This window comes from Kaistella chaponensis (assembly GCF_900156725.1).
Classification (GTDB): domain Bacteria; phylum Bacteroidota; class Bacteroidia; order Flavobacteriales; family Weeksellaceae; genus Kaistella; species Kaistella chaponensis.
The window spans coordinates 1-57,671 of the sequence record NZ_FTOI01000012.1 but is presented as its reverse complement, the minus strand read 5'-3'; the positions used below and the strand labels follow the sequence as shown (position 1 = coordinate 57,671).

Genomic DNA, 57,671 nt, shown 5'->3' with positions numbered 1-57,671 from the left:
GTTTTGTTGCACGATCACGGTTCCAGATACGTCGGGAAAATTTACAACGACGAGTGGATGAAAGAACAAGGTTGGTTGTAAAATTCTAACCAAATATAAAAAGTCGGATTATTGTCCGACTTTTTTTATGAAAATGATTGAAATTTAAAAAATTACAAAATTTCAGTTAACTTTTTGGTAAGATTTCGACGGGAAAATTGCTCAATATTTTGAGTTCGAGCACTTGAATCACCGCTTTTCCATTCTTCGAATTTTTCTAAAATAAAGTGTTTTATAGTTTCTAAATCATCATAGGAAAAATGCTTTCCTGCATTGGTTTCTTCTAAAATTTTCTTTACGTCGCTCTCTTTCGGACCGAAAGAAATAATTTGATTTCCGGTGGCTAAATATTCAAAGATTTTTCCAGGAATAATTCCTTTTGAAATTTCTTCGGGGAAATTGGTCATTAGAAGCAGATCAGAATTCTGCATCTCAGTATTTGCTTCTGAATGAGAAACATATCCTAAATTTTTAATTGATTTTTTTAAGTCTGAATTCTCGAATTTTTCTAAAATCTTCTCATCAATTCTACCCACGAATTTCAGTTCAAAATCATTTTTAAAGGCTTCATTTTCTTGAATTAATTCATTGAGCACATTCCACAAAATTTCGGGATTTCGAAGCTGCTCCAAAACGCCGATATAACTTAAAATAAATTTTGTTGAGTTATTGGGTTTTTGAGTTGTTGTGTCGTTCGTATTTTCAGACGGCTTTACAGCTTCACGATTCATCGACTTTACCTCAGAATCAAAACCATTTGTAATACAAAATGCGTTCGCTCCTTTTTGTCTAAAATTTTCAGCATCGGAAAAGCTTGTCGCCAAAGTAATATCTGCTTTTTCAAAAACTTGTTGTTCCAAATTTCTGTGTTTTTGATCTGCAGATTTCGTTAGTTTCAAATGTTTGTAGTAGGAAATTTCCGTCCAAGGATCGCGGAAATCGGCAATCCATTTTAAATGGGGAAATTCCTTTTTCAATTCCAATCCAATCAAATGCATTGAATGCGGCGGTCCAGTTGTAACAAAGGCGTCAAAGTGATTTTCCTTCAAATATTTTTTCAGAAATTTTGCTGAAGGTTGTACCCAAAAAACTCTTGCATCAGGAATAAAAAAATTTCCGCGGACCCAAATTGAAAGTTTGGATTTCCAGGATTGATTATTTCCCACATCAAATTGTCCGGCTTTGAATTTCTTGTTGTCTTTGCCAAAGAATTCTGCGATTTGATAAGGCTCCCAAATTTTAGTTTTAATGATTTCTACCTCATCGGAAACTTCCTTTGATAAACTTTCATCAACAATCGGATAACTAGGATTTTCGGGAATAAAAACGGTGGGTTTCCAACCAAATTCTGGTAAATATTTTACAAATTTCAACCACCGCTGAACTCCTGGTCCACCGGAAGGCGGCCAATAATAGGTGATGATGAGTATTTTTTTTGGTTGATTCATACTTAACCGTAAAAGAGACAAAAATTTATATGATGTTAATTATTACATGCTTTTTTTTTAACCGCAAAAGAGACAAAAGTTTATATGCTTTCTAAGTAAATCAAAAGATTGCAAAATGTAAATTCACTTTTTAATATTAAATTATTTTTTAACCGCAAAAGAGACAAAAGTTTATATACTTTTTTAGTTAATCAAAAGATTGCAAAATGTAAATTCTGTTTTTAATATTAAATTATTTTTTAACCGCAAAAAAGACAAAAGATTATATGTTTTCTTATGTTAATCAAAAGATAGCAAAATGTTTAATAAAAATTCATTTTTTTATATTTAACCGCAAAAGAGACAAAAGTTTATATGCTTTTTAAGTTAATCAAAAGAAAGCAAAAATAAATCATAGAGGAATTTAGTTTTGCTTTCTTTTGATTTACTTTTATACGATCATTTCTTTTGTTTCTTTTGCTGTTTATAGTTTAATCTAATTGATCAAAATATTTGTTAATGAAGGTTTCTTGTCCATTATGATATAAGTTTTTGACATTAAAATTCACTAAAATTCCTTTCGGGACCTTTAATAAATTCATATAATTTATAACTTGAAATTTATGCAGATCCAAAGTTTGAGAAACTGACTTTATTTCTAAAACAATCAAATCTTCAATCAGAAAATCGCATTTGAAATCGCAATTCAAATTTTGTTCTTTATAGATTACAGAAATTTTAAATTCAGATTTAAATGGAATATTTCTTATTTCAAATTCTTTTTCTAAAGCTTTTTGGTAAACAATTTCAGCCAAACCGGCTCCCAAAATTTTATGAACTTCAATACAAGCTCCATTAATTCTATAAGTCAGATCTGTAATGTATTTTTGTGTTACCATCTTGGTGAAATTTTGCTCCTTTTGAAACACTTATTCAACCACAATTTCTTTTGTCTCTTTTGCGGTTTTCCATAACCATAAAATTCCGCCCAAACTTAATAGCAAAAACAACCCGAAACAAATCATCGAAATCAATTTTCCTTTTGCAATAACTTCTGGTGCGAAAATCATTTTCAAAGTATGATTTCCCGCCGGAACATGAACTGCGCGCAACAAATAATCGGCTTTGATGTAAGGAACTTCTTTGTTATCAATGAACATTTTCCATCCTTTTGGATAATAAATTTCCGATAAAACAGCCAGTTGTGGCGTTTTCGATTGGCTTTTAAATTCGAGTTCGTTGGGTTGATATTTGGTTAAGTTTAAAAATGCGGTGGAATCTGCTGCAATCTGTTTTCCTTCAAAATATTTCTGATCATCTTGAGAAATAATTGCAATTTTCTTTGTATCAACTTCCCCAATTTGCTTAATTTCTTCGTTAGGAGTTTTTACAAATTTTAGGTCAGAAACAAACCACGCATTTCCATTGCTTTGCGGATTTGTAACTGCTTCTGGATTTTCTGCATCGCCAAAAATCATGTATTTTGTATTGAGCATATTCAAAATTCGTGGCACTTTCACAGAATCCATTTTTCCAAAATACTCATTAATAAGATCATCATAACGGCGTAATTTTACCGCATGATAACCCCCAATTGAGGCTTTGAAATAAGAAGTGTTCGTTTCGCTGAATGTTCCCAAAACTTGGTTGTAAATTCGGTAATGCGTTTTGTCTTTTTCGGCAATGGTTTCTAAAGTTTTATTGATGTTTGCATTGGCTAGAAGCGATTGTAAGTTTTTATTATCGCCCACTTTCTGCATCAACAACTCGGAGTTTTCTGTTTGAAAAGGATTTTCGGTAAAGGTTTTATCAATGAAATTATCATTATTCAAATACCTTTTGTTCACGCTCCACAAATCGAATAAACTCACCAATCCAAGAATGATAATTGCGATATTCTGACCGATTTTTTTCTTTAAACTTAAGAACAAAACAGCGGCTGCAATTCCAACATAAACGATGGCTTTAATCGCATCAATTCTAAACATTTTGAATCGTTCATCAACCAAAAAATCTAATAAATATGGTGGAAGATAGGTTTTCTCTGAAGCGGTATAAAAACCTAAAATCGATTTCCCGAAGATGATTAATAAAAAAGTAATTCCTAAAACAGCTGCACTTACATTGATTAAAATCTTCTTTTTGTATGCTTCTGTCAAAATATTTTCAGCCGAAGTTTCCGTTGTTTCATTCGAATTAAAAAAGCGATAAAGTCCAAGAATCGCAATTAAAGGGAACAATAATTCGACCACGACCAAAATAGAACTTGGCGCGCGAAATTTGTTGTAAAAAGGCACGAAATCAATAAAGAAATCTGATAATGCCATAAAATTACTTCCCCAAGCTAAAAATATGGTCAGAATTGAAGCTCCTAAAATCCAATATCTGTATTTTTTCCAACCAAAGAAAAATCCTAAAATCGCCAGAAAACATACGATTGCTCCTTGATAAGCTGGTCCGGAAGTTCCGGGTTGTTCTCCCCAATAAGTTAATGAACCGAACCCTTTCGAAATCTGATCCATTTCTTCTTGTGAAGAAACATTGCTTTTGACCATTTCCTGAACGTTCTCCATCATTTTCTCGGAACCTTCTTCATTACTTGAACCGCCCATTAATCTTGGAATAAACAGGTTTAATGTTTCCATTTTACCGTAACTCCACATCAAAATACTTTCATTATCCATTCCTGATTTTTCGGAAGAATGGGTATCGTTGTCTAAAATCTGTTTTCCACGAACGGTTTCTGTGATATATTCAGAATTCGCCATAATTCTTTGGGAATTCATACCAACTCCGAGAACAAAAGCCAAAGCTAAAATTCCGGTAGAAATCCCAAAATGTTTCCAATCGGTTTTGCCTTGAAACGCGCGAATCAATTCAGACAAGAATAAAAAACCGAGTGCAATAAAGAGATAATAAGTCATTTGCGGATGATTCGCAGCCACTTGCAATCCCATAAAAAGTGCGGTTACGATAAAACCAACCACATATTTTTTGCGGATATAAACCAAAAGAATTCCCGCCAAAAGTGGCGCAAAATAAGCAACTGTTTGTATTTTTCCGTTATGTCCTGCTGCTAAAGCAATATAAAAATAGGTTGAAAGTCCGAAAAAAGTAGCGCCCAAAAGTGCATATTTCCAATTTTTAACGACGACCATTCCGAGAAGAAAAAAACCTGAAAAAAGAAGAAAAATATAATTCGCGGGTTTTGGTAAAAAATTGAGAATTTCATCAATTTTTTTAATGATATCGCCTTTAAATTGTGCTCCCATTTGGTAAGTCGGCATTCCTCCAAACATCGAATCACTCCAATATGTTTCTTCCCCATTTTGAGCTCGGTAATCCAACAATTCTTTCGCACCACCTTTGTATTGTACAATATCATGCTGGAAAAGTTGTTTCCCACTGAGAACAGGATTTGCATAAACCAATGCTAAAATCACAAAAGCCAAAATGCTTGCGATGATAAAAATGAATTTTTTATTTTTTGACATATCAAATTGTAATCGATAAAAAACCTTTCGAATTTTAAAAATCGAAAGGTTTTTGATTGTTATTTCTTCTGGTTGTTTTCTTTAATTTCTTCGTAATCTACCGTTTCTGCATCCCAATTGATCCTTGAATCTAAATTTTTTTTAGATTGAGCCGCACTGGTTTTTCCTTCATCATTTGGTTTGGGAAATTTGTAAAAGGATGCAAAAAACATCCGTTTCAAAATATTCCAAAGAAAAAAAATAATAATAGTTGCTATTATTAATTCAAAAATAAATTTCATAAAATTGAAAATTAGTTACCTATAGAGCGTTAAAAATACTCTTTGTTCCTGAGTTTTTATCTATTATTTCCCTGGATTTACAATTACCGTGGAGTTAGAAACACTTTTCATCGTTTGCGTTTGTTTTCCATCAGAAAGTGTTTCTGATTGCGAAGTCTTCACTGCGATATTTTGATTTTTCACCCAACCGGTTTTTTGATCCAAAGTTATTGTTCCGTTCTGTGTCAAGTCAGAACTTATGCTTCTGGTAACGCCTTGTTGCGTTTTTTTATCAGATTTATGAGGAATTCCGCCAGAAACTGAAATCGTAACGATTCCATTGTCTACACTTTTTATGGCATAATTGGTAGAAAGTTTTATTTTTCCGTCGGGTGTTGCGTTTTCAGTTTGAGTCCATTTTTCACCAACTTTCACGCCTTTTGCAGGAATCAAGTTTAAATTTTTGGTGAATTGATCTTTCAGAATTTTTTCGTTAAAACCTCCTTTGAAACTTTGCAGAAATGCTTCTTTTTGTTTCGGATCTTTAATGACACTTCCCATGGAACTTCCGATTTTCGTATAAACAGGCTCAAAACCAGTAATTGAAATCACTTTCCCAGCTTCTGTCATTTTCATATTCAGCTTATTTCCGACCAAACCTTTGTTTATTTTCCACATCATTTTGAGCTGATCTTCTTTCGGTTCTGCCAATTTCGTGTCAATAACTATTGATTTTCCATTGGCATTTTGAGCATTTCTTTTCCCTACTAAATTGATGGTGATGTCGTAAATTCCATTTGCAAAATCATTCACGGTAAACGCCATTTCATCGGTTGTTTCACTCGTTCCACTTTGGGTTTTTCCATCAGGTGCAGTCATTGTTTGCACATCTTTTTGAAACGTGGTCAAAGGATATGTTTTTCCTTTTTCTAACTTAAAACTTTGTTTGTAAACTCCCAACGAATCATTGATTGCAAATGTTTCAGCGCTCACCTCAGCAACCTTTGTAGAATCGGTCACAGGAACTTCTACGGTGATCGTTTTACCCGTTGCAGGATCAACTTTAGTAACAGTTTTGGTTTCTTTTTTACAAGAAATTAAGGCTATGGAAAGAATTGCAATTGCAGTGAATTTTTTCATTAAATAATTTTTCTTTTTTTCTTAGGTAATAAATTTCCTTAAAATATCAATTTTTGGGGAAACGAAGGACAAATTTAAGGTAATTATTTCTCATGGTTTCAAACATTATAATTATTTTAACAGACTTTGGCTCATTTGAAATGATGTAAATCCAAAATTGGAAAAACAAAAAAGTCGGCGTTTAAACCGACTTCAAAAAACTGCATTTGATTATTATTTTTCAGCAAGCGCTTCTAATGCATTCAAACCGCTATCGTATGATTTTCCCATTTGAGAATCCATGAAAAGCTTCATCAGATTCATCGGATAATCCAACTCGCAATCCATGGTCCAGGTTACTTTTGTCGCATTTCCTTCCGGAATTAAAATAAGATCTGAAGTGGCTTCACTTTCGAAAGGTTTGTAGAAAATCATTTTGGTCGATTGCTTTTGATTCGGAACAAGCGCCGTAATTTCCTGACAACCACTTCCCGATTCCTCATTTCCTTCCCAACAGTATTTGTCGCCAACTTGCCCGGAATTTCCAGAATATTTGACTTTTATGGTAGGATCAAGCTTCATCCACGGATTCCATTCGTTAATCGATTTGGTATTGTTAAGGTGCGCGTAAACTTTATCCAACGGAGCATTGATTACGATGGATTTTTCAAAATGGTAAGATTTACCCATCACAAACATGGTAATAACAGCAACCGCAACTATTCCTAAAAGGATTAATAAGATTTTTTTCATGGTAGTACTATTTTAAATTTTTGATTAAATTTAACAAAAATTAATGAACAAAATCACAACAACTTAAATGATTAAATATCTTTCCCTATTCATTCTTTTATTTTCGTCAAATATATTTTTTTCGCAAAAGGTAAATCCAATTATTTTCATAGAATTGGGAACTGGTTATGCCAATGATTTCACGAATAAAGGCGGCTTAAATCAATTTGGAGAACTCAATTTTGAAACGAATAAAAATTTGTTTTCAGTGCGATATTCTGAATTGTACCAATTTGGTTTAGATATTTTATTAATTACTCCTATCACTCCTATTCCAGTGATTGCATTAGAAGTAGAATATAATGAAATTGCGTTTCTGTATGGAAGAAGATATACCAAGAATAATTTTGCATACAGTTTTTCCGGCGGAATTTCTACCAATAAATACATACAGGGCTTCAAAAATGAAAACAATGAATGGTTTCAGGAAAAAAAGAATTTTATCGGATTTCCATTTGAGTTTAATGTAAAATGGTTCAAAAACAATAAAAGCAAATATAAAATTTACGAAATAATTCCTGTAGGAAAAGAAACTGGTTTAGGAAATAGTATTGGTTTTAAATTGCTCGGAAATATTTCACAACATTCCTTCATTGGCGTCGGAATAGTCATGGGAATAGGTTATCACAAAGAATATTAATACTTTTGCTTACACAATAAATCAATAAAAATGTCCAATATTTTAACAGAAATCTTCACAACACAATATCAATCTGCACCTTTCACCGAAATTAAAGAAGCAGATTTTCTTCCTGCCTTTCAGGAATTGATCAAAACTTCGGAAAAAGAGATCGACGAAATTGTAGAAAATAAAGAAGAAGCCACTTTCGAAAATGTAATCGAAGCTTTGGCTTTTTCTGGTGAACAACTGGAAATTGTTTCGAGTATATTTTTCAATTTAAATTCTGCAGAAACCAATGACGAAATTCAGAAAATCGCACAGGAAGTTTCCCCTATTTTAACGGAATATTCTGCGAAAATTTCTCAAAATGAAAAGCTTTTCGAAAAAATTAAAAAAGTCTTTGATGAAAAAGAAAAATACAATCTGAACGAAGAACAGGAAATGCTTTTAAATGAAACTTACAAAGGTTTTGTAAGAAGCGGCGCACTTTTAAATGAGGCTCAAAAGGAACAGTTTAAAAATATCAGCATCGAACTTTCTAAGAAGTCTTTAAAATTCGGGGAAAATGTTTTGGCAGAAACCAATCATTATTTCAAACACCTTACCGATGAAAAAGATTTGGCCGGAATTCCAGAGGCAATTTTGCAACAATACCGTGAAGAAGCCAAAGAAAGAAATCTGGATGGATTTGTCGTGACTTTGCAATATCCGAGTTTTTTACCATTGATGACTTATGCCGAAAACAGAGAACTTCGAAAAGAATTGGCTTTGGCAAACGGAAGAAAATCTTTCCAAAATAATGAGTTTGACAATCAGAATTTGATCAAAGAAATCATTCAACTGAAACAAGAAAAAGCCCAACTTCTCGGCTATAAAACTTACGCTGATTACGTTTTGGAAGAAAGAATGGCAAAAGATCCCGCGAAAGTAAAAACTTTTTTGAATGAACTTTTGGAAAAAGCAAAACCTTACGCAGAAAAAGAAATCGAAGAACTAAAATCTTTAGCAAAAGCAGACGGAATCGAAGATATGCAAAGCTATGACCATACTTTTTACGCCGAAAAATTGCGCAAACAGAAATTCGATATCGATGATGAAGAACTGAAACCTTATTTCCAATTGGAGAAAGTTCAGGAAGCCGTTTTCGGTTTAGCAAAAACACTTTTCGGTTTAGAATTTAAAGAAACTTCGGAGATCCAAAAATACCACGAAGAAGTGAAAACTTACGAAGTGTGGGAAGTTGGAGGACAGAAGTCCAAAGTTTCCAGCGAATTGAAAGCTTCCGACACCCAACTTCCGACTTCCGACTTCAAAGCAATTCTTTACGCCGATTATTTCCCAAGAAAAGGAAAAAGAGCCGGAGCTTGGATGACGAGTTTTAAAAATCAGTTCCGAAAAAATGGTGAAAATCACCGTCCACATATTTCGGTGGTTTGTAATTTCTCTAAGCCGATAACAATCGGCTCAAGTTCAGACACGCCAAGTTTATTGACTTTCCAGGAAGTGACGACACTTTTCCATGAATTTGGTCACGCTTTACACGGCATTTTAGCGAATACGACCTATCCAAATCTTTCCGGAACTTCTGTGAAATGGGATTTTGTAGAACTTCCGTCCCAGTTTTTAGAAAATTACTGTTACGAACCGGAATTCCTGAAAACTTTCGCAAAACATTACAAAACGGGCGAAATTTTACCGGATGAGAAAATTCAGAAAATTTCAGATTCCAAGAATTTTATGGAAGGTTATCAAACCATGAGACAAATCGGTTTCGGACTTTTAGATATCGCATATCACACGGATTCTGAAAAAGTGGGCGATGTAAAAACCTTTGAAGTAGAAGAAACAAAAGCGACCAATTTGTATCCAAGCAATCCGGAAACTATTATGAGTACGAGTTTTTCTCACATCTTCCAAGGAGGTTATTCTGCGGGATATTATTCTTACAAATGGGCAGAAGTTTTGGATGCGGATGCTTTTCAATATTTTAAAGAAAACGGAATTTTCAATCCAGAAATTGCCGCGAAATATAAGATCTTGCTTTCTTCTGGCGGAACAAAAGATCCGATGGAACTGTACAAAAATTTCCGGGGAAGCGAACCGAAAGTGGAAAGTTTGTTGAAACGAGCATTTGGATAAAATGAGCGATAACAATAACGAAATTCCCGCCATTCGATTACTGCGAAATGCGGATGGAGAAAGCTTTTTTGAAATAGGTAAAGTACGGACTCAGCTAAAAATAAAATCGGAAGAATTCTGGTTTGCGAATACAATCGATTCTTGGCAAATTGGCGCTCATGCCGCGCCACGAAAACAATTTGTCATTACTTTGAGCGGGAAATTAAAATTTACGACGAGTGATGAACGCACTTTTATTATAGAACCCGGAATTGTTTTGCTAGCGGAAGATATCGACGGTGAAGGTCACCAATGGGAAATGATCGAAGGGTATGAAAACTGGCATCGAATCTACATTCCACTCGTTGAAGATTCTGAATCTTATTTTATTAAAGATTAAATTAAAAAGAAAATACTGATTATTTTTTCGGAGCAGAATTTCTCGCTTTTGCCAACATCGGAATGGAAATAATTCCCATCACAATCATAATCACCAATTGCATGGTATGAGAAATAAAGGCGTAAGAAAGCCCGACTTCGCCCCCTTCTTCCGGGTTTTTTCCCATGGAAAGAAAAAGCGCCATAATGCCGAATTTTAAAGCCAAATGAAATGCGCCAATTCCGCCCGAAGCTGGAACCATCATTCCCAAAGTTCCGACCACGATGATGAAAAACCCATCTGCAATGGTGAAATCTGAGGTTTCAGGAAGTGCAAAACACACCAAATATGCCGCTAAATAGTAGGAAACCCAAATAGCGAGCGACAACAAGATAAATTTTCCTTTTTGCTTTAATTTAAAAATAGAAGTTAAACCATGAAGAATACCTTTTGCAAAATTAATGACCTTCTGATAAATAGGAAATTGCTGCAACTTTCTTCTTAAAACAAAAAACAGAATTCCCAAAAGGGCCGAAATTCCTACAATAACAAACCATTTTGCATTGGAAGCTGGTTCAGTAGTTTTGCTTTTTTCTGCGGTTACATATTGATAAAAAGATAAAATTGCATCGTATTTGAAGATTAAAGTCAAACCTAAAAATCCCATCATACAAATTAAATCCACTACTCTTTCTAAAATGATCGTTCCGAAAGATTTCTCAACGGGAACATTTTCCACACCATAAAGAGCAGTAGAACGGGCCAATTCTCCACTTCTCGGAATGGTTAAATTCATCAGATATCCGAATGAGATCGTCCACAACGCATTGGAATTGGAGATTTTGTAACCCATCGGTTCCAGCAATAAATTCCAGCGAACTGCGCGAAACCAATACGCCAAAAGTCCAAATACCGCCGCAACAAAAACCCAAAAATAATTGGCTTTTGCAAAATACCCTGCAATTTTTTTAAATTCCATTCCCTTCAATGCAAACCACATAAAAAGTGCTGCAATTCCGAGGGAAATAGCGATGGTTAAAAAGGTTTTAAGAGGACTGGATTTTTTAGAATTTTCCAAAGAAAAAATTTAGATCAGGAATTAAGTGAGAAGATTCGTTTTTTCGTCTGGAAAAATAATTTTGGGCTGAAAAGTTTTCGCTTCTTCTGGAGTCATTTGCGCGTATGATATAATGATGATGATATCACCTTTCTGAACTCTTCGTGCAGCAGGACCATTCAAACATACTTCGCCGGATTTTCTTTTACCTTTTATTGCATAGGTATCGAATCTTTCACCGTTATTAACATTAACGATATAAACTCTTTCCCCAACTAAAATTCCGGAGGCTTCCAAAAGATCTTCATCAATCGTAATGCTTCCAATATAATTAAGGTCCGATTCCGTAACACGAACCCTGTGGATTTTTGATTTAAAAACTTCAATTAACATGGCGCAAATTTAACGATTTTAATCAAAAGTAACATAAATATTTTTTTTTGTTGAATGTTCTGGTATCAACCAAAAATACGTTCATCTCGACCTATTTTAAGATTAATATTCAGTACATTTTAGATGATGTAAAACGCAATGCCTAATTAAACAATTCACAATTTCAAATAGAGAAACAAATTATAGACAATTATCCGACCACCAAAGGTTTTGGCACAATTTTAGTATTCAAAAACCTCGCAAATTGGCAATTCTTTCAATTTAGTAGTTTTTGTTAATTTAGAGAAATAAATAGATTTCTTGTTAAATTTTTGTAAAAAATTTGCGCAATATGAAAAATGTTTTATATTTGCTTTAACAATGACACTAACTTAAACAAATAATAATTATGAACAAATCAGAATTAATCGATGCTATCGCAAAAGATGCGAACATTACAAAAGTTGCTGCAAAAGCTGCTTTAGAATCTTTCATTTCTAACGTTACCTCTACTTTGAAACAAAAAGATGGTAAAGTTTCATTAGTTGGATTCGGTACCTTCTCTGTAGCTGATAGAGCTGCAAGACAAGGAATCAACCCTGCAACAAAAAAGCCAATTCAAATTGCTGCAAAAAAAGTTGCTAAATTTAAAGCTGGTGCTGATTTATCAGGAGCAGTTATGGAAGGTATGGCTAAAAAGAAAAAATAATCAATAGATTAACATACAAAATTAAATCCCGAGTAATCGGGATTTTTTTTGTTCTATAAATTGAAAATTGCTCATATTAAGGAGCCAATCGCGAAATCTTCCATTCATAATCTGCCTGAAGTTCATAGATAATCCTGTCATGAAGCCTATTCGGACGACCTTGCCAAAATTCGATTTCATAAGGTTTTGCGATATAACCACCCCATTTTTTCGGCCGTGGAATTTCTTTGTTCTGATATTCTATTTCCAGATCCATCAGTTTCTTTTCCAAAAAGTCACGGTCAGGAATGATTTGACTTTGCGGAGAAACTGCGGCTCCAAGTTGACTTCCTTTGGGTCGGGAATGAAAATAACCGTCGCTTAAATTCTCTGCAATTTTTTCTAAATTGGCTTTGATGATAATTTGTCTCTCTAAAGTTGGCCAAAAAAAATGAAGACACGCTTTATGATTGTCCTCAATTGCTTTCCCTTTCCTACTTTCGTAATTGGTATAAAAAACAAAACCTTCCCAAGTATAAGACTTTAGTAAAACCATTCTCGTTCTAGGACAACCATCATTTTCTAGGGTAGAAATAGCCATCGCATTGGCTTCGGAAATAGCAGAATTTTCCTCTGCTTCCAAAAACCAATCCCGAAACTGCTCCATCGGATTTTCTTTAATTTGATTTTCAAGAAGTTGGGATTTATCGTAAACTTTTCTTTTGTCGTGCAGGTTTTCCATAAAATTTTTTATTACTTTTGAAAAGAGGTTTTTCTTTTTGACCCTATATTTCAAATGAATCATTCTTACAAAGGTAAAATTTTAATTTCCACTCCGGATCTTTCGGTAAATATTTTTTCGCGGTCGGTAGTTTTGATTATAGACCATGATGACAATGGCGCTTTTGGTTTGATCCTTAATAAGAAGAATTCTAAATTTAAAAATGAATTGGATCCTAAATTTGGATCCCACATCGAACTTTACAAAGGTGGACCTGTAGAAAAACATAAATTTTTCTTTCTGACTAAAGGAATGAAAATCAATGAAAATTTCAATGAAAGTAGCGACGAATTTTTTGTCACAGATGATTTAGAACAAGTGGTTAAAGGCCTTTCTGAGGAGACCATCAAGATGGAAGAAATTAAGATTTTTTACGGATATTCTGGGTGGGGAAGCAAGCAACTCGATGAGGAAGTAAAGCGAAAAATGTGGACCGTTGTTGATACTTATAACCTGGATTATACGTTGCCAAATGATCAAACACTTTGGAAAAACATCATGCAAAACTTAGGTGGGGAATATTTACTGTGGGCAAATACACCCGAAGACATTTCTATGAATTAACCTTCAAAATTTAACAAAACTTTAATACTGCACGGTATAATTTTACGATTCAAAGGTCGTTATCTCTATATCAATAATTAGAAAACCCGGTAAAGGACTTGAAAAGGTTGTTTCCCGGGTTTGTCAATTTTAGGCGAAACTCAATTTCCACTGGTTCATCAATTCTGAAAACCGCGCTGTTTCAAACGTTTTATTTCTAATTTTAGTTACTGCAAAGATTCCCCTTTCATCCGAAATCATGAGAATTTCTTCGGCTTTCTGGGATTCAAAAGCAATCATTTCTGCTTCTTGAATTTCTGCGAGATTGTTCTTATGAATGAAAGTCACGAAGTTTTCCATAAGCGGAGAAATATAAGCACCTTCAGTGGTTTTAGGTATTTTTATAATCTTTCCTTCCAAAAACAAAAGATTCCCGTAAATACTCCGTGCAATCCGTTTGTTGGGGTTGAGTAGAATTACATCATCTAAATCATTTTCTTTTGCGTAAATCTCTGCGTAAATATTCTCTGGCGAATGCGTTCTGATCGTATTGAGAAAATTGGTATTCACATTTACCTCTTTGATCAGATCCATCTCATTGTTGCCTTGAACCGCCAAAATATCTTCAAATTCTTGTACCTCAAAATAAAAAGAAACACCAGATTTTTCCAACATCTGATCATCAGTATTGCGATAGACCAAAACCTGGATGATTCCATCCGTAATCCCTTGCTGAATAACTTTCTGCTCAAAAAGATTTTGAAAGAATTCCAATGTATAAGAAAGTGGAATATTCATGCGCATTTTCCGCATTGAAGCCATGAGAAAGAAATAGCATTCTTCAGCCATGATCAATTGATTATTGCTTACAAAAAAGGAAACCTTCACGGCATCACCCAAAAGGAAAGCCCGGTTTATCGGTTGAAAATGCTCTGAAATTTCGCTATGTTTTTCCAAAATTATTCTGAATTTAGAGTAAAAAAATAATGAACGAGAAAATCGTTCATCATATTATATTAGTAAAAAATATCTTAGGTTGCTCCTAATTTAAGTCTTAGATTTTCAATTAAATTCTCCCAATACAACTGGTTTTCCACCTCATCACCTGGTTCACAAAAATCGGTTACAATCAGTGCCAAATCATCAGTAATATCATCAATTACAATGGTCATTTCAAAATAATTCTTGCTTCCTTCATCCTCTTCCCAACGGTAGCGGACAAAACTTTCTGGTTTGTAACGAATAAGCGTCGCTTTTTCACCTGGACCACCGTTCCAGCTGAAGAAAAAATCATCTCCTTTTTCGATCACGTCGTCGGCAAACCATTCAGATAATCCTTCTGCACTTGCCATATACTCGTATAAAATCTCCGACTGACAGTGCATTGGAAATTCGTATTGCACTTTCGTTTTCGCCATAAAGCATCCTATTTTTAATGTGTCGCAATATATAAATTAATTTCTGATTTACGCAACATATTTTATCAAAAACAGGAAATTTTCACAAGCCAGAAAACCAAATTTTCTACAAAAACCCGTCTTGCTGTACGCTCTATCCCCGATTCCAACCACAGGTACTGAAAGCATGATATTTATCATCGCTGGAAACCACTTTCATCGCTAGCAAAAGAAAGTGCGTTTTTGTTTGTCGAATTTTTTTTAATGTTCGTTTAAAACTTCAAGAATGATTGTACAACCTTCCCGGATTTCTTCTAAAGATAAAGTCAATGGTGGTGAAATTCTAAGGTATTCATTTCGGTATAATTGCCAGAAAACAACAAGACCTTTTTCCATGCAGCGTTTTGCGACTTCTAAAGTGTATTCGGGTGAACCCAAATTAACCGCCAACATCAACCCTTTCCCATTGATGTTTTTGATTTTTGGATGGACCAAAAGTTCGCGGAACAGCTTTTCTTTTTCGGCAACTTCATTCATCAAACCACTTTCTAATACTTCTTTTAAAGTAGCATAACTCGCTGCAGCGATCAAAGGATTACCGCCAAATGTGGTGATGTGTCCTAGCTTTGGCGAATGAGAAAGCGCATGCATGATTTCTCGGGAACTCATAAAAGCACCCACCGGAACGCCGCCTCCCATTCCTTTTCCCATCACCAAAATATCGGGAACGATATCGAAATGCTCGAAGGCAAAGAGTTTTCCGGTTCTTCCGAAACCGGGTTGTATTTCATCTAATATTAAAAGTGCGCCTACTTCTTCGCACCGTTTTTTTAATTTCTTAAGATAATCATCGGCAGGAACCAGAAATCCTGCAGCTCCCTGTATGGTTTCTAAAAGAACGCAGGCGGTTTTCTCGGTGATTTTTTCTAAGTCTTTTTCATCATTAAACCCAATAAAACTTACCATTGGCAAGAGCGGTCGAAATTCCCGCTTATGATATTCGTTCCCAGAAACCGACAAAGCTCCGTGGGTATTGCCGTGATAAGAATGATGAAAAGAGACGATTTCTTCTCGCCCAGTGTATCTTTTTGCCAACTTTAAAGCACCATCAATTGCTTCTGCACCAGAGTTTACCAGATAGGTAACTTCTAAAGGTTCAGGAGTAGCTTTTGCAAGAAGTTTGCAGAGTTCTACGGGCATTTCCTGTGCGTATTCGCCGTAAACCATCACGTGCAGGTATTTTTCAGCTTGCGTTTTGATGGCTTCTACAATTTTTGGGTGCGAATGTCCTAATGTATTGGCAGAAACGCCGGCAACGAAATCGAGATATTTTCTGCCGTCTTTGCCATAAATATAACTTCCGACCGCTTTTTCGACTTCGAAACCTGCGGCGAATTGGGTGGTTTGAGCTTGATATTTAAAAAAATCTTTTTGCATAAAAAGAAAACTTTGTTAAAGATTTAAAACAGAGACAAAGGTCGTAAAACATTTTGCGATATTAAAAAAAAACCATCTCTCAGCAGTTTTTAATTTTAATGACTTATAAAAATTTAGTTTTTTGAAAATAAAAAATCTCAAAAAACCAGTATTCTTTTCCATTAAAAATAATAGCTTCTCCTGATTTTTGATAGGCATTTCACTTCATTTTATACACTTATCATCTTAATCGGACTTTCAAATTTTAATGCTTTTAAGCTCTAATTTTCAATCAATTTTAGCCTCTTCGTTATCGCCCATCAATAGAGCGTTTCAAAAAGACACGTACGTTTTCCTCAAAACGTAAGGACGTTTTCACTAAAACGTAAGGACGTTTTCATTAAAACGTAAGGACGTTTTTGAAAAAATAAATGAATTTTATAAAAAAAGGGTTAAAACACTCTTTTCTTGTATTCATATTCTATCTAATTTTACTTCAGTTAATCTTAAAAAATTTATACCATGCCAATTACATTTAGTGCGGTACTTAGAAGAAATCCGCAAAGACCAACCGAACCGCTTAAGTATTATGCGAATATTATAGGCGAAGGCAAAACTACGCTTTCCGACCTTGCGAAGCACGCAGCTTCTACTTCTACAGTCTCCAAAGCAGACATACTCGCCGTACTGGAGAGTACGTTTACAAAGATTGCTGATGATGTAGCCGACGGACGAATTGTGTATGTAGGCGAATACTTCACCTTGCAAGCTGGTGGATCCAGCACAGGTGTTGCCACTGCCGCGGAAGTAAACGCTACCACGATCAAAAGTGTAAGAACGATATTTCGCCCAGGGAAAATGATCAAAGACGCCCTGAAACTTGCGGAATTTCATAAGAAAAGTTGATCCATTAATACGTAAACAATTGTAAAAAGCACCGTAATGCGGTGCTTTTTTGGTCTTTTAAATTCGTTGAAATCATTATTTCCTCACCCTTTTCGGCTTCTTGGCTTCTTCTTTTGCTTTGGCATCATCGATTGATTTCTGTGCAGCATTGAACAGCGCATCATCGGCTTCATAAACTGTAGCTTCATAACCGGGAGAATCGAGGAATATATCTTTCCACGTCTTCAATCGGTCTTTTGTATTCCAGTTGAAGTCGGGGAAGAAGCGTTTCTCTCGTGAGATCTGACTCATCGGATAGATGTCGGTATTTGCACCGATGTTGCAGGAGATGATTTGTACCTTGCGATCTTCAAACAATGCTTCGATGGTTCCGCAAGTTGAAAGGGCAACACCGATTCTTTCTACTTCTTTCGTCTTTTCATTTTGATCATCGGCGTAGGTGATTGCCTGTGCGTTTCCGATGACTTTGGCGAGATTGATTTCGTTTTGTTTATAGTACACGTTCATCAACTTTCCTTTCACTTGGTTGAATTCATCTTTCATATTCAATGAATCAGCTTTACTGATGGCGAAAGCGTTGCCAATGACACGCAAGGAATCGATGAACTCGTTTTCGGTATCGAAATACGCTTCTATTTTGTCGCCAGTAATCTGTTTCTCTCCACTCCAGGCAATTGGTTTGCCATCGAGGTGCATAATTCCGTCGGTTTCATTGAAGCTTAGCGAGTCGGCTCGTACTTGAATGTTGCTTTTGAACATGCGAGATTTTTTATAGGCACGCAGGAAACTTTTCTTTTTTAAAGGATTTTGATCATCAATTTTCTGATAAGCCAAAATTCTTTCAGCGGAGAAATACATAGAATCTTTCTCTAAAATCTTTACAGCGTAAGGCTTTTCGGTCATCATGGCAGAATCTTTCTTTTCATAGATTTCGCCGTATCCTCCTTTCATGTAGCGCTTTTCTTGTGGATCGCGCAGCGTCACATTTCCTTTCCCTTTACCAAATCCTGTGATCTGATTGAAGTACAGATCGTCTCCTGTAAGGATTTTGCCGTTATAATTAATGCGGGAATTCTTCTTGAGATAGACTTCTTTAGAATTCATGTTATACGTTCCTTTCTCGGTATAGATAAGGTTGGATGGATTTTTCTTATTGGTAATGGTGGTCGGTCCGTTGAAAGTTGCCGTATTGGTGTTTTGATTCTGAATAATATTTACGCCATCTACGGTATATTCTGGGTTGTCTATTTTCACGTTTCCGGTAAAATCGATCAATCGGTTTGCTAAATCGTAGTTCGCCGCTTTGGTGTACATCACATTTCCATCTTTGGCAATGGTACCTCCGGTGTTGAAATAAGCGTTGTTTGAAAGGCGATCGTAGTAAAGTGTTTCTGTTTTGATGGTTTGTCCGGGGTCTGTAAGCACCACATTCTTTCGAGCAATTCCTTTCTGTGTATTACCATCATACTCCATTTCACCGGAGGTAATGACAGAACCATCTGCATTTTGGAGCTTTACATTTCCGAGGGCTTTTACAAAATTCTGTTCTCTATAAAAGATCACTTCATCAGCAGTGAGCGTAGAACCTTGATGGAAAAACTGCACATTCCCGGAGAAAAACGGGTTGTCGTCGTATTTACCTTTTACAATTCCGAAAGTATCGGCATGAATTAATTTTACTTTTTCGCCTTGTTCGGTGGTATTGGTCTTTTGATTAAAGAATACATCTTTCACAGCGGGCACTTTGGGTTCCGTGGGAATCTGCGCAAAAAGATTGGCACTGAGAAGGATAAAAAAAACGAAAAAATGTTTCATTAATTCTTTTTGGTTCCGTAAAAATAAAGGGAGTGTGAAGCAATGTCGACGCCAAAAGTGCTTTCAATGGCATCTTTAATACCCTGAATTCTCGGGTCGCAAAACTCGATGATTTCTTCGATTTCCTTATCGGATCCTTTTTTATAGATCACGAGATGATCATGTTGTTTATCGAAATAAGATTTTTCGTAAGAGGAAGAGGAAAGCGTTTTTTCGCCAAACTGGTGTTTTCTGATCAATCCTGCATCCAGAAAAATCTCTATCGTGTTGTAGATGGTTGCTTTGGAAACGTGGTATTTCTTCTGCATCATCAAAAGATAGAGATCATCAACGTTGAAATGATGTTCCATCGAATAGATTTCTTCGAGAATCGTGTATCGTTCAGGAGTGTTTCTAAAACCTTTATCCATCAGATATTGTCTTAGAACTTCCTTAATTGTTGCGATATTGAGCTCTTTATGATTGGCTTCCATTAAAAATGATTAGGTACAAATTTATCGAATTTTTTATTAATGATTTTTACGCCATTATATTTGAATTCTACTATTTTTCAGAATTGTAATGTCTGAAATCTACCAGTTGTATTTTATTGGTAATAACCTTTTGATCCAATATAGGTGCAGATTCTACGACTACATTGTGCGAAGAAACTCCCCACGCTTTGAAGTCATCGCTGCCGATATATTTCACAAAATTATAAAGATTGAGTATAATCTTCTCCTTCACGGTCAACAAAGTATCGTTGATATAGGTGTTGTCGATGATGACGTATTTTAAATCTGGTGGAATATTATGCGCTCTCAAAGAAGGGTGGCTGCTTCGGGAAGGAATAGTGCCTTCTTCCATCATGTCTGCAAGAACATCATCAAAATAATCATTGATTCTTCTATCGATTTTAAATCCGAGCAGGAAATTAATCCGGTAAATGGTTCCGGGCATAATTTCATCAATATTGTATTTGAAAGTAAAAGGATCCTCCTGATTCACGATATTTAAAATAAAATAATGATCAGCTCTCTTCGGCTGTTTGCGAAGAATGGAATAAATAATCTTGGCTTCTACCTCATCTTCTCGTTTGGCACGACTCAAAAAGGCAAGATTGGTCGCATATTTGGGGATGGTTTCATCGAGTTTTAAATCTTTGATGATCCCCACATATTTCTCAAGTTTTACAAATTTGATAAATTTGGTTTTGATTAATCTTCCGTTGTACCACGCATACATACACACGCCGATAAATCCTGCTAAGACTACAGTGATCCAACCGCCTTCGTGAAACTTAATCACATTGGCGCTGAAAAAACCAAGTTCTATTGCCAAATAAACCAAAGCAAACGCTAGAATAAACAATTTATTGACGCGTTTTTTAAATAACCAGAACACGAGCAATATTGTGGTCATCAACATGGTGATGGTGATTGACAAACCATAAGCAGCTTCCATTTTACTGGATTCTTCAAAATGCATCACTACGATCAAGCAAAGAACGAGAAGTCCCCAATTGATTTTAGGAATATACATTTGACCTTTCACCCCAGATGGATAATCGATTTCCTGATTGGGCCAGAAATTGAGAGACATCGCTTCAGAAAAAATCGTAAAAGAACCTGTGATCAAAGCCTGGCTTGCAATAATTGCAGCCGCAGTGGCGATAACGATTCCGGGAATAAGCATCCATTCAGGCATTACTCCGAAAAAAGGATTAATTCCATTGGTGTGAACTGCATCATAATTTTTTAAAACCCAAGCTCCTTGACCAAGGTAATTTAAAATCAGCATGACTTTTACAAAAGCCCAACTTACTCTAATGTTTTTTGCACCACAATGACCTAGATCCGAATATAATGCTTCAGCACCGGTTGTACATAAAAAAACGGCACCTAAAATGACGATCGCACTTGGCGACTCTACAATTAATTTATAAGCGTAATAAGGATTGAATGATTTTAGGATGGTAAAATCATCAACTAAATGAGAGACTCCTAAAGCTCCCAAAATAAGAAACCAAATAACCATAACAGGACCAAACAATTTGCCAATAGAATTGGTCCCAAACTGCTGAACGGTAAAAATTACGATTAATATTACTGCCGTGATCGCGACTACTGGTGTTTCGGGATTATATATTTTCAGACCTTCAATTGCAGAAATAACCGTTAAAGAAGGGGTTATCACACCATCTGCAACCAATGCAGCCGCGCCAATCATCGCAATAAGATAGAGCCAGCCTTTTTTAAGATTTTTGATGAGAGAGAAAAGCGCCAGAATTCCGCCTTCACCTTTGTTATCGGCACGCAACGCAATAATTACATACTTCACTGTTGTTTGCAGAGTAAGAGTCCAGATGATACAAGAAAGCGCACCTTCTATATATTCATCGAAGGGCATATTTCCACCATTTGTTCTAGCATTCACAATGGCTTTCATTACATAAAGAGGAGATGTTCCGATATCCCCAAATACGATTCCTAGAGAAACTAAAACGCCAATTGCGGTAAGCTTTTTGGTATTAATATGTTGACCTCCTTCAACTAATTCTGACATTCAATAAATATTTAGTTTGCAAATTTAGATTAAATACTTTTTATGCCAATATATTTTTTAGCAGAAAGTTTTTGTTATAGAAAAAAAAGCATCTTTTAGGAAAACTTAAACTTGATGTTTGATCATGCATTAAAAAAAATATTTCAACACATTAACCATACGAAAGGTTTGGTGTAATGTTGCTCATAAAAAAAAGCTCCCATTTTCGGGAGCTTCTATTTATGATTTGATATACATTGCGTTTTTTATTTCTTCTTTCACTTTCTCCAGTTTCGGGAACCATTCTGCAAAAAGAGCAGATGAATAGGGAGCCGGAGCATCTGGAGTAGTAATTCTTTTAATTGGCGCATCGAGATAATCGAATGCTTTTTGCTGTACCATATAAGTAATTTCCGAAGAAATAGATCCAAATGGCCAAGCTTCTTCTAAAATAACCAAGCGATTCGTTTTCTTCACCGATTCGATTACGGTATCAAAATCTAAAGGACGAACGGTACGGAGATCGATTACTTCTACAGAAATCCCTTCTTTTTCCATATCTTCTGCTGCCTGCATCGCCAATTTCATAATTTTTCCGAAAGAAACTAAAGTCACATCTTTTCCTTCTTTCTTAATGTCTGCTTTTCCAATTGGAAGATAATATTCTTCTTCTGGAATTTCCATTTTGTCCCCATACATTTGTTCAGATTCCATGAAAATTACGGGATCGTTGTCTTGAATGGCGCTTTTTAACAATCCTTTTGCATCATAAGGATTTGAAGGTACAATCACTTTTAGACCTGGAATATTGGCAAACCAACTTTCTAAAGCTTGCGAGTGTGTTGCTCCCAACTGACCTGCAGAAGCAGTAGGACCTCGGAAAACAATTGGGCAGTTCCATTGACCACCACTCATTTGACGAATTTTTGCAGCGTTATTGATAATTTGATCAATTCCTACCAAACAAAAATTAAAAGTCATATATTCTACGATCGGTCTGTTTCCATTCATGGCAGAACCGACTGCGATTCCTGTAAAACCGAGTTCTGCAATGGGAGTGTCGATTATTCGTTTTGCACCGAATTCATCTAACATTCCTTTAGAAGCTTTGTAGGCACCATTGTATTCTGCTACTTCTTCGCCCATCAAATAAATGGATTCGTCTTTTCGCATTTCCTCACTCATTGCCTGTGCAATCACTTCTCTAAAAGTAAATTCTTTCATAATAGATTGAAAAATTAAAGTGCAAAAGTAAAGATTTTTTAGCAAACCACTAAGATATGCACACAAAAAAAAGCAACTCTTTCGAATTGCTTTAATAATGTTGTGTTTTGGATTATTTTACCAGTTCCCAAGTTTGAGTTTTACCTATGAATGAGAAGGATTTCAAGCTTCCTTTTACATTCAATTTATCACCACTTCTGGTAATTTTACATCCATATTCTTTTCCACCTTTTGGGTTTACAATTGTTCCTCCAGAAAATTCACTACCACTTTTTTTCAGCCCACGAATAATTTCTAAACCTAAAATTGGCTTATTTTTTCTGTCGTCTGTACAATCTACACAAGTATTGTGTTCCGGTTTAATGAGCAACTGGATGATTCTTCCGTAATACTTACCGTCGCTTTTTTTCGTAATTTCTACGATCGATTTTGGTTTACCGGTTTCATCATCGATGGTCTTCCATTTTCCTTCGATTTGGGCATAAGAAAGTGTTGCAAACATAAGCGCAACAAAAGAGAAAACTATTTTTTTCATTTTTAAAATTATTTTAATTATTAGTTGGATAAAAGTAACTAAAAAAAGTTAAATACCAAATTTTTAATTATTCTAAGCATACTTTATAAAATTGTTACTCCAAACTCAGAAATGAAAACATTTTTGAAGCAATAATCCTAATTTAGTTTTCTATTGATAACGCGATCCATATAATCTTGGTACCAAGCTTTGCTTTTCAATTTGCCCAATGTGATTTCTGGGGTATTCACTTTTCCGAGTAGATTATTCTCATAGCCTAAATCTTTGAAGTTATAAATCCCTGTAAAATCTTTTCCATCAAATAAATAAATATAATTTCCGATGATAAACTGCTCTACTCCACTGGAATTCACAATAATAGATTCTTCTTGCTTGTTCGAAACCAAACTTTTCCCCCAACTTCTAATTTTTTTGTTATAGCCCATTAAATCGGCTAAAGTTGGGTAAATATCCATCTGTTGCGCTGGACTCGTAATTTCGCCCTTCAGATTGTATTTTGGATTTGGGGAATAAAATAAAATAGGAATCGCAAAACGACTCATGGCTTTTTCGTATTCAGGATAACCTACTTGGTTCGTATGATCGGCAACCATTACAAAGATCGTATTGTTGTACCACTGCATTTTCTTCGCGGTTTCGAAGAATTTTTTCAATGCAAAATCGGTATAACCAATCGGCTCATGAATTTCTAATGGACCTTTCCTGAATTTTCCTTGATATTTTTCCGGAACTTTAAAGGGATGATGAGAGGAAACAGAGAAAAGCGTTGCCATAAACGGGGATTTCTTTCGGTTCAAAGTATGGGCGAAATACTGAAAAAAAGGTTCATCCCAGATTCCCCACATTCCATCGAAATCGGCATCATTGTTATATTCGGTCTTCCCATAATAATTTTTGAAACCCAATATATTTCCGAAACCCAAAAATCCCATTGAACCATTCGGAGCGCCATGAAAAAAGGAAGTATCATAACCCATTTCATTCGAAACCGAAACGATCGACTGAATTTTTTGGTTGGAATACGGTGAACTTGTAAAGGCATCTTTCAGACTCGGAATTCCGGCCAGAACCGAACTCATCCCGTGAATGGATTGTCTTCCGTTCGCAAAAGCATTCGTTGCAATCAAGCTCTGTGTCGCCAAACTATCAAAAAAAGGAGTGTAGGAAACGAAATTTTCAATGTCGGTATTTTTATTAAACGCACCAGAATATTCTTTCGCAAAACTTTCGAGAATAAAAATAACAATATTCGGTTTTGGCGCTGCATTTTCCCGAACATATAATTTATAAGGTTTAATGTTTTGATCAACGAACTTTTGATCTACAAAGTGAACTTCTTTAAAATTATTGGTATCAATGGTTCGGAAAAAGGAAAAAACACTATTTAAAACCACATTGGCCTGCAAAGGATTTTTCACATGGCGGTTTGCATCGACCAAATTAATGGGCCGCGTGGAATGCTTGAAATCGCCTCGAATCCCACCGACAACCAAAGTTGCGATGATACATAAACTCACTACGGAAGAGCCAAAATAAATCCATTTTTTTTCAGGTTTGAATTCTTTTACCTTTTCTTTTTTATACAGAAAAATCCAAAGCATAATCAACACCGCAAACCAAAAAATAACGAATGGATGTTCTAAAATCGAAACGATAAATATTTTACCGATATTGTTTTCATTTTTTGCCACATTCAGTGCAGCAGTAGTTAATCTCGCCTGCGAAAATTTGTAATAAATAAAATCGCCGAAATTCATACCGTACGCAATTCCATTGGTAATGAAATAAAGGTAGAAGAGAAATTTCTGGTAATATTTTTTGGTGTTAATGACAATAGGAATCAAACTCAACAATATAAAGAGCGAGTTTACGTACAAAATTGCTGTCGTATCAAACGCAAATCCATGGTAGGAGATATTGATATAATCAGCTACAGAATCTATTCTGATGAGATCTTTGTTAAAAAACCAAAATAAAAACCGCGCGATCTGATAGAAAAAAAACGCCAAAAAAATTCGGTAAAAAAGGACAAAGAGTTCTTGTAATCTTATTTCTTTCATGAAATTGAATCAAAATTAGGCTGCAAATTTACATTAAATTCACCTTTCGTTATTATTTCGTTTTTTAAAGAATAATGGTAACATCAATTTTAATAAAAACCTTACTTTTGCTCTTATGAACTTTATTAAAAATAATCTCGCAAACGCTTTTACGCTTGCCAATTTATTTTCGGGAAGCATTGGAGTAATTCAATTATTGAATGGGAATTATAAGATCACCGCTATTTGTATTATTCTGTCCCTAATTTTAGATTTTTTCGATGGATTTATTGCAAGAGCGCTGAAATCGAACTCAAATTTGGGTGCGCAACTGGATTCACTTGCAGATATGGTGAGTTTTGGTTTGTTGCCGGGAATTGTGATGTATAAAGCGTTAGAACCTTTCGGAACTCAACTTTTCGGAATGGAATTGCCTTTTGAAATAAAATATTTCGGACTTTTTATCACTCTATTTTCTTGCTTACGATTAGCGATTTTCAATTTGGATGAAGAGCAAACTTATTATTTTAAAGGATTAAATACACCTTCAAACACCATTTTAATTTTCGGATTGTATTATTTTGTACAAGAAAAAAACATTTCTATTAATGAATTTTCCGAAGCACCGGTTGTTTTAATCTTCTTTACTATTATAAGTTCTTGGCTTTTAATTTCACCCATTAAAATGATTGCCATGAAATTCAAATCCATGAAATTAGAGGACAATTACCCGAAAATTGCATTGTTAATTGGCGCTGTATTGATATTAATCTTGTTTAAAACCATTGGAATTCCGCTGGTAATTTTATATTATATTTTAATTTCAATCGTTTTTCAAAGACAATTGAAGTAAAATTTTGAAATGATCACATTTTCAAATTATCGCATTTTCAAACCATCACATTAAAAAAAATGAATTTAAAACTCCATAAACCGCTTTGTGTATTCGATTTAGAAACAACAGGAGTCAATGTTGCAAAAGACCGAATCGTAGAAATTTCTATTTTAAAAGTAAATCCAGATGCATCGCGCGAAAGTAAAACTTGGCTCGTAAATCCGGAAATGTTGATTCCGAAAGAATCTACCGCAGTTCACGGAATTACCGATGAAAAGGTAAAAGACGCGCCAACTTTCAAACAAATTGCAGCAAAGGTTTTAGAAATGATTTCAGGTGCAGATTTAGGCGGTTTTAATTCGAACCGTTTTGATGTTCCGCTTTTGGCAGAAGAACTTTTACGAGCTGGAATCGATTTTGATTTAAGCAAATTCAAACTCGTAGATGCGCAAACGATTTTCCATAAAATGGAACCTCGGAATTTGACTGCAGCTTATCAGTTTTACTGCAAAAAAGGGTTAGAAAACGCGCATTCCGCTGAAGCCGATGTTTTGGCAACCTTTGAAGTTTTAGATGCTCAAGTTGGGCATTACGATGAACTTCCCAATGACATTGCAGGTTTGAGTGAATTTTCTTTTCACAACAAATTCGCAGATTTAGCCGGATTTATCGCTTTTGATGACGAAGAAAAAGAAATTTTCAGTTTCGGAAAATACAAAGGTCAACGAGTGAAAGAAGTTTTTCAGAAAGATTTGGGATATTATGGCTGGATTCAAAATGCAGATTTCCCTTTGTACACGAAGAAGATTTTGACCGGAATTCAGCTCAGAAGTAAATTTTAGAATGATCAATTCCTAAAAAATTTCAAACTTATGGCAACTCTTGTTCAATTTAAATATTACACCAACAGTCTTGAAGCCAATCGCGACAAGCAGATTTTGAAGAATAATGGTTTGGAAAGTTTTATTGCCAACGAGCAGACGATCCAATCAGACTGGCTTTTATCGCAAGCTTTGGGCGGAATTCAACTGCAGGTTTTTGATGATGAAAAAGAAAAAGCAATAGAAATTATAAATAATTTCTTAGAAAACGAACATACCAGTTTAGAAGTTGAACATACCATTTTGAATCCTGAATTTGATTTTACCTGTCCGAAATGCGGATCAAATCATCTTTATCGCGATGAAAATCCAGGCGGATTATTTGGAGTTTCGCTTCTGGTATTAGGATTTCCCCTCAAAGCACCAAGTCATCTTTATCATTGTTATTATTGCAATAATGAATTTCAGGCTTAAAGATTAACACTACAAATAACTCCATCATCTACATTTTTTTTTGATATGAAAATAATTTGCATCGGCAGAAATTACGCAGAGCACGCCAAAGAATTGGGCAATGAAATCCCAAAAAACCCCGTTATTTTTATGAAACCTGATACTGCGGTTTTAAAAAAAGGGAGCGATTTTTATATTCCTGAATTTTCAAATGACATTCATTACGAATTGGAAGTGGTTTTGAAAATTTCGAAAGGCGGAAAATATATTCAAGCAGAAAATGCCGATAAATACTACGACGAAATTGGTTTAGGAATCGATTTTACCGCTCGAGATCTTCAAAGCAAGTTGAAAGAAAAAGGACTTCCGTGGGAGTTGGCAAAAGGTTTTGATGGAAGTGCGGTTTTATCTGAATTCTACAAAAAAGAAAATTTCGACCTGAAAAATCTGAGTTTCTCTTTAATTAAAAACAAAGAAAAAGTTCAGGACGGAAATACTTCAATGATGCTTTTTTCGCCAGAGAAAATCATCGAATTTGTTTCTCAGTATTTCACCTTGCGAGTTGGTGATCTCATTTTCACTGGAACGCCAAAAGGCGTTGGGAAAGTAGAAGAACATGATATTTTAGAAGCATTTCTGGATGATAAAAAACTGTTTGATTTAAGGATTCAATAAGTCTTAAAAAAACATAGGTCATTGTTGATAAATGTCACAGTCTTTTTTATTACGGGAAAAAAAACGTAACTTTAATCAATAAAATTAAATAAGATGATCAATATTATTTTACCCGTAGATTTCGGTGATTCTACAGATGCTCTTATTAACGGAGCCATAAAATTCGCAAAAGAAATTGGAGGAAAACTTTCGTTAATCCACGTTGCACCTGCAGATATTGGTTTTGCAATAGGTGATATGGGATTTCAATATTTTCCGGAAGTTGAACAGAATGAAATAAAACAAGAGCTTCAAAGCCTTAATAACCTAGAACAACGTATCCTTGCAGAAGATGTTGATTGTGACCACTTGCTGAAACAGGGAGTTGCAGGAGACATCATATTAGAGTATGCAAAGGAAAAAAATGCGGCATATATGGTGATGGGTTCTCACGGCAGAAGTGGCATCTATGATGTATTTGTAGGGAGTTTAACCAAAGAATTAACGCGCCGTGCAACGATACCGGTTTTGGTAATTCCTATTCACTAAGAACATTAAAAATTTAGCAAAATAAAATCCCGAAATTATAGCAATTTCGGGATTTTTATAATAAAAATAAGTATCAATTATTTAGAGTTCCTTTTTGTGAATTTTTGGGTCGTAATATGGGAAATGACCTTCTGTTGGTGAAAAATATTCTTTGTCTTTATCTCCGCCCAAAGTAGACATCAAAACATAACACCAATAGCAAAATAATGCTGTTGCAACGAAGAATAGAATCCAGTTTACAAAATTGGCTGCGAAGTCGAAAAAACCGAAAGACCATTTGAAAAACCTGCTTATTAATAGAAATATTGATGTCATTATTTTCCTTTTTTAAATTAACTTTGCACAAATTTATAAAAAATGTTTCGATTACTTTCAAAAGAAAGCAATATTTTTTCGATACCTGTTTACATTGGCGTTCTACTGATCATCGTAATTGGATTTAATTTTCTCGACTTCAACACTTTAGATGTTTTTTCGGCTGTAATTACTTTTGCTGGGATTGCTTTGGGATATTTCTGTTTTAATGCAATTGCACTGAATTACCAGTCGCATCTGCCTTTATTTCTTTACACGGTCATTATTTTCTCCTTATATCTTGGTGATTTAGATATTGGCATTGCAGTTTCGCTTTTTACGAATTCGATTATTCTGTTGCTGTTAACCAATGTGGATATGGTCGTGCGTAAAAATTCTTACATTTTAGTGGGTGCAATTTTAGCGATCAATTTTATTTTTCTGCCCACAACTTGGCCGATGACATTTTTTGTAATTCTGCATATCATTGGGACTTCAGATAAGGTTGGTTTGCATTTCTTCCGCTTACTATTTGGGATGTTTCTTATTGGAATGTCCTATTTCGGAATTGCTTATTTTCTAGGAATGAATTCTTGGAATCCTGTTTATTTTCCTTTTGGTGAATTCAAAATTTCTGAACATATTTCCTATTTGATTTGGCTTCTTCCGATTGCTTTACTGTTAATTCACGCTGTGATGGATCATTTCAGAAATTTCAATAAAAAAAGTCCGACAAGTAAGTTTAAATACACTTTTTTATTGATTTTTTCTTTGGCACAACTAATTACAATCGTCCTGTACATGGGAAATCAATATGAATACTTACTTTTGCTTGCACTTCCTACTTCCATCATATTAAGTAGAATGCTTAAGTTTTTACCTCGATACTGGATGAAAGAAACGGGACTTTGGTTGATTATTTTTTCCCTTATCCTTTTCAAACTCACCAACTATTTCAAATTTAATATTTAATAACCATGATTCAAATTGAAGATAAATTAATTTCTGAAGATGTATTTTCTGAAGAATTTGTATGTAACCTCAGTAAATGCAAAGGTGCGTGTTGCGTAGCAGGCGATGTTGGTGCACCTTTGGATAAAGCCGAAACAGAAATCCTCGATCGAATTTTTGAGCAGGTAAAGCCTTATCTGCGTCCGGAAGGAGTGAAAGCTTTGGAAGAACAAGGAACATGGGCGATTGACCCGCAAGATGGCGATTATGTAACACCAATGGTGAACGGAGCAGAATGTGCGTATGTAATTTTTGATGAAAAAGGAGTTACGAAATGTGGCATCGAAAAAGCTTATGAAGACGGCGCTGTAGATTGGCAAAAACCAATTTCCTGCCATCTTTATCCGATTCGCGTAGATGAATACAGAACTTTTACGGCTTTCAATTATCACCAATGGGAAATTTGCAACGATGCGTGTATTTTGGGTAAAGAATTGAAAGTTCCGATTTATAAATTCTTGAAAACACCATTAATCCGAAAATACGGCGAAGATTTCTACAATACACTTTGCGATGCCGCAGATGAATGGAAAATTGAATATGGTTCCTAAATTTCTAGGTAGAAATACCACGAATATTTGTCAAAGTGCTCATTAAAAAAAAAAAATCCGTCTCATTGCTGAGACGGATTTCTTATTGATGACTGAAAAATTACTTTTTCAATTCTTCTAAAAACTCATCGTGAGAGATTGTAGTTTCTTTTTTAGTCGCTTTTTCTAAGATCACATCTTTCAACTTAGCCATTCCAACTTCTGAAGAAATTTGACGAACCTGCTCTTGATCTTTCAACATTTCAACAGCATATTTCTGTACTTCCTCATCACCTAAATGGTGAATTCCGTAGATCGCCAATTGGTTTCTTACCAACTGTTCTGCTTGTGCTAAAACATCGGAATATTCCAATTTGATTTCGTTGTCGTTCATCAATTTACCTTCCAAAATTTGGTATTTCAATTGATTCTTCTCCGCTTCTAGAATTTCTTTAGCTTGATTTTCATCATTAATGTTTTCATTGCTGTGCAATAACCATTTTACTAAAAATGCTTCTGGAAGTTTCACCTCTTCTTTTTCGTTGATCTGCTCCAACACTTTGTTTACGAAATGTACATCTGCATTTTGCTGGAAATACTCATCCAACTCAGTTTTCACTTTTGCTTTTAGTTCTTCTTCAGATTTCACAGTGTCTTTACCGTACACTTTATCAAACAAATCTTGGTTCAATTCTGCCAAGTTCAAACCGAAGAAATCTTTTACTTTCACTTCGATTTCGTTGTGATGCAAATGCTCTACTTCTTCTTTGCTGAAACTCAATTCTTTTGCCAATTCTTCGTTTGCAACTAAATCAGCTTTTGAAACTTTCACTGACTCATCCATTTTCAAAGCTTTTACCAAGTTGAAAGCTTCTTTTTTGGTTGCATCGATCGTGATGTTTTTTGGTGCATGATGGTGTTCTCCTTCTGCTCCTTCTTCTACAACTTGGCTGATTTCTAAAGCAATCGTAGAATCATCAGCAATTGCATCTTGAGGAACCTGCTCTGCGAAACGCTTCTGCATGTTCTCGATACTTAATCCGATTTCTTTGTCGGAAGCTTCTACTTTGTAGTGAGGTGCTTCATATTTAGAAAGATCAATTGTGAATTCTGGTTCATAACCAATTTCAAAAGCAACCGTTAATTGTTCTGCATTGTGATCTAATTGCTCTACAGGTTGTGGAACAGGTTGACCAACCAATCTGAAATTATTATCATTGATATAACCGTTCAACGCTTCAGAAACCTGTTTGTTGATTTCTTCAAAAGCGATACCTGCTTCATACTGTTTTCTCACCATGCTCAAAGGCACTTTTCCCTTTCTAAATCCAGGAACTTGTGCATTTTTTGCGTAGTTGAGCAACTGTTTTTCAACTTTTTCTTTGTAATCTGATTTATCTAATGTAACTGTAAGCAATGCACTTACTTCGTCATGATTTGTAGCTGTAACGTTCATTATAATTAATTGAATTTTTAGGTTGCAAAAATAGGAATTTTTTTTAGGTTTTAAGAGTTTTCAATTGCTAAAAAACGTTAAAAATCAATTACTAATGCTAAAAGTCGCCATCGCATCGGTTTCACCACCTTCTACACTTCCGAATGCGCTTCCGTTTAACGATTCATTTACGGAGGTGGCATCATGAATAAGGGTTAAAATTAAAGAAGGCGAAACTGAGTTTTGTGCCTTTACAACATTCCATTTTGTAATTAATCCCACTTTTTTTCCGTCGCTTCTGGTAGAAGATTCATCATCTTCTCGAGTTACATTAATTTGAGAACCTTGAAAATCATAAATGAGAAAATGCTCGTCTTTCGCTGCTTTTATACTTTCTGTTTCGTCTTCATTCCCATTTTTAAAAATGGCAGTTACGGTATAATTTGCACCATCTGTTAATTTTATGATGGGATTTGTGGCAGAGTTTAAGGTATAATTATACGTTTGAGAAATACCACTTGCATCATTTTTCACATTCAGAATAATGTTTGAAATATCTTCCTGCGAAAGTACATCTGCGTCTTCATCTGCTCTCGAGCAACTTATTGAAATTACAGCAAGGAAAATAAAGACGATATATTTAAAGTTTTTAATTGAAGTCATTTTTTATTTTTTTAGAATTTATACTTTACATTGAAGATTATGTTTCTGCCCATTTCATAAGAGAAATACCGCATTCTGTTCAGATAATCTTTGTAGTTTTTATTGAAAACATTAATCATATTTAAACCAACCGAAAAATGTTTGTCGAAATCGAAACCGGTTTGTAAGTTCCACAAAGAATAAGTTGGTGGTGGTGTTGATAAATCCAACGTTTTGTCTACTTCTACTCCATTTTCATAAATCTGAATGGTAGGATTAAAGATTGGGAAACGTGTTTGATGCAAAACGGTTTGATTTTCTACTTTAAAATAGAAATTCTTCCAACCGCTTTTCGAAAACTCCAAACTGTTGGCAAAATTGGGTGGAAGCATTAAAATTAAGGGTTCATCATTGGTTGTATCTTGTCCATTCACGTAAGAAAAACGACCACTGTAGGTGAAATTTTTATTGATCGCCAACTTCGCATCGACATCAATTCCATACATTTGCGCATCGATCTGCACATAAGTCCACACCGGAAAAACGCCGCGAATCGTGTTCTGAACTCCCGTCGGAATTTGATTGATGAAATTTTTGGTTAGAAATAAATATGGATTAACTGAAATCTGAAGACCGTCTAAAACATTGAGTTTAGAATCGATATTCAAATTAAATTGATTGCCATCTTCATTTTTCAAACCCATATTTCCGAGTTCTAAAACGGAGGCTGAATGATGAAGTCCATCAGCAAAAAGTTCTGCAATATTCGGCGATCTTCCTACTTTCGCATAATTCAGCTTAAGATTAAATTGTTCCGACGGAACCCATTGAATTCCCGCATTAAAAGATAAATTCTCAAAATTCAAAACTGGTTCGGTAAAAACCCTATTTCCGTCTGTTTTCACATAAAATTGAGAAAAATCGGTTGCATATAAATTATTCCAGTCGCTTTCGTCGTACCATTTTTTAACTTTATACTGCGTTAAATCATATCTCAAACCTGCTTCAACATTAAATTTTGGTGAAAAATTGTATTTAAAGATTGAATACATTCCACCCGAATATTTATTATAATTCGGCACCAATCTTCTTGCCTGTGTTTCAGGAGTTGAATAGTTATTTTGGTAGCTTAAATCGATTCCGGTTTCCCAATTCCAATTGGCTCTTTCTATCAAGTTATTGATGTTCAATTGATTCGTGATCAATTCCAAATCCAAAGATGGAATCGTGTAAAGCTCACCTCTTCTCACATCAAATTCTCGGCGGTGATTGTATTGCAAACTGTAATCCACCGAAATTTTCCCAAAATTCCCAAATCTTTTATAAGCAGAAATTTTCGCCAGGTGATGTTGAATATCCTGCTTCGGATTATCGATGGAATAGGAAAAATCACGTTGATAAATGGGAACATCAGAATTCAAAACAGTATAGAAATCATCTAAATTCCCAATATGTGACCCTCGGAAAATACCAATTTCCTGATTCGTAACACTATAATCAAAAGAAATTCCCTGCAAAAAACTGTTATTTTGAACGCTTAATCCAAATGCATTAAAGTTCAATCCGGTATTCATTAAAAGATAATCGGGCGTATTCAAATCACCCAATTTTTTAAAACTTCCCGTGGTTTTTACAGCCCAATTGTTCTTCCAGGTTTTCACTAAATTCAAGTCAAAACCAACTCCTTTTCCGTTGGAAATTCCAGAAAAATTTGCCGATCCACGCAAAGTATCGGCTTTTTTGAACGTTTCGGGAATCATCAAAACAGCTCCTCCAATTGCGTCGCTTCCGTATTTTAAGGCAGAAGCTCCTTTGATGACATCAAGATGTTCAAATTGATTCACATCAACATTTGGTGCATTTTCAACTCCCCATTCTTGTTCCGCCATTTTCACCCCGTTGTTGATCATCGCTACTCGACTTCCGTAAAGTCCATGAATAATAGGTTTTGTGATATTATTTCCTGTTTTCAAGGCACCAACTCCGGAAATTGAGGTCAAAATATTGCCTAAATTTTCCGTAGAATTTCTCTCTAACTCTTTTTTATCTAAAGTCTTTATGATTAATGAATTCTTATTTTTATGTGTCCCATGAATCAAAACCGTTTCAATATCTTTAACATGATGTTCTAAATTGAGGGTTATTTCTAGATTTTTATTAATGGTTAATTGCTCTGTAAAACTTGCACAATCCGGATGAATTGCGGTTAAAGTATAAGTTCCTTTTTGCAGCGAAGGAAAAGTAAAATTCCCCGAAGAATCTGAGGTTTGGGTAAAATTACCAATTTTAATGGTCGCTTTTTCTAAAGGTACTTTATCATGAAAATCGATGATTTTTCCCTGAACTTTGAAGGTGTTTTGTGCGCTGAAAAACGTTAATCCGAAAAAGATCAACATGATATTGAATGTAAATTTCATTAAATTAAATTTTAGAATGGATAAAACAGAAAAATGCGAAGACTTGAAAACAAACCTTTCACTAACATTTTTCTTGAAAATAGATACTACTAAATGAAATTTACAGGAGGACCGCGAAGTGGTAAATAGAAAAATTCGCGTTTTGCAAATCTTTGTTGATAGGAAAAGATTTGTTTTTGGAAATCACCAAATTGAAGAAAGCTCAACTGAAAATCCTGCGGAACGAGGAAATTCCCAGCATGCAAAATATGACAGGAAAGACAATCGGAAAAAACTTCAACACTCGTATCGGTCGAAAAGGTTTTCTCTGATTTTTTAAAATGAAAGTCCTTGAAAATCTCGGCGCTTCCGTGGTGGTGAAAGTTCTGAGAAAATAAAGCCACAAAGATATAAACGCCTCCAAAAAAGGTCGCGAAAATTCTTTTGAATTCTATTTCTCTAACCATTCTGCAAAACTAATCATTTTTACCAAATGTTCTTTGACAAAGCTTTAATCTTTAAACTTGTTTTCGTAAATTTGTGCTGAAATTTTAATGTATGAAAGAAAGCGCTGTAAAAAAGATTGCAGTTTTCACTTCCGGTGGCGATTCGCCCGGTATGAATGCCGCGTTAAGAGCGGTTGTGAGAACAGCAAGCTACTATAATCTAGAATGTTACGGAGTAAGAGAAGGCTATAATGGTTTGATCAATAATGATTTTACAAGAATGGGACCTCGCTCTGTTAAAAACATCATCACCGAAGGTGGAACAATTCTAAAATCTGCCCGATCCAAAGAATTCATGACCAAAGAAGGCCGACAAAAAGCCTATGATAATTGTGTTAAACACGGTATCGAAGGAATGGTTTGTATTGGTGGAGACGGAACTTTCAAAGGTGCAAAGATCTTTTATGAAGAATACGGGATTAAAGTAATTGGCATTCCAGGAACCATCGATAACGATATTTTTGGAACCGACAATACGATTGGTTACGACACCGCACTCAATACCGCGATGGAAGCGATTGATAAAATTCGGGACACGGCAACTTCACACAACAGAGTTTTTTTTGTGGAAGTAATGGGACGTGACGCTGGTTTTATCGCTCTCAACAGTGGTTTAGCAACGGGCGCCATTGATATTTTAATTCCTGAAAAAAAAGACAGCATTGAAGATTTATTTGAAGTTTTTGAAAGAGCAGAAAAAGCCGGAAAATCCTCAAGTATCGTCGTTGTGGCAGAAGGAGAAAAATTAGGAAGCATTTATGATCTCGCAAAAGCGACTCAAGTAGGTTTTCCAGATTATGATATTCGTGTTACCATTTTAGGACACATTCAGCGAGGAGGTTCCCCAAGTTGTGCAGATCGCGTTTTAGCAAGTCGATTAGGATATGGTGCTGTGATTGGTTTAATGGAGGGGAAAACCAATGTGATGGCAGGAATGCAATCCAACAAACTCACCTACACTTCGATCGAAGAAGCCATTAAAAAACACAACGAAATGGATCAGGAATTACTGAAAATATCAGAAATTCTTGCAATTTAATACAACTATAAATTTAAATAAAAATAAAAATTATGTCAACAATCAAAGTAGGAATTAACGGATTCGGTAGAATTGGACGTCTTGTTTTCAGAGCAATGGCGGAAAGAGAAAATATCGAGGTAGTAGGAATCAATGACCTTATCAATGCTGAATATATGGCATATATGTTAAAGTACGATTCTGTACACGGAGAATTCAAAGGTGAAGTTTCTGTTTCCGGAAATGACCTTATCGTAAACGGAAAACACATTCGTGTAACTGCAGAAAAAGATCCAAATAATTTAAAATGGAATGAAGTAGGTGCAGAATATATCGTAGAATCAACAGGATTATTTTTAAGTAAAGATTCAGCTCAAGCGCATATCAACGCAGGTGCGAAAAAAGTAATTCTTTCAGCACCATCCAAAGATGACACTCCAATGTTTGTAATGGGGGTAAATCACAAAGAATTGACAGATGATATCAAAATTTTCTCCAACGCTTCTTGTACCACCAATTGTTTGGCGCCGATTGCAAAAGTAATGCACGATAATTTCGGTATTATCGAAGGTTTAATGACTACAGTTCACGCAACTACTGCAACCCAAAAAACAGTTGATGGACCATCAGTGAAAGATTGGAGAGGTGGAAGATCTGCTTTGAACAATATTATTCCTTCTTCTACAGGTGCTGCAAAAGCAGTAGGAAAAGTAATTCCTGCGCTAAACGGTAAGTTAACCGGAATGTCTTTCCGAGTACCAACAGCAGACGTTTCTGTAGTTGATTTAACAGTAAGATTAGAAAAAGCAACTTCTTATGAAGAAATTTGTCAAGCGATGAAAGCTGCTTCAGAAGGGGAATTAAAAGGAATCTTAGGATACACCGAAGATGCAGTAGTATCTCAGGATTTCGTAGGAGAAAAAAGAACTTCCGTTTTCGATAAAGATGCGGGAATTATGCTATCACCAAACTTCGTAAAAGTAGTTTCTTGGTATGACAACGAAATGGGATATTCTAATAAATTAGCAGATTTATTGGTACATTCTGCTTCTTTATAGATCAACAATATTGAGCAATTGCTAATATCAACCTCTCGGAATTCGGGAGGTTTTTTTATTAAAGTTTTAGACAATCCTTTTTGGGTCGAGCTATTCGTTGCAAAATGAGGAAAGAGTTTCGCCGAATTTGATGAAAAATAAAAATTTGAGTCAATCTTTTTCCGAATCGGTAAAATTTTAAAAACAGAAAGTGGCAATGCGGAAAAAGAATTTCCACTTCTATCCCTATTGCAAAACCCACAAAATAAAAAGACTCGGCTGAAAAATTGTAAGAAAATTATCTTAATTTATACAATAATATTTGAGTTTTCTTTGCTAAGCGACGCGCCTATGCGAACTTAATGTTAGAAAGTATTCATTTGAGATTTTTTCTGCGAACTTTGCGTTAAAAGATTCCACCATCCATTAAACCATCAAAAAACATGACACCAAAATTTCAAAATTCATCCTGCTTTAAAAATTACTGGGAAAAAGGAAATGGAAAGGAACTTCTCGATTGGGCGAATATAAAACCGAACCCTCAAACCTTTCAAAAACTCTCGCCACTTTACCATCAAATCGATGATTTGGGAGATTTATTGGTACAAGAAACTTATCTAAAACTTCCCTACACCGAAGCGAGTGCTTTAATCAAAAAATATTCAGAACACTCTATATCTGAAAATGAAACAGTGCAGGAAAATGTAAAGAATTTCTTTCTTCAAATGCAGAAAACTCCCGATTGGTTCGATGTAAACTTAGCCAATGTCGGCGCAAGATTTTGCATGAGAACGGGCGCAAACGGTTTAATTATTCTTCGGGATTTTACTTTGATGGGTGGTTATGATTTCGCCTACCTCAACAAACCATTAATTTTCACAGGAGCTTTAAAAAAAGGCGCAGTGAAGCGATTGAAAGACACCTTGGAATTCTGGATCAGGGTGACTCGGGAAAATGCTTTAACAATAAATTCCGAGGCATATCAACTGATTGTGAGAACCCGATTGATGCATTCTTATGCAAGATTAAAGATCAAAGAAAAAACCACTTGGAATTTTCAAAATTGGGGCGAACCGATCAATTCCTGGGATATGATTGCAACCTACACCGGTTTTTCATTAGTTTTCATGCAGGGTTTAAAAAAACTCGGAATTGAGATTTCATCAGAAGAAGAAAAAGGAGTATTTCACCTTTGGAAATACATCGGATATTTGCTGGGAATTCCCCCTCAATTCTTACCTGAAAACCGTCAGTACGCAGTAGAACAATTTTATTGGTGGACTACGATTCAAGAGCAAGGAGATGAAGATTCTGCGCATCTCGCCAAAGCTTTACTTCAGGAAAATTTAGACAACACCATTTATAACTATGCTTTTCAGCGAAAAATGTTGCTTCGACTTCATCAAAGCATGAATTGGCATCTGTTGGATGAAGAAATTAATCAGCGTTTGCAGATTCCTAAACCTCATAAAGCATTTTCCATCTTTCCAAAAATCGTTAGAAAAGGAAATTTGGTCTCCCAAAAAATATATCTTCGCAACTTTCAGCAGTATCAAAAGCTGGTTGAAATGGGAAGTTTACAACAGTTAAAAGTTCTGGACGATTACATCAAACATACGCCAAAAGATTTTAATTATTAAAAAAAAAGACCGGTTTACAGTAGCTGCAAACCGGTCTTCACTATTATTGAAAAAACTTATTTCACGATCATTTTCGCAACTGCAATTCCTTTTTCAGATTTCAGTTGAATAAAATACATTCCGGTTTTCAAACCATTAACTGATATATTCTCATCACCATTATCTTTAGAAACTTGAACTGTTTTAATCAAAGTTCCAGAAAAATCATAGATTGCTAATGATCCGTTTTTCGCGTTGGTGTAGCGAATCGATGCAGTTCCGTTGCTTACCGGATTTTGGGTAAGAACCAGTGACACTGCATTTTTACTTTGATTGGCTTCATTTGTTGCCAAAGCTTTTGAATTACCAAATATTCTAAACCCACCTGGTTCGATGGTGATTGGTGTGGTAGTGCTCGTTACATTTGATTGCGTGTTATCCATCAAATTGTACCAACTGCCGGTGTATGGGAAATCTGGAACAATATTTTGGGTACTTGAGGTAAAGTTTGCTAAGACCACCACATTTTTCAATGCACTAGAAGTAGTGTTATTAAAGATAAATAATCTCGGCATCAAGTTACCAGATTCTACGGTAAAGGTTTTGGTATTGAAAACATCACTTGACAATCTGATTTCTAAAATTTTCGCCCAAGTATCGTACAATGATTTTCGCGCAGCATTGGTATCGTAATTAAGTCCAAAAGCCGAAGGTTTAGGATCTAATTTACAATCACCCGGAGTTGAATCTGTTTCTGTATTCACGGTACCGTTCTCACAAGTGTAGATGCTTTTATCAAACCCTAATTCTGCAAACTGCCAAATCATTTTTGGACCAGGAACGGTAAGGAAAACTGCTGCGTAAGCTTTTTGTCGCTCTAAAGAAGTTGCTAAATCTTTTACGTTATAACCTGCTACAGAAACACCGGAAGTTAGATTTTTGTACATCAATCTTTCTTCATCATGACTTTCGCCATAACTTACTGCTCTTCTCTCAGAAAAACCGTGTGCGGAATATTTCACTCTATTAAAATTGCTACCAGTATCGTAACCCATTGTGTTTTGGTTGTAAGGATTCGTTTGTTTATCCCACATCATCACACCTTTTCCTTCGCCTATTTTATAGTTTGCCCACTGCGCTTCTTCAGAATCGGTTCCTAAATGCTCGAAAATAATATAAGAACTCGGATCATAACTCCATTGGTAATCTGCATATCCTTTTAGAATATTCACACGATCTTGCTGATATTGATTCGTACAAGCATCATCACCTGCAGCACAAGCTTGGGTAAATCCTTTGGTTAAATCCCAACGGAAACCATCTACTTTATATTCTTTAATCCATTGTTCGAGAACGCGGTTTACATAATATTTAGTCGCTGCAGAAGAATGGTTGAAATCATTGAAAACACTATAAGAATGTTTTGCAATTTGATTAAAATAAGGATTATTCGCAGCTGGATCTCCAAATCCATCACCATTTGGATCAACCATCCACATTCTTTCGATTGGGCTTCTTCCTGTAGCGTGGTTCAGTGCAATATCTAAGATAACCGCAATTCCGTTTTGATGACAAACGTCTATGAACTCCTTAAATTTTTCTGGCGTTCCATAGGCTTTATCCAAAGCATAATGAAATCCTGTATTGTAGCCCCAAGAATTGTTACCATCAAATTCCATTACTGGCATTAATTCCACGGCATTTATTTTTAAGGACTTCAGGTAAGAAATTTTGTCAATCAAAGACTGCCATGTTTTTTGGGTGGTAAAATCTCTCACCAATAATTCATATACAATAAGGTTTTCTTTGGCAGGTTTTGCAAAATTGGTAACGTTCCAATTGTATGCAGGTTTTGCTGTTTGAATGACCGAAACTTCAAAATTTTGACCTGTAGGATAAGCCGGCAAATTTGGATATACATTAGCATTTTGATTAATATAAGGATCATCATAAGGTGACAAAACTAATGTAGAATACGGATCGGCAACTTTAATTCCGTCTGCAGTTCTGTACTGGAAAGTATAAATCTGCTGTGGAGTAAGACCTGTAATTTCTAACCAATACAAATCAGGATTGGTTGTATCTCTTTTCATCAAATAATTTGCACTTACCGCCCAATTATTAAAACTTCCGATTACATGAACATATGCTTTTGAAGGTGCATATATTGCCAAACCAACTTTTGTAGGATCTGCAGAATCGTAAGAAATTCCTTGTTTCATGTAGGAAGGAATTGCCGCAGATTGTACCGGAATAGAAAGCGCGACGGTGAAACTTTTTGTCACCACCGTTCCGTCCGCTGCATTGGTAGCAACTACTTCCATGGCTGCATCCTGCGTTACAGAATACGGATAATTCAAAGTGGTAGAAGCTGCAGAACTTGTATAAACAGGAGTTCCATTTGCTTTCACAACAAAATTTGAAGGTAAGGTAGAAGTACCCGTAATATTGATCACTGTACCCGACGTTACGACATTTGTACTTGCTTCAACAGGATTGGTTAAATTAAATTGAAACTTCCCAACATTCATCAAGATATCCTGAGATTGAACGCTGCCATTGATTGTTTTTACCAACATTCCAATTTTTGAAAGTGGATTAGACCTGTTCCCGTAAAAAGATTTCACGGTATTCATCGTATAGGTATAAGTTCCGATACCACCTGAAGAGGAAACGTAGGTTAATTTGTTCACAGGGTTCGAAGCAGTCCATGTACCATTAGTCGGACAATCCTGCAAAACAGTAGCACTGTCAATTGACCATGCCCAAAGATAAAGCGCGTGCGAACTGGCTGTACCAAATGCAGTTTCATTCACATTAAAAGTAACGGTAATGGCCTCGCTTTCATCAAAAGAAACAGGACTTACTGAATAAGTAATAACTTGCTGTGCAACTGCGAAAAACGGCAGCATCACGGCTAAAAATAAGGCATAAAAATATTTCATCATATAAAATTTTGATGAGGTAAAATTAATAAAATTTACGTAAAAACCAACGATTCGTTGAAAATGTTTTATGAATAAGAAAATAAACTCTTGTAATTTCCTAATTATTCGGCGTATTTATTAGCTAATTCATATTATCTCTTTCCGAGACCATAGAATAACAAGAGAAACAGTTTTTACTTTCCAAAATAAACGAAGCATTTTTTAATAAAAAGTTTTTCCCATTCCTTCATTTGGTATTGGTCAGAAGCACGCTTCGAAAGTTGAGATTTCTTGGCGGCATTGATCAACTGCTGTTTGCTGTTTGCTGATTTTTTGGTTGATTCAACTTAGCAGAAAAGATTGAAAAAGTGAATCTATTTACTGAAACCTTTTCTATCCTTATCAATCGAAAGCATTTTAAGGCCCAAAAATGAAAAAATGTAACCTTTCTCTTCCCTGCCTTCATTTCCTTTTGCAATTTTTCGAAATATAAAGGAAGAAACCATTTACCTCAAAATTAACCAACGATTCTTTTTTGAAGAAATTAACCTTTAAAGTGCAAAAGTTTTTTCATAACTGTAACCGTCATAAACAAAAAGTTTATCATTTTTTTGCGGAAAATTTCGGTGGCAGAATTAATTCTTCAAATTTCCCTTTTACTTCTAGTTTTTTGAAATAGAGATTTCGTGCCATCATCTTCAACATTAAATCTTTATCGAAAAAATTCCAAAAAGGGTCGCTATGGATTTTTTGAGGCTTTCTGATTTCATAGAAAGTAGTCTGCCAAGAATCTGGATTATGATCGAACTCAATGATTCCGCAGTTTTCAGGAATTTCTTGCGATTCCAACATTCCTTGAGGGATCAAAAAACTAAAATAATTACACGGATAATCGCCGCACGAAATTTTATCATGTTTCAGAAATTTTTCTTTGGTCTGAGTATTCTGATACTGCTTTTTAAAATCGTTTTTAAAATCAGCTCGGGAAAATTTAATCTCGATTTCGTGACTGATTCCCTGCTCATTAATAATTAAAATATCGGCTTCCCAGTCTGAATGGAAGTGATTGGTCAACACCAAATCCTTCTCAAAATCACAAAAATGTGAAATATAATTATAGGTAAGTTCTTCGACTTTTAGCATGAATTTACGATTAAGACACCAATAAACTGCAACCGCGAATATCGGAATGATCAATACGCCCCAAAACCTGAAACAGTTTGGTAACAATATGATCGTCTTTTTTCTCATTTCTCGAAATCCCGCAATCTGTAACGATTTTTCCTAAATCCTGCGTCGCAATAAAACTGCAGGAATGGCGATTAGCAAGATCAATAATGTTTATCGCGCCATTTTTGCCGTCTTCTACATAAGAGAAAGGATCTTCGGTATTTCTAATGAGAATCCGCATCCAGTTGGGATTTTCATAAATATTTTTGCCTAAAGAATAAGCTTGAGAGAGCAATTCTGTCATGGAATATTCCGAATAAATTTTTTCCGTACCAAAACCTTTATGAAAAATTTTCAAGAGTTCATCTTTCGTCATTTCTTCCTTTCTACCTTTCATTCCGCCTGTTTCGATGATGATGAGTTGATCTGATGATTCGATCCTATGATGGTTGGTTTCCGCAAAATCGAGAAAATCTAAAAGAGCAAAAGCAACTCCGAATAAAATTACTTTTTTGTTTTCATTTGAAAGCTGTTGCAGCAATTTCAGCAAATCCGCATGATTGTAAAGGAAATATCCATTTTCCGGCTTTCCCGATTTCTTCATCAGAAAATCTACCATATATATTAAGGACGAATTTTGTTTTTCGAGATAACTTGGCAACAATCCAAGGAAAATAAAATCTTTTGGATTCCCTATAAACTGTTCGAAACTTTTTTCAATGCTTTCTTCATACACTTTTTCATCTGCGATCCAATGTTTGGATAGATTCATTTGTGTGGTTCCAGAACTTTGGAAATACAAATTCGTTCTCTTGTTTTGGTCTAAAACCGTATGATTTTTAAACATTTCGATTGGCAAAAACGGAATTTTTTCGATGTCCTTAATACTATTCGGATCGATCTTTAAAAAATCGATGAACTTTCGGTACACCTCAATGTTTTCGTACTGGAAATGAAAAGTTTCCAAACATTTCTGTTGGAAATCAGCTTCGGTTTTGATTTGAAAAATGCTCTTCATCATAGCTTGCAAAAATACTGATAAATAAAATGAAGAGAAAAAGAAAACGGGAATAATAAAGAATCTGCGTGCAGAATATATCTTAGAATAGAGCTTAAAAAAATATCACACCTTCGGTGTTTGGACGATTTGACTTTTATATTATAATAATAACATTCCTACGGAATTATCAATACTAACGAAATGGTCGCCAAAAGGAGCGGCTTCAACAAAATAGCAACCGCGAAGCGGTGTAATGGTTCTAATAGCGTATTACAAATAACACAAAAACGCCAAAGGCGTGAAATGATTGTAATAGCGTATTACAAAAAGTACACAAACGCCGTATGCGTGAAATGATTATAAAACAGAAAAAAATTAAAAACCGCTAAGAGGTGAAATGATTATAAAGCCACTAATTATCAACTACTTCTCTTCGTCATCATAAAAATCAAATAAAAATTCTTCTTTATACGCTATCTGAAATTTCTCCAGAAGTTCCAGGTACTCTTCTTTAAAACTCTTTTTTTGATGGTGAATTTCCTGATTTAAAATATATTTGTAAACGTTTTCAATATGAGACTGAGAATAAGAAAACGCTCCATACCCTTCTTGCCAGGAAAATTTCCCTCTTAAAAATTGCTTTTCATTAATGAAATTAGTCGTATTATTTTTAATATCTCTCACTAAATCAGAAAGTCTCATACTGGGTTTCAACCCAATAAAAAGATGAACATGATCTTCAACACCATTAATGATTATACTTTTCTGTCGTTTCGCTTTTATAATTCCGCTCATGTATTTAAAAACTTCTTCCCTGAAAGTTTTACTAAGAAGATTTTCTCTTCCTTTAACCACGAAGACAAGTTGAATATAAATTTGAGAAAAAGTTCCAGCGCTCATGACTTTATCTTTTTAAGAGTTCATCCTTAAAATTACAAAATATCCAAAAGAAAAACGGAATTCAAAATTTATTATTGAATTCCGCTGAAAAAATTTTATTTAAAGAAAAAACTATTCTTAGTTTCCTCTATATGTCGAATATCCATAAGCAGAAAGCGTGATTGGAACGTGATAATGATCTGCATTGGTAATTTGAAAAACCACTTCAACCCACGGATAAAAACTTTCCATTTTCATTTTTTTAAAATAATCACTGGTAAAATAGGTCAATTTGTAGATTCCCAAATTTGATTGATTATTCTGCAAAAAATCTGGAACGCGACCATTTTTGTCGGTTACTTTTTCTTCTACCAAAATCCATGTTTTTTTTGCATCATTAAATTTTTCCAATTTTATGGTCACTCCAGAAGCAGGCATTCCTTTCGAAACATCCAAAATATGACTGGACAATTGGTAGGTTGCTGTTTTATCCTGAGCAAACGTAGCTGAAGAAATGAAGGCGAAAAAAAACGCGAATAGTAAATTTTTCATAAGATCAAAGTGATTCTATTTTTGCGAAATACCGCAAAATTCTCTTTCCCCTTTGTCAATAATAGTGCCGATAAAATTTAACCTTCGAAAGATTTCAGTTCAAATTCACTTTGAAATTCACCGTACGTAAAGTAAGAAATCCAGTCACCAAGGTTGATGTACTTCGCTTTTCCGTTTTCTAAATCGAGAACCATTGGCAAATGTCGATGACCGTAAATGAAATAATCAATCTTTTCGGTTTTGAGTTTTTCTTTGGAATAAATGATGAGAAACTCTTTGTCTTCGCCCAAAAAAGCTTTGTCTTCTTCCCCGGAAATCATTTTATTTTTGGTGGAAAAATAAATCGCCATTTTCATCGCAATATCGGGATGTAACCACTTGAAAGCCCATTGTGCAAAAGGATTGGTGAACAATTTTTTCATTCTTTTATACCCTTTATCTCCCGGTCCAAGTCCGTCTCCATGCGCAAGGAGAAAGTTTTTATCATTGATTTCGAAATGCTGTTTGTCGAAAAATACTTTGCACCCAATTTCTTCTTCGAAATAATTTTTCATCCACAGATCGTGATTTCCAACGAACATAAAAAGTTCAACTCCAGAATCTTTCAACTCTGCCAATTTCCCTAAAACGCGCACATAACCTTTGGGAATCACATGATTCCATTCATGCCAGAAATCAAATAAATCACCCATCAAAAATAAAACCTGTGCATCAGCTTTTATTACATCCAACCAACGGATAAATTTCTCTTCCCTACTTTTACTTTCTTTTGGTGTAGGTGCGCCAAAATGCTGATCGGAAGCGAAATAGACTTTTTTATTTTGTTCTAAAGTGATTTTCATGCGGCGAGTTTCGGGTTGCAAGTTTCGAGATTGGAAAGTTTAATAGATGTATTTTTTTATAAAAGTAACGATTAATGATCATCGTCAAATAACCACATTTTCAAATGATCAAATTAATCTTGGTCTTCTGCAAACCATTCTCCGTAAGAGTTTTCGGTTTCGTGAAGTTTTAAATAAGCCAAAGTAACCGTTTGTGGAAGTTGACTTTTTATTTTTTGGGCGATATCGTACAACATATTTTCGCACGTTGGTTGATAATCGCAATAAATTACTTTGTGGCCTTTTTCTTCTAAATCTTCCCCCAATTGTTTGTGTGGTGAAATTCCATTCAACATCACGGCATGATCCCAAACATCGATTATTTCTGACTTTACAATTTTTTTAATATCGCCAAAATCTACCACCATTCCATTTTTCTGATGGTCTAAATCATTGATCGGAATTCCTTTTACAGTGACAAAAAGTTTATAGGAATGTCCGTGCATATTCTTGCATTTGCCATCGTAATTGTAGAGAACGTGGGCTGTTTCGAAAGTAAAAATCTTGGTGATGCGTATCATTTGGCAAAGATAAGTGAATTTTTACAGCAATATTATCTTGGAATTGAAATAACCAAGTGAAATTTTAAATCAAAAAATCCTCCCCAGAAAATAGGAAGGACTTCTTAACAATTAAAAACTATGGAATAAAGTATTTATCAATGAAACTGCTCTGCTTCCGTAGAACCAGCCAAAGCGGTTGTAGAAGAATTTCCATCAGTAACTACGGTTTGAACTTCATCAAAATAAGAAGTTCCGACAAAATTTTGGTGTTTCACGGCGCGAAAACCTTCTTTTTGTAGGGCAAATTCTCTTTCCTGAAGTTCGCTGTAACCCGCCATTCCGCGTTTTTTGTACGCCAAAGCCAACTCAAACATCGATGTATTTAAAGCATGGAATCCTGCCAAAGTGATGAACTGGAATTTGTAACCCATTGCAGCTAATTCTTCGCGGAACGTTTCCATTTCAGGCACAGATAATTTTGCGGCCCAGTTGAAAGAAGGAGAGCAATTGTAAGCCAACATTTTTCCTGGGAATTTTGCGTGGATTCCTTCAGCGAATTTTCTCGCATAATCCAAATCCGGATTTGAAGTTTCCATCCAGATCAAATCTGCGTATGGCGCATAAGCTAAACCTCTGTCGATGCCTTGCTCTACTCCATTTTTCACTTCGTAAAAACCTTCTGAAGTTCTTTTACCGGTCACGAATTTATGATCTCTTGGATCGATATCAGACGTTAATAAATCTGCGGCATCAGCATCGGTTCTCGCAACCAAAAGCGTTGGAACGCCACAAACATCAGCTGCTAAACGAGCTGCAATCAATTTATTGATGGCTTCTTGCGTAGGAACCAAAACTTTTCCACCCAAATGTCCACATTTTTTGGCGGAAGATAATTGGTCTTCAAAGTGAACTCCGGCTGCTCCAGCTTCAATCATTTGCTTCATCAATTCAAAAGCATTCAAGTTTCCACCGAAACCTGCTTCTGCATCGGCAACGATCGGAACTAAATATTCTTTACGATTGGCTTCCTCCACATTATTTACGGTTTGAATTTGATCCGCACGCAACAATGCATTATTGATTCTTTTCACCACCGATGGAACTGAATTCGCAGGATATAAACTTTGGTCAGGATACATTTCACCGCTCAAATTCGCATCTGCAGCAACTTGCCATCCGGAAAGATAAATCGCTTCTAAACCGGCGTCAACTTCCTGTACCGCTTGATTTCCTGTTAAGGCGCCTAAACCTGCTACGAAATCCTGGTTGTTGAGTTGATCCCATAATTTCTCTGACATCAATTTGGCGATCGTGTAATCGAGTTTGTAAGATCCCCGAAGTTTCAGGACTTTTTCTGCGGAATAAGGTCTTGTAATTCCTTTCCATCTTGGACTTTCTAGCCATTCTTTTTCCAGATTCTGGATTTGTTCTTGATTTTTCATATTGATTTGTTTTTGGATTTTTTTTTATTGATTTTTTTTAACGCAATCCCGATAGCCATCGGGACGCAAAGATTTCACAATTCACTACTTCTAAAACTACGTTCGCAAAGGCACTTCGCTTAGCAAAGGGTAATTTTTTATTTACCTTTTTGATCTTTTGCACTTCTTCTAAAGTTTGCACTTTTGTGACTTTTGTAGTTGAATAATTTCGTGATTATTTGAAGTGTTTTTGGACAGCAGATCTATAAAAACTGATACGCTTTCAAAGTCAGAAATTCTTCGAAATTGTCGTTCAAAATAAGATTATCAAAAAGTTCTGTGGCGAGTTCAAATTTTCCGTTTTTGAATCTTTCTTCACCAACGTAATTTTTGATATTTTGCAATTCTTCTTCTTGCCAATGCAAAACCATTTCGGGCATTAAAGTTCTGCCGTCTTCTAATTTCGCCTCGTTTTTTAGCCATTGCCAAATTTGCGTTCGCGAGATTTCTGCGGTTGCAGCGTCTTCCATTAAATTATATAAAGCGGCGGCTCCAACTCCCATTAACCAAGATTCGAGGTAAAGAATTCCGACATTAATATTTTTTCGAACGCCTTTTTCTGTAATTGTTCCTTTTGGAATTTCAAGAAGGTTTTCTTCTGAAATCTGATATTCCTCGAATTTTTTATGGATTTGATTGGGAGTAGGCATCAATTCATCGAAGATTTTCTTCGCTACAGAAACCAATCCTGGATGAGCAACCCAGGTTCCATCGTGGCCGTTTGTCACTTCACGTTCTTTATCGGCGCGAACTTTCGCATACGCGATTTCGTTTTCAGCTTCGTTATTTTTTACGGGAATTTGAGCAGCCATTCCGCCCATTGCATGAACATTTCTTTTGTGACAAACCTGAATGACTCTTTTGGAATAAGCACTCATAAATGGCGAAGTCATGGTTACTTGATCGCGATCCGGAACTAGGAATTCGGGGAGATTTCGAAATTTTTTAATGTAAGAAAAGATATAATCCCATCTTCCGCAATTCAAGCCAGAACTGTGTTCTTTTAATTCAAATAAAATTTCATCAAGCTGAAAAGCAGCAGTAATCGTTTCAATTAAAACCGTGGCTTTGATTGTTCCTTGTGGGATTTGTAAATAATCTTGAGCGAATTTGAAAACATCATTCCACCATTTTGCTTCTTTGTAATGCTCTAATTTTGGCAAATAAAAATACGGCCCGCTTCCATTTTCGATTAATTTTTGGGCATTTCTAAAGAAGTAAATCCCGAAATCGATTAAAGATCCAGAAGCTTTTTCGCCATTAAACTCAATGTTTTTTTCTTCTAAATGCAAACCTCTTGGACGAACCAAAAGTGTTGCTAAGTTCTCGCCGAGTTCGTATTTTTTACCATTTTCATTTTCAAAACTAATGGTTTTATTCACCGCATCTGAAAGATTAATTTGTCCGTCCATACAATTTTCCCAAGTTGGGGAATTGCTGTCTTCAAAATCTGCCATAAAAGTGGATGCACCAGAATTTAAAGCATTGATAACCATTTTTCTTTCTACAGGTCCCGTAATTTCAACTCTTCTGTCGAGTAAATCTTTTGGCAAAGGATTACACAACCAAGTTCCACTTCTGATCTCTTCAGTTTCTGGTAAAAATGCCGGAAGTTGACGATGATCAAACTCGATCTGTCTCATTGTTCTTGAACGAAGTAGTTTAATTCTATCCCGATTAAATTCTGCATGAAGCTTTGTTAAAAAACGCACTAAATCAGGGGTAAAAATATCGCTGTACTGCTCCTGCGGAAGAATTATAATTTGAGTTGCCGTTTCCATAAGGGATCAATTTTAATGATTTGGTACTGCAAACATAAACAAAAACTTTCACTATTAGCGAACGTTCGCAAATTTATTTTAAAATTTATACTGCGAACAATCGCTTAAATTTATTTACCTTTGTATCCATCGGATTTTACAATCTATTTAGAAATATTATAAATTAATTTTTGATCAATGGCAAACGACAGTGATTTTATAAAAACGGTTTTCGGATTGAAAATGAAGCAGTTCCGGCAGAAAAAAAATTATTCTCTGCAGGATTTAGCTCACATTACTGGTGTTTCTAAATCTTATTTGAATGAAATTGAGAACGGAAAAAAATACCCGAAACACGATAAAATCTCACAACTTGCTTCTGCATTAAACTGTACTTACGATGATTTGGTCTCCACAAAACTTGACAAAAGTTTAGCACCGATTACAGAAATTTTACAATCTGATTTTTTCAAAGAAATTCCTCTTGATCTTTTCGGTATTAACAGGAACAATCTCATTAGTATTATCAGTGATGCGCCGAAAAAAGTGACCGCTTTCATCAATACTTTAATTGAAATTTCTAAGAATTACAATTTGAGCAAAGAGCGGTTTTATTTTGCAGTGGTACGAAGTTTTCAGGAATTGTATGACAATTATTTTCCGGAAATTGAGGAAAAGGCAAACAATTACATTCTGGAAAATAACATTTCTACCAAACCAAAATCTGCCGAATTTGAGGAGCTGCTAGAAAAACAATTTGAGTATGAAATAAAATCGTTGGATTTGGAACAATATGGCGCTTCCGGAAAATTACGGTCGCTTTTCATTCCGGAAAAGAAACTACTTTTATTGAATGCACTTTTGGACGAAGATCAAAAAACTTTTATCCTCGCGAAAGAAATCGGCTTCAACATTTTGAATTTAAATCCACGTCCGAACACCTATTCGTGGCTAGATTTTACGAGTTTTGAAGAACTTTTGAATAATTATTACGCGGCATATTTCGCCGGATCTTTACTCATACGAAAAGAAACATTAACCCAAAAACTCAGTGATTTTTTCCAAAACGAAGAGTGGAATCCTACTCATTTTGAAAATTTAATTCAAGAATTTACCAATTCGCCAGAAACATTTTACTATCGTTTAACCAATATTTTACCGCAGGAATTGGGGATTAAAGATTTATTTTATCTGTGCTTTACGAAGAAGAAAAATTCAGATAAAATTCAGATTTTAAAAGAATTACACCTGAATCAGCAACAAGCTCCACATGCAAATGCGACAAGCGAACATTACTGCAGAAGATGGATTGCAGTGAAAAATCTTTCTAGTTTAAAGGAAAACGAAAAGGTTACTGATGCGCAGATTTCTCATTATAAAGACACTGGTTTAACCTATTTGGTGATTTCTACATCGCAGAAAAACCCTTTTTCGGATGGAACAAACCGAAGTTATTGTATCGGAATTCTCTTAAATTCAAATGCATTAAAGAAAATAAAGTTTGCAAAAAGCAATCAGATTAAAACGGTTGATGTGGGCATAACCTGTGAATTTTGCAGCATCTCGGACTGTGAAGTTCGGAAAGCTCCACCATTGCGCTTGGAAAAGCAAATTTTTAATGAGAACATGAAAAAATCGATTCAAAAAATTCGGAAGGAAATCCTTTAAGTGGAGTAAAGAAAATAAACGGAATATAAAAGACTTACAATCAGATATTTATCTAAATAAAATGATTGGTTATTTATCAGCACTTAGAATAATTAATGTTCAATTTAACTCAAAATTATTTTTATTCGTTTTTTATTAAAGAGTGATCTGAAGGTCCACTTTTAATCCTATTACAAAATTTTTCACGCAAAGATTTTTTTATAATTACTGTATTTTCGCTTCTTTTTACGTTCGCAAAGGCGTTAAAACTTCGAAAAGATTGAAAATATTTTGAATGATGACAGATTACGTACAGTGAGTAAAATTTATTTGTAACTTTCACTAAACAAATGAAGTATGTTTTTACTCGACTTGTTTTTTCCGAATCGCTGCGTAGAATGCAATCGAATTATTCCCTCCGAAGAGGTAGTCTGCGAATTGTGTTTTGATCAGATTCTATTTACGCATCATCAGTTTTCAGCACGCAATCTTCTATCTGAAAAATGCCGATTGTTGTTTCCGGTTCAGAACGCATTTGCTTTAATGCAGTTCGAAGAAGAAAGCACAAGTCAGAAAATCATTCACCAATTAAAATACGGAAGTCGTAAAAAAATTGGAAAAATGCTCGCAAACTGGACTTTAGAAAAACTAGATTTAAACCAAAATAAACCAGATCTTTTGGTGACGGTTCCACTGCATCAAAAAAAGTTAAAAGAAAGAGGTTATAATCAACTTCATTTGTTTGCAAATACACTCTCGGAGACACTGCAAATTCCCTGTGATCACCATTTAATTAAAAGAAATTTCTACAAAAAAGCCCAAGCTAAAAAAAACAGAGACCAAAGAATTTTCAATGAGAATTTATTTTCAATCACTAGAAAAATCACTAATCAACATGTTTTATTGATCGATGATGTTTTCACGACCGGAAACACAATGAGTGCCGTAGCTTGGGAAATCTTAAAAGCCGGAGATAATAATGTGAGTGTTTTAGTGATGGCGATGGATTGAAAATATGATAATTTGATAATTTGATAATCGATTGCAAATAGAACATTAACACGTCATCAAATTCTCGAATGTTAACATTATTCCTTATTTCTGCAATTTCTCGCCGTAAGATAAATCTCCTGCATCGCCCAATCCTGGAGTAATATAACCTTTCGAAGTCAGTTTTTCATCAATTACACCGACCCAGATTTTTGCTTCTGGATAGGCTTTCTGAATCGTATCTACTCCTTGTTGAGAAGCAATTGCGGCAACAATATGAAGTTGAGTCGGTTTTCCGTGGTTTAATAAATCTTTAATGGCTTCAATTAAACTTGCGCCAGTTGCCAACATTGGATCTGCAACGATTAAAGGTCTTCCATCGATATTCGGACAAGTTAAATAATCCTGTTTGATGGAAAAATAATCATTCGCATCGTGTTTCCTATACGCTGCAACGAAACCGCAATCTGCTTGATCCAAATAATTCAAAATTCCCTGAAACAAAGGAACTCCAGCTCTTAAAATGGTAGTAATTACAGGTTGAACTGCAACTTCCTGAGCTTTAATTTTATCTAAAGGCGTGGTGATTTCGATTTCTTTCTGTTCCAAATCTTTGCTGATTTCGAAGGCGGCAATTTCTCCGATTCGCTCCATATTTCGGCGGAACCGAAGTCGGTCATTTTGTATTTCTACATTTCGAAGTTCGTTGATCCACGTATTGACGAGGGAGAATTGGTCGGACAGAATAATTATCATTGCTATATATTAGATTGCAAATTTCGGGAAAAATTAAGACATTAAAAAGCCTCTTAGAAAAAATCTAAAAGGCTTTGGTTTTTATTTCTGACGGAAGTAAATTTCGATAGGAACACCGGTAAATCCGAAATGTTTTCGAAGTTGATTTTCGGTAAATCTTTTGTACGCTTCCTTCACATATTGCGGCAAATTGCAGAAAAATACAAATTGCGGACTTGGTGTCGGAAGTTGAACGCAGTATTTAATTTTTACATATTTTCCTTTCAATGCAGGTGGTGGCGTTTTTTCAAAAACAGGAAGCATTATTTCATTCAATTTAGAAGTCTTGATTTTCTTAGCTCTGTTTTCGTAAACTTCCATCGCAACTTCAACTGTTTTCAGAATTCTCTGTTTCGTTAATGCAGATACAAAAAGAATTGGAATATCGGTAAACTGACCAATTTTAGCTTTAATAGCTTCTTCGAAATCACGCGTGGTATTGGTTTCTTTTTCAACCAGATCCCATTTGTTCACGACGATAACGATTCCTTTTCTGTTTTTCTGAGCCAATCCGAAGATATTCATATCCTGAGATTCCCAACCCAAAGTTGCATCAACCATGATGATCACGATATCAGAATATTCGATAGAACGCACAGAACGCATTACGGAATAAAATTCTAAATCTTCCTTAACTTTAGCTTTACGGCGCATTCCGGCGGTATCAACCAAAACAAATTCGTGCCCGAATTTATTGTACAAAGTTTGGATAGAATCTCGGGTTGTTCCAGCAACATCGGTTACAATATTTTGTTCCTTGTCTAAAAGAGCGTTGGTCAATGTAGATTTCCCCACATTTGGTCTTCCTGCAATCGTAATTTTTGGTAAACCTTCGAAAGGATCTTTATAATCGGTCGTTGGGAAATCTTTCACGATATCATCCAGCAATTCTCCCGTTCCGGAACCTGTTGCAGAAGACATGGTGTAATATTTGGAAATTCCCAGCTGATAAAATTCGGTTGCAGCCAATTCTTCTCTTGCAGAATCTGCTTTGTTCACTACAATATAAAGCGGCTTATTTGCACGACGCAACATTTCGTGGATCTCAATATCGGTATCTGTTAAACCTTCAGCAACATTCAGCATGAAGATGATCGAGGTAGCTTCATCAACGGCTAATTCAACCTGTTTGATGATTTCACCTTGGAATGCATCTTCTGTATCCACTTCATAACCACCAGTATCGATTACCGTGAATTCTACTCCATTCCAGTCAGATTTTCCGTAATGACGGTCTCTGGTAACTCCGGCGGTGGAATCTACAATAGCTTCTCTTCTCTCTAAAAATCTGTTAAAAAGGGTGGATTTCCCTACGTTTGGTCGGCCAACAATGGCAACAATGTTCGACATAAAATTTTGTTTAATAATGACATTATTAATGGGTTACTCAAACTTTTTGAGCCCAAAAATTTTTGCAAAGATAGTATTTTCTAAACCATTTACTATTAATGTGAATAATTGTAACTTTTCTGCCTTCAATCAGACCTATTGTAGGAGATTTCGAATTCATTAAACCTTCAAAAAAAATAAAATTATGATTACTCTTTTAATTATTATAGGCGCAGTTGTACTGTTTTTCCTTTACGCAATTTCCATCTATAACCGATTGGTAAAACTTAGAACTATGGTTCAGGAAGCATGGAGCAGCATTGATGTGATGCTGAAAAAACGCCATGACCTCATTCCGAATTTGGTAGAAACCGTGAAAGGTTATGCAACACACGAAAGAGAAACTTTCGACAGTATAACGCGTGCAAGAGCTGCAGCAATGGGCGCAAATACGCTTCAGGAAAAAGAAGTTGCGGAAAAAAACCTGAATCAGGCGATGATGAATCTGAATGCAGTTGCAGAACAATATCCGGATTTAAAAGCGAATACGAATTTTCTTCAACTTCAAGGTGAACTTTCTGCTTTGGAAGGAGAAATCGAAAAATCGAGAAGATATTACAATGGAACCGTTCGGGAAAATAATATTTTGGTCGAAACTTTTCCAAGCAACATCATCGCAGGAATGTTTAAGTTTGTGAAATCTACCTTCTTTGAATTGGATAATGTTGCAGAACGCGCCGTTCCGACCATTAAATTCTAACCACATGAAACGTTTACTTTTTGGCTTTCTCGTACTGATCTTCAGTTTCGGGAAAGCTCAAGAATTCAGTCAGGATGGAGTTCAAAGTCAGAATGAGGAACATATTTTATCCTTTCATTCAGATATTCAGATTTCAAAAGACGGAACATTAAATATTGCCGAAAAAATTAAAGTGTATGCAGAAGGAAACCGCATCAAACGCGGAATTTTCCGAACGCTTCCTACGCGCCGAAATTTGAATGGCAAGAACATCAAAGTGAAATATGACCTCATTTCCGTGAAGAAAAACGGATCTGACGAAAAGTACCACACCAAAAAAACAGGGAACGATCTGATCATCTATTTTGGGAGTAAAAACAAAATCTTAAGTCCCGGAATTTACGAATACGACCTCGTTTATGAAACGAAAAATCAAATCGGCTTTTTTCCCGAGTACGATGAATTTTACTGGAATGTAAATGGAAACGCATGGGAATTGAACACCGATGAAGTGACGGCGAAAGTGACCTTTCCGGAAAATGCAGAGTTCATACAGACTTCTTGTTATACGGGAAGTTATGGAAATACCGCATCCAATTGTACTGAAAAAAAATTATCCTCCAACAGCATCGAGTGGTCTGCAAAAGATCTGAAATCTACGGAAGGTTTGACGGTTGCAGTGGGTTTTAAAAAAGGTTTGATCGCACCTCCACTTCCACCCGGAAATCTAGAAAAATATGGAGTTTTCGGACTTCTTTTCGCTGCAGGTTTGGGTTTGATGGCCTATTTTATTTCAACCTGGCAAAAATTTGGGCGCGATCCGGAAAAACCAATCGTTTATCCGCAGTTTTCTTCGCCACAGAATTTATCACCCGCTTCCATGGGATACATCGAAAACGGATATTATTCGAATAATTTTATTACCGCAGCAATTGTAAGTCTTGCCACGAAAGGTTTTCTAAAAATTATAGAAGATGATAAACGGGTTTTAGGAATTTTTGGTGGTAAGGAATATACGTTAGAAAAAATCAAAGAGCAGGATCAAACGTTGCCAAAAGAGGAAATCAACCTTATGAACAAACTGTTTCCTGACTTAGAAACAACCGTTTCTTTCACCGGAACATACAACTCAAAAATTGAAAACGCCGTCAATGATTTCAAAGCAAATCTTAGTTTTCAGCATGATCAGTTTTTGAAAAAAGGAAATAATTCCGGAAAACTCATTTTGCCCGTTCTAGCCATTTTGGCGTTGTACATCGGCGGAATATTTTTGAGTTTCCGATTTACTGATAATGATGATTATTTGGGAATTGGGATCGGATTGTTTATTTTTATTTTCGGTTTATCTGTTTTATTTTCGATAGGATTTTCCAGATACCAATGGGTTCGATGGATTTACGTTTTGTTTTCTGTGGGATTGGTCATCGCCTTTTTTTCAATTGCAATTTCAAAAATCTCTGCGAGTGAAAACCTGAGTTTCTTTGCTTGTTATGCATTTCTAATTCTAAGTTCCATTGCATTGGTGTGGTATCAATACCTCATCAAACAGCCAACGCCGGAGAAATTAGAAACCCTTTGGATCAGTACCAAAACTTGTGTTTAAGCAAAAATGTTTTGTAGTCTGAATAGAAAAAACGCCCGATCCCTAACTCCTCTGAAGTTGCTTCTAAAT

At 35.3% G+C, this 57,671-nt stretch carries 55 protein-coding genes (1 of these 55 running past the window's edge); 21 read left to right on the top strand and 34 right to left on the bottom strand.

The window, feature by feature from the left end:
- Positions 1 to 81: the final stretch of a PLP-dependent cysteine synthase family protein gene (locus tag BW932_RS11820; protein ID WP_076387817.1), read on the top strand. Its footprint begins 900 nt before the window's first position; 81 of the gene's 981 nt are visible here — the last part of the coding sequence; its start codon lies beyond the left edge, outside the window; it ends in the stop codon at positions 79 to 81.
- Positions 82 to 152: 71 nt separating this feature from the next.
- On the opposite strand, the gene BW932_RS11815 is transcribed toward BW932_RS11820, so the two are convergent.
- From BW932_RS11815 to BW932_RS11790, 6 genes are all read right to left on the bottom strand, one after another.
- On the bottom strand, positions 153 to 1,487 hold the full coding sequence (locus BW932_RS11815; RefSeq protein ID WP_076387815.1) for a glycosyltransferase family protein: 1,335 nt from the start codon (positions 1,485 to 1,487) through the stop codon (positions 153 to 155).
- A gap of 470 nt (positions 1,488 to 1,957) precedes the next feature.
- Entirely contained in the window at positions 1,958 to 2,365 is a 408-nt protein-coding gene (locus tag BW932_RS11810) for a GxxExxY protein (protein WP_076387850.1), read from the bottom strand.
- A 30-nt stretch (positions 2,366 to 2,395) separates the two neighbouring features.
- Positions 2,396 to 4,960, bottom strand: a complete 2,565-nt coding sequence (locus BW932_RS11805) for a YfhO family protein (protein ID WP_076387813.1) — start codon at positions 4,958 to 4,960, stop codon at positions 2,396 to 2,398.
- A 59-nt stretch (positions 4,961 to 5,019) separates the two neighbouring features.
- The gene (locus BW932_RS11800; RefSeq protein ID WP_076387811.1) at positions 5,020 to 5,241 is read right to left on the bottom strand and encodes a hypothetical protein; all 222 of its coding nucleotides are present in this window, start codon (positions 5,239 to 5,241) and stop codon (positions 5,020 to 5,022) included.
- A gap of 63 nt (positions 5,242 to 5,304) precedes the next feature.
- Positions 5,305 to 6,360: a DUF6263 family protein gene (locus BW932_RS11795; protein ID WP_076387809.1), complete on the bottom strand. Its 1,056-nt coding sequence runs from the start codon at positions 6,358 to 6,360 to the stop codon at positions 5,305 to 5,307.
- 213 nt (positions 6,361 to 6,573) lie between these two features.
- The gene (locus BW932_RS11790; protein WP_076387807.1) at positions 6,574 to 7,092 is read right to left on the bottom strand and encodes an SRPBCC family protein; all 519 of its coding nucleotides are present in this window, start codon (positions 7,090 to 7,092) and stop codon (positions 6,574 to 6,576) included.
- A 67-nt stretch (positions 7,093 to 7,159) separates the two neighbouring features.
- On the opposite strand from BW932_RS11790, the gene BW932_RS11785 reads away from it, so the two are divergent.
- Genes BW932_RS11785 through BW932_RS11775 form a run of 3 tightly spaced genes read left to right on the top strand, consistent with a single transcriptional unit; the run spans position 7,160 to position 10,271 of the window.
- The gene (locus BW932_RS11785; RefSeq protein ID WP_076387805.1) at positions 7,160 to 7,771 is read left to right on the top strand and encodes a hypothetical protein; all 612 of its coding nucleotides are present in this window, start codon (positions 7,160 to 7,162) and stop codon (positions 7,769 to 7,771) included.
- Between the two features lie 30 nt (positions 7,772 to 7,801).
- The gene (locus BW932_RS11780) at positions 7,802 to 9,892 is read left to right on the top strand and encodes a M3 family metallopeptidase (protein ID WP_076387803.1); all 2,091 of its coding nucleotides are present in this window, start codon (positions 7,802 to 7,804) and stop codon (positions 9,890 to 9,892) included.
- A 1-nt stretch (position 9,893) separates the two neighbouring features.
- Positions 9,894 to 10,271 (top strand): cupin domain-containing protein, encoded by a 378-nt coding sequence (locus BW932_RS11775; protein WP_076387801.1) that lies wholly within the window; start codon positions 9,894 to 9,896, stop codon positions 10,269 to 10,271.
- Between the two features lie 19 nt (positions 10,272 to 10,290).
- On the opposite strand, the gene BW932_RS11770 is transcribed toward BW932_RS11775, so the two are convergent.
- Positions 10,291 to 11,328, bottom strand: a complete 1,038-nt coding sequence (locus BW932_RS11770) for a lysylphosphatidylglycerol synthase transmembrane domain-containing protein (RefSeq protein ID WP_076387799.1) — start codon at positions 11,326 to 11,328, stop codon at positions 10,291 to 10,293.
- 21 nt (positions 11,329 to 11,349) lie between these two features.
- Positions 11,350 to 11,700 (bottom strand): aspartate 1-decarboxylase, encoded by a 351-nt coding sequence (gene panD, locus BW932_RS11765; protein ID WP_076387797.1) that lies wholly within the window; start codon positions 11,698 to 11,700, stop codon positions 11,350 to 11,352.
- Positions 11,701 to 12,088: 388 nt separating this feature from the next.
- On the opposite strand from panD, the gene BW932_RS11760 reads away from it, so the two are divergent.
- Positions 12,089 to 12,388, top strand: coding sequence for an HU family DNA-binding protein (locus BW932_RS11760; RefSeq protein WP_076387795.1), 300 nt, complete (start codon positions 12,089 to 12,091; stop codon positions 12,386 to 12,388).
- Between the two features lie 76 nt (positions 12,389 to 12,464).
- Here the strand turns inward: BW932_RS11760 and pdxH are convergent, their stop codons facing one another.
- A complete protein-coding gene (gene pdxH / locus BW932_RS11755) occupies positions 12,465 to 13,109 on the bottom strand; it encodes a pyridoxamine 5'-phosphate oxidase (RefSeq protein WP_076387848.1) in 645 nt (214 codons plus the stop codon).
- A gap of 54 nt (positions 13,110 to 13,163) precedes the next feature.
- On the opposite strand from pdxH, the gene BW932_RS11750 reads away from it, so the two are divergent.
- The gene (locus BW932_RS11750; RefSeq protein ID WP_076387793.1) at positions 13,164 to 13,712 is read left to right on the top strand and encodes a YqgE/AlgH family protein; all 549 of its coding nucleotides are present in this window, start codon (positions 13,164 to 13,166) and stop codon (positions 13,710 to 13,712) included.
- A 129-nt stretch (positions 13,713 to 13,841) separates the two neighbouring features.
- Here BW932_RS11750 and BW932_RS11745 read toward each other — a convergent pair whose 3' ends face one another.
- The 3 genes from BW932_RS11745 to BW932_RS11735 all read right to left on the bottom strand — a co-directional run bounded on the left by BW932_RS11745 (position 13,842) and on the right by BW932_RS11735 (position 16,525).
- On the bottom strand, positions 13,842 to 14,648 hold the full coding sequence (locus tag BW932_RS11745; RefSeq protein WP_245820730.1) for an aminotransferase class IV: 807 nt from the start codon (positions 14,646 to 14,648) through the stop codon (positions 13,842 to 13,844).
- A gap of 74 nt (positions 14,649 to 14,722) precedes the next feature.
- Complete coding sequence (locus BW932_RS11740; protein WP_076387791.1) at positions 14,723 to 15,109, bottom strand: START-like domain-containing protein; 387 nt, start codon at positions 15,107 to 15,109, stop codon at positions 14,723 to 14,725.
- Positions 15,110 to 15,349: 240 nt separating this feature from the next.
- Entirely contained in the window at positions 15,350 to 16,525 is a 1,176-nt protein-coding gene (locus BW932_RS11735) for an aspartate aminotransferase family protein (protein WP_076387789.1), read from the bottom strand.
- Positions 16,526 to 17,026: 501 nt separating this feature from the next.
- Here BW932_RS11735 and BW932_RS11730 point away from each other — a divergent pair.
- Complete coding sequence (locus BW932_RS11730) at positions 17,027 to 17,410, top strand: HU family DNA-binding protein (protein WP_076387787.1); 384 nt, start codon at positions 17,027 to 17,029, stop codon at positions 17,408 to 17,410.
- A 75-nt stretch (positions 17,411 to 17,485) separates the two neighbouring features.
- Here BW932_RS11730 and BW932_RS11725 read toward each other — a convergent pair whose 3' ends face one another.
- From BW932_RS11725 to BW932_RS11700, 6 genes are all read right to left on the bottom strand, one after another.
- The gene (locus BW932_RS11725; protein ID WP_076387785.1) at positions 17,486 to 19,225 is read right to left on the bottom strand and encodes an OstA-like protein; all 1,740 of its coding nucleotides are present in this window, start codon (positions 19,223 to 19,225) and stop codon (positions 17,486 to 17,488) included.
- On the bottom strand, positions 19,225 to 19,698 hold the full coding sequence (locus tag BW932_RS11720) for a Fur family transcriptional regulator (RefSeq protein WP_076387783.1): 474 nt from the start codon (positions 19,696 to 19,698) through the stop codon (positions 19,225 to 19,227). The genes BW932_RS11725 and BW932_RS11720 overlap by 1 nt, the downstream gene beginning before the upstream one ends.
- A gap of 70 nt (positions 19,699 to 19,768) precedes the next feature.
- Positions 19,769 to 21,769, bottom strand: coding sequence for a KUP/HAK/KT family potassium transporter (locus BW932_RS11715; RefSeq protein ID WP_076387781.1), 2,001 nt, complete (start codon positions 21,767 to 21,769; stop codon positions 19,769 to 19,771).
- 219 nt (positions 21,770 to 21,988) lie between these two features.
- Entirely contained in the window at positions 21,989 to 22,972 is a 984-nt protein-coding gene (locus BW932_RS11710) for a pyruvate dehydrogenase complex E1 component subunit beta (protein WP_076387779.1), read from the bottom strand.
- A gap of 112 nt (positions 22,973 to 23,084) precedes the next feature.
- Positions 23,085 to 23,507 carry a DUF2147 domain-containing protein gene (locus BW932_RS11705; protein ID WP_076387777.1) on the bottom strand — a complete coding sequence of 141 codons (423 nt, stop codon included), beginning with the start codon at positions 23,505 to 23,507 and terminating at the stop codon, positions 23,085 to 23,087.
- Positions 23,508 to 23,644: 137 nt separating this feature from the next.
- Complete coding sequence (locus tag BW932_RS11700) at positions 23,645 to 25,567, bottom strand: LTA synthase family protein (RefSeq protein WP_076387775.1); 1,923 nt, start codon at positions 25,565 to 25,567, stop codon at positions 23,645 to 23,647.
- 115 nt (positions 25,568 to 25,682) lie between these two features.
- On the opposite strand from BW932_RS11700, the gene BW932_RS11695 reads away from it, so the two are divergent.
- The 5 genes from BW932_RS11695 to BW932_RS11675 all read left to right on the top strand — a co-directional run bounded on the left by BW932_RS11695 (position 25,683) and on the right by BW932_RS11675 (position 28,858).
- Complete coding sequence (locus BW932_RS11695; protein ID WP_076387773.1) at positions 25,683 to 26,399, top strand: CDP-alcohol phosphatidyltransferase family protein; 717 nt, start codon at positions 25,683 to 25,685, stop codon at positions 26,397 to 26,399.
- A 59-nt stretch (positions 26,400 to 26,458) separates the two neighbouring features.
- Positions 26,459 to 27,223 (top strand): 3'-5' exonuclease, encoded by a 765-nt coding sequence (locus BW932_RS11690; protein WP_076387771.1) that lies wholly within the window; start codon positions 26,459 to 26,461, stop codon positions 27,221 to 27,223.
- A 30-nt stretch (positions 27,224 to 27,253) separates the two neighbouring features.
- Entirely contained in the window at positions 27,254 to 27,676 is a 423-nt protein-coding gene (locus BW932_RS11685; protein ID WP_076387769.1) for a putative signal transducing protein, read from the top strand.
- Positions 27,677 to 27,721: 45 nt separating this feature from the next.
- Positions 27,722 to 28,330 carry a fumarylacetoacetate hydrolase family protein gene (locus BW932_RS11680; protein ID WP_076387767.1) on the top strand — a complete coding sequence of 203 codons (609 nt, stop codon included), beginning with the start codon at positions 27,722 to 27,724 and terminating at the stop codon, positions 28,328 to 28,330.
- A 93-nt stretch (positions 28,331 to 28,423) separates the two neighbouring features.
- Positions 28,424 to 28,858: a universal stress protein gene (locus BW932_RS11675; protein WP_076387765.1), complete on the top strand. Its 435-nt coding sequence runs from the start codon at positions 28,424 to 28,426 to the stop codon at positions 28,856 to 28,858.
- An 81-nt stretch (positions 28,859 to 28,939) separates the two neighbouring features.
- Here BW932_RS11675 and BW932_RS11670 read toward each other — a convergent pair whose 3' ends face one another.
- The gene (locus BW932_RS11670; RefSeq protein WP_076387763.1) at positions 28,940 to 29,173 is read right to left on the bottom strand and encodes a DUF6341 family protein; all 234 of its coding nucleotides are present in this window, start codon (positions 29,171 to 29,173) and stop codon (positions 28,940 to 28,942) included.
- A 42-nt stretch (positions 29,174 to 29,215) separates the two neighbouring features.
- Here BW932_RS11670 and BW932_RS11665 point away from each other — a divergent pair, with 42 nt between their 5' ends.
- Complete coding sequence (locus BW932_RS11665; protein ID WP_076387761.1) at positions 29,216 to 30,124, top strand: DUF6427 family protein; 909 nt, start codon at positions 29,216 to 29,218, stop codon at positions 30,122 to 30,124.
- 5 nt (positions 30,125 to 30,129) lie between these two features.
- A complete protein-coding gene (locus tag BW932_RS11660; protein ID WP_076387759.1) occupies positions 30,130 to 30,714 on the top strand; it encodes a DUF3109 family protein in 585 nt (194 codons plus the stop codon).
- Between the two features lie 100 nt (positions 30,715 to 30,814).
- Here the strand turns inward: BW932_RS11660 and BW932_RS11655 are convergent, their stop codons facing one another.
- The 4 genes from BW932_RS11655 to BW932_RS11640 form a co-directional block, all read right to left on the bottom strand.
- Positions 30,815 to 32,149, bottom strand: coding sequence for a trigger factor (locus BW932_RS11655; RefSeq protein WP_076387757.1), 1,335 nt, complete (start codon positions 32,147 to 32,149; stop codon positions 30,815 to 30,817).
- An 84-nt stretch (positions 32,150 to 32,233) separates the two neighbouring features.
- Entirely contained in the window at positions 32,234 to 32,791 is a 558-nt protein-coding gene (locus tag BW932_RS11650) for a hypothetical protein (protein ID WP_143745556.1), read from the bottom strand.
- A gap of 11 nt (positions 32,792 to 32,802) precedes the next feature.
- Entirely contained in the window at positions 32,803 to 35,187 is a 2,385-nt protein-coding gene (locus tag BW932_RS11645; RefSeq protein WP_084566512.1) for a TonB-dependent receptor, read from the bottom strand.
- Positions 35,188 to 35,276: 89 nt separating this feature from the next.
- Entirely contained in the window at positions 35,277 to 35,633 is a 357-nt protein-coding gene (locus BW932_RS11640; RefSeq protein ID WP_076387753.1) for a hypothetical protein, read from the bottom strand.
- Between the two features lie 91 nt (positions 35,634 to 35,724).
- Here BW932_RS11640 and pfkA point away from each other — a divergent pair, with 91 nt between their 5' ends.
- From pfkA to BW932_RS11625, 3 genes are all read left to right on the top strand, one after another.
- On the top strand, positions 35,725 to 36,711 hold the full coding sequence (gene pfkA, locus BW932_RS11635) for a 6-phosphofructokinase (RefSeq protein WP_076387751.1): 987 nt from the start codon (positions 35,725 to 35,727) through the stop codon (positions 36,709 to 36,711).
- A gap of 32 nt (positions 36,712 to 36,743) precedes the next feature.
- Complete coding sequence (gene gap / locus BW932_RS11630; protein WP_076387749.1) at positions 36,744 to 37,748, top strand: type I glyceraldehyde-3-phosphate dehydrogenase; 1,005 nt, start codon at positions 36,744 to 36,746, stop codon at positions 37,746 to 37,748.
- A gap of 812 nt (positions 37,749 to 38,560) precedes the next feature.
- Entirely contained in the window at positions 38,561 to 39,367 is an 807-nt protein-coding gene (locus tag BW932_RS11625) for an oxygenase MpaB family protein (RefSeq protein ID WP_394333208.1), read from the top strand.
- A gap of 56 nt (positions 39,368 to 39,423) precedes the next feature.
- On the opposite strand, the gene BW932_RS11620 is transcribed toward BW932_RS11625, so the two are convergent.
- The 9 genes from BW932_RS11620 to aceB form a co-directional block, all read right to left on the bottom strand.
- Positions 39,424 to 42,294, bottom strand: a complete 2,871-nt coding sequence (locus BW932_RS11620; RefSeq protein ID WP_076387745.1) for an alpha-amylase family glycosyl hydrolase — start codon at positions 42,292 to 42,294, stop codon at positions 39,424 to 39,426.
- Positions 42,295 to 42,876: 582 nt separating this feature from the next.
- Positions 42,877 to 43,416 carry a hypothetical protein gene (locus tag BW932_RS11615; protein WP_076387743.1) on the bottom strand — a complete coding sequence of 180 codons (540 nt, stop codon included), beginning with the start codon at positions 43,414 to 43,416 and terminating at the stop codon, positions 42,877 to 42,879.
- A 10-nt stretch (positions 43,417 to 43,426) separates the two neighbouring features.
- Positions 43,427 to 44,461 carry a LuxE/PaaK family acyltransferase gene (locus tag BW932_RS11610; protein WP_076387843.1) on the bottom strand — a complete coding sequence of 345 codons (1,035 nt, stop codon included), beginning with the start codon at positions 44,459 to 44,461 and terminating at the stop codon, positions 43,427 to 43,429.
- Between the two features lie 405 nt (positions 44,462 to 44,866).
- Positions 44,867 to 45,343, bottom strand: coding sequence for an IS200/IS605 family transposase (gene tnpA, locus BW932_RS11605; protein ID WP_076387741.1), 477 nt, complete (start codon positions 45,341 to 45,343; stop codon positions 44,867 to 44,869).
- Positions 45,344 to 45,460: 117 nt separating this feature from the next.
- On the bottom strand, positions 45,461 to 45,874 hold the full coding sequence (gene uraH / locus BW932_RS11600) for a hydroxyisourate hydrolase (protein WP_076387739.1): 414 nt from the start codon (positions 45,872 to 45,874) through the stop codon (positions 45,461 to 45,463).
- Between the two features lie 77 nt (positions 45,875 to 45,951).
- On the bottom strand, positions 45,952 to 46,716 hold the full coding sequence (locus BW932_RS11595) for a UDP-2,3-diacylglucosamine diphosphatase (RefSeq protein WP_076387737.1): 765 nt from the start codon (positions 46,714 to 46,716) through the stop codon (positions 45,952 to 45,954).
- A 113-nt stretch (positions 46,717 to 46,829) separates the two neighbouring features.
- Positions 46,830 to 47,276 carry a 6-pyruvoyl trahydropterin synthase family protein gene (locus BW932_RS11590; RefSeq protein ID WP_076387735.1) on the bottom strand — a complete coding sequence of 149 codons (447 nt, stop codon included), beginning with the start codon at positions 47,274 to 47,276 and terminating at the stop codon, positions 46,830 to 46,832.
- Positions 47,277 to 47,413: 137 nt separating this feature from the next.
- A complete protein-coding gene (gene aceA, locus BW932_RS11585; RefSeq protein WP_076387733.1) occupies positions 47,414 to 48,700 on the bottom strand; it encodes an isocitrate lyase in 1,287 nt (428 codons plus the stop codon).
- Between the two features lie 242 nt (positions 48,701 to 48,942).
- The gene (aceB, locus tag BW932_RS11580) at positions 48,943 to 50,520 is read right to left on the bottom strand and encodes a malate synthase A (RefSeq protein ID WP_076387731.1); all 1,578 of its coding nucleotides are present in this window, start codon (positions 50,518 to 50,520) and stop codon (positions 48,943 to 48,945) included.
- A gap of 177 nt (positions 50,521 to 50,697) precedes the next feature.
- On the opposite strand from aceB, the gene BW932_RS11575 reads away from it, so the two are divergent.
- Both BW932_RS11575 and BW932_RS11570 read left to right on the top strand, forming a co-directional pair.
- Positions 50,698 to 52,167, top strand: a complete 1,470-nt coding sequence (locus BW932_RS11575; protein ID WP_076387729.1) for a helix-turn-helix domain-containing protein — start codon at positions 50,698 to 50,700, stop codon at positions 52,165 to 52,167.
- Between the two features lie 336 nt (positions 52,168 to 52,503).
- A complete protein-coding gene (locus tag BW932_RS11570) occupies positions 52,504 to 53,157 on the top strand; it encodes a ComF family protein (protein WP_076387727.1) in 654 nt (217 codons plus the stop codon).
- 84 nt (positions 53,158 to 53,241) lie between these two features.
- Here the strand turns inward: BW932_RS11570 and upp are convergent, their stop codons facing one another.
- Together upp and der are read right to left on the bottom strand one after the other, a co-directional pair.
- A complete protein-coding gene (gene upp, locus BW932_RS11565; RefSeq protein WP_076387725.1) occupies positions 53,242 to 53,892 on the bottom strand; it encodes a uracil phosphoribosyltransferase in 651 nt (216 codons plus the stop codon).
- An 81-nt stretch (positions 53,893 to 53,973) separates the two neighbouring features.
- Positions 53,974 to 55,281 (bottom strand): ribosome biogenesis GTPase Der, encoded by a 1,308-nt coding sequence (gene der, locus BW932_RS11560; RefSeq protein ID WP_076387723.1) that lies wholly within the window; start codon positions 55,279 to 55,281, stop codon positions 53,974 to 53,976.
- A gap of 184 nt (positions 55,282 to 55,465) precedes the next feature.
- On the opposite strand from der, the gene BW932_RS11555 reads away from it, so the two are divergent.
- Complete coding sequence (locus BW932_RS11555; protein ID WP_076387721.1) at positions 55,466 to 56,020, top strand: LemA family protein; 555 nt, start codon at positions 55,466 to 55,468, stop codon at positions 56,018 to 56,020.
- Positions 56,021 to 56,024: 4 nt separating this feature from the next.
- A complete protein-coding gene (locus BW932_RS11550) occupies positions 56,025 to 57,602 on the top strand; it encodes a DUF2207 domain-containing protein (protein WP_159436434.1) in 1,578 nt (525 codons plus the stop codon).
- Positions 57,603 to 57,671 lie beyond the last annotated feature (69 nt).

Coding starts and splice junctions, on each gene's coding strand:
- BW932_RS11800 (WP_076387811.1), bottom strand. CDS start 5,241: ATGAAATTTATTTTTGAATTAATAATAGCAACTATTATTATTTTTTTT.
- BW932_RS11815 (WP_076387815.1), bottom strand. CDS start 1,487: ATGAATCAACCAAAAAAAATACTCATCATCACCTATTATTGGCCGCCT.
- BW932_RS11595 (WP_076387737.1), bottom strand. CDS start 46,716: ATGAAAATCACTTTAGAACAAAATAAAAAAGTCTATTTCGCTTCCGAT.
- BW932_RS11685 (WP_076387769.1), top strand. CDS start 27,254: ATGGCAACTCTTGTTCAATTTAAATATTACACCAACAGTCTTGAAGCC.
- BW932_RS11645 (WP_084566512.1), bottom strand. CDS start 35,187: ATGAAATTTACATTCAATATCATGTTGATCTTTTTCGGATTAACGTTT.
- BW932_RS11555 (WP_076387721.1), top strand. CDS start 55,466: ATGATTACTCTTTTAATTATTATAGGCGCAGTTGTACTGTTTTTCCTT.
- BW932_RS11735 (WP_076387789.1), bottom strand. CDS start 16,525: ATGCAAAAAGATTTTTTTAAATATCAAGCTCAAACCACCCAATTCGCC.
- BW932_RS11625 (WP_394333208.1), top strand. CDS start 38,561: ATGGGTGGTTATGATTTCGCCTACCTCAACAAACCATTAATTTTCACA.
- BW932_RS11655 (WP_076387757.1), bottom strand. CDS start 32,149: ATGAACGTTACAGCTACAAATCATGACGAAGTAAGTGCATTGCTTACA.
- BW932_RS11775 (WP_076387801.1), top strand. CDS start 9,894: ATGAGCGATAACAATAACGAAATTCCCGCCATTCGATTACTGCGAAAT.
- BW932_RS11665 (WP_076387761.1), top strand. CDS start 29,216: ATGTTTCGATTACTTTCAAAAGAAAGCAATATTTTTTCGATACCTGTT.
- BW932_RS11650 (WP_143745556.1), bottom strand. CDS start 32,791: ATGACTTCAATTAAAAACTTTAAATATATCGTCTTTATTTTCCTTGCT.
- BW932_RS11660 (WP_076387759.1), top strand. CDS start 30,130: ATGATTCAAATTGAAGATAAATTAATTTCTGAAGATGTATTTTCTGAA.
- BW932_RS11670 (WP_076387763.1), bottom strand. CDS start 29,173: ATGACATCAATATTTCTATTAATAAGCAGGTTTTTCAAATGGTCTTTC.
- BW932_RS11550 (WP_159436434.1), top strand. CDS start 56,025: ATGAAACGTTTACTTTTTGGCTTTCTCGTACTGATCTTCAGTTTCGGG.
- BW932_RS11710 (WP_076387779.1), bottom strand. CDS start 22,972: ATGAAAGAATTTACTTTTAGAGAAGTGATTGCACAGGCAATGAGTGAG.
- gap (WP_076387749.1), top strand. CDS start 36,744: ATGTCAACAATCAAAGTAGGAATTAACGGATTCGGTAGAATTGGACGT.
- BW932_RS11810 (WP_076387850.1), bottom strand. CDS start 2,365: ATGGTAACACAAAAATACATTACAGATCTGACTTATAGAATTAATGGA.
- BW932_RS11725 (WP_076387785.1), bottom strand. CDS start 19,225: ATGAAACATTTTTTCGTTTTTTTTATCCTTCTCAGTGCCAATCTTTTT.
- BW932_RS11805 (WP_076387813.1), bottom strand. CDS start 4,960: ATGTCAAAAAATAAAAAATTCATTTTTATCATCGCAAGCATTTTGGCT.
- BW932_RS11690 (WP_076387771.1), top strand. CDS start 26,459: ATGAATTTAAAACTCCATAAACCGCTTTGTGTATTCGATTTAGAAACA.
- panD (WP_076387797.1), bottom strand. CDS start 11,700: ATGTTAATTGAAGTTTTTAAATCAAAAATCCACAGGGTTCGTGTTACG.
- BW932_RS11760 (WP_076387795.1), top strand. CDS start 12,089: ATGAACAAATCAGAATTAATCGATGCTATCGCAAAAGATGCGAACATT.
- BW932_RS11720 (WP_076387783.1), bottom strand. CDS start 19,698: ATGGAAGCCAATCATAAAGAGCTCAATATCGCAACAATTAAGGAAGTT.
- uraH (WP_076387739.1), bottom strand. CDS start 45,874: ATGAAAAATTTACTATTCGCGTTTTTTTTCGCCTTCATTTCTTCAGCT.
- BW932_RS11675 (WP_076387765.1), top strand. CDS start 28,424: ATGATCAATATTATTTTACCCGTAGATTTCGGTGATTCTACAGATGCT.
- BW932_RS11730 (WP_076387787.1), top strand. CDS start 17,027: ATGCCAATTACATTTAGTGCGGTACTTAGAAGAAATCCGCAAAGACCA.
- upp (WP_076387725.1), bottom strand. CDS start 53,892: ATGATAATTATTCTGTCCGACCAATTCTCCCTCGTCAATACGTGGATC.
- aceB (WP_076387731.1), bottom strand. CDS start 50,520: ATGGAAACGGCAACTCAAATTATAATTCTTCCGCAGGAGCAGTACAGC.
- BW932_RS11715 (WP_076387781.1), bottom strand. CDS start 21,769: ATGTCAGAATTAGTTGAAGGAGGTCAACATATTAATACCAAAAAGCTT.
- pfkA (WP_076387751.1), top strand. CDS start 35,725: ATGAAAGAAAGCGCTGTAAAAAAGATTGCAGTTTTCACTTCCGGTGGC.
- BW932_RS11700 (WP_076387775.1), bottom strand. CDS start 25,567: ATGAAAGAAATAAGATTACAAGAACTCTTTGTCCTTTTTTACCGAATT.
- der (WP_076387723.1), bottom strand. CDS start 55,281: ATGTCGAACATTGTTGCCATTGTTGGCCGACCAAACGTAGGGAAATCC.
- pdxH (WP_076387848.1), bottom strand. CDS start 13,109: ATGGAAAACCTGCACGACAAAAGAAAAGTTTACGATAAATCCCAACTT.
- BW932_RS11570 (WP_076387727.1), top strand. CDS start 52,504: ATGTTTTTACTCGACTTGTTTTTTCCGAATCGCTGCGTAGAATGCAAT.
- BW932_RS11575 (WP_076387729.1), top strand. CDS start 50,698: ATGGCAAACGACAGTGATTTTATAAAAACGGTTTTCGGATTGAAAATG.
- BW932_RS11750 (WP_076387793.1), top strand. CDS start 13,164: ATGAATCATTCTTACAAAGGTAAAATTTTAATTTCCACTCCGGATCTT.
- BW932_RS11780 (WP_076387803.1), top strand. CDS start 7,802: ATGTCCAATATTTTAACAGAAATCTTCACAACACAATATCAATCTGCA.
- BW932_RS11680 (WP_076387767.1), top strand. CDS start 27,722: ATGAAAATAATTTGCATCGGCAGAAATTACGCAGAGCACGCCAAAGAA.
- BW932_RS11590 (WP_076387735.1), bottom strand. CDS start 47,276: ATGATACGCATCACCAAGATTTTTACTTTCGAAACAGCCCACGTTCTC.
- BW932_RS11740 (WP_076387791.1), bottom strand. CDS start 15,109: ATGGCGAAAACGAAAGTGCAATACGAATTTCCAATGCACTGTCAGTCG.
- BW932_RS11640 (WP_076387753.1), bottom strand. CDS start 35,633: ATGGTTAGAGAAATAGAATTCAAAAGAATTTTCGCGACCTTTTTTGGA.
- BW932_RS11610 (WP_076387843.1), bottom strand. CDS start 44,461: ATGAAGAGCATTTTTCAAATCAAAACCGAAGCTGATTTCCAACAGAAA.
- BW932_RS11785 (WP_076387805.1), top strand. CDS start 7,160: ATGATTAAATATCTTTCCCTATTCATTCTTTTATTTTCGTCAAATATA.
- tnpA (WP_076387741.1), bottom strand. CDS start 45,343: ATGAGCGCTGGAACTTTTTCTCAAATTTATATTCAACTTGTCTTCGTG.
- BW932_RS11795 (WP_076387809.1), bottom strand. CDS start 6,360: ATGAAAAAATTCACTGCAATTGCAATTCTTTCCATAGCCTTAATTTCT.
- BW932_RS11620 (WP_076387745.1), bottom strand. CDS start 42,294: ATGATGAAATATTTTTATGCCTTATTTTTAGCCGTGATGCTGCCGTTT.
- BW932_RS11705 (WP_076387777.1), bottom strand. CDS start 23,507: ATGAAAAAAATAGTTTTCTCTTTTGTTGCGCTTATGTTTGCAACACTT.
- aceA (WP_076387733.1), bottom strand. CDS start 48,700: ATGAAAAATCAAGAACAAATCCAGAATCTGGAAAAAGAATGGCTAGAA.
- BW932_RS11790 (WP_076387807.1), bottom strand. CDS start 7,092: ATGAAAAAAATCTTATTAATCCTTTTAGGAATAGTTGCGGTTGCTGTT.
- BW932_RS11615 (WP_076387743.1), bottom strand. CDS start 43,416: ATGCTAAAAGTCGAAGAACTTACCTATAATTATATTTCACATTTTTGT.
- BW932_RS11695 (WP_076387773.1), top strand. CDS start 25,683: ATGAACTTTATTAAAAATAATCTCGCAAACGCTTTTACGCTTGCCAAT.